Source organism: Kocuria sp. KKT182, assembly GCF_055635395.1.
Map to the genome: position 1 here is coordinate 57,672 of NZ_CM145757.1, position 56,111 is coordinate 113,782.

Below are 56,111 nucleotides of genomic sequence, written 5' to 3' on the forward strand. Positions count from 1 at the left end.
GCGCTCGGCGGGGGTGTGGTGCACGTGGGCCTCCGCGAGCAGCCCGCTGACGGACTCGGCGAACTCCTGGATCAGCCAGCGCTCGCCGCCGTCCCCGGCCGGGGCGTCCTCCTTGCCGGAGCGCTCGCCGCGGGCCCGCTCGGCCCGGTGCCGGTCGTGCCGCGAGCGCCCGGGGTCGGGGGAGAGGGCCACGACGAAGCGGTACACCGACGCCGAGCGCTCGATGCTGAGCAGGTACTCCGCGACCATCGCCTCGACCGAGTCCTCGAAGGAGCCGGCCGCGCGGGCCGCCTCCTCGAGCCGGTCGCGCATCCGCGTCACGGTGTACTCGCCGACCGCCCGCTGCAGTCCCGCCTTGTCCCCGAAGTACCGGTAGTAGACGGACTTGGAGGTCTGGCACGCGGTGGCGATCTCCTCCATGGACGCCTGCGCGCCGAGCTCGTCCACGGCGCTGCGCGCCGTGCGGATGAGCTCGATCCGGCGCTGCGCGCGGTGCCGGGCCCAGCGGGAGGAGCGTCCGTCCGTGGCGGGCGTGCCGCCCGGGGCGGCGGAGTCAGTGGCGTCGACCTGTTTCACGATACCCAGAGTATCAGGTATTGTCTTTCGTGACGTGATCATCATCACAACACCACCGAGGAGTTACCTGTGAGCGAGTCCACCCCCGAGCAGACCGTCGAGCCCACCGCCGAGCACACGACCCCCAGCGGCGCCGGACGCACCGGCGTGGCCCGCCGTGCGGTCGTGATCGGCGCCAACCGCATCCCCTTCGCCCGGGCGCACGGCGCCTACGCCAACGCCGGCAACCAGGACATGCTCACCGCCGCCCTGGACGGGCTGGCCGCCCGCTACGGCCTCGCCGGGGAGCGGATCGGCGAGGTCGCCGCCGGCGCCGTGCTCAAGCATCCCAAGGACTTCAACCTCACGCGCGAGTCCGTGCTCGGCTCGGTCCTGGACCCCCGCACCCCGGCCTTCGACGTGCAGCAGGCCTGCGCCACCGGCATGGAGGCCGTCTCCACGCTGGTCAACAAGATCCGGCTCGGCCAGATCGACTCGGCCGTCGCCGGCGGCGTCGACTCCGCCTCGGACGCGCCCGTCGTGGTGAGCGAGCGGCTGCGCCGGAGCCTGCTCGAGCTCAACCGGGCCAAGAGCACCCCGCAGAAGCTCAAGGCCCTCGCGGGCCTGCGCCCGGCCGACCTCAAACCGGTGGCCCCCGGCACGGGGGAGCCGCGCACGGGGCTGTCCATGGGAGAGCACCAGGCCCTCACCACCGCCCGCTGGGGGATCTCCCGCGAGGCCCAGGACGAGCTCGCCGCCGCGAGCCACCGCAACCTGGCGGCCGCCTACGAGCGCGGGTTCTTCGACGACCTCGTCACCTCCTTCCGCGGCCTGTCCCGGGACAACAACCTCCGCCCGGACAGCACGGTCGAGAAGCTCGCCGGGCTCAAGCCGGTCTTCGGGAAGTCCCTCGACGCCGGGGCCACCATGACGGCGGGCAACTCCACGCCCCTCACCGACGGCGCCTCCACCGTGCTGCTCGCCTCCGAGGACTGGGCCGCGGAGCGCTCCCTGCCCGTGCTCGCCGACGTCGTGGACGTCGAGGCGGCCGCCGTCGACTTCGTGCACGGCGACGAGGGCCTGCTGATGGCCGGCGCCTACGCCGTGCCCCGCCTGCTGGCCCGCCAGGGCCTGGCGCTCGAGGACTTCGACTTCGTCGAGATCCACGAGGCGTTCGCCGCAACCGTGCTCGCGACCCTCGCCGCGTGGGAGGACGAGCAGTTCGGCCGCGAGCGGCTGGGCCTGGACGGCGCCTTCGGCACCGTGGACCGCAGCCGGCTCAACGTCACGGGCTCCTCGCTCGCGGCCGGGCACCCGTTCGCCGCGACCGGCGGGCGCATCGTCGGCACCCTCGCCAAGCTCCTGCGCGAGCGCGCCGACGAGACCGGCCGCCCCGCCCGCGGGCTCATCTCGGTGTGCGCCGCCGGCGGCCTGGGCGTCACCGCGGTCCTCGAGGCCCGCTGAGCCCGCGCCCCCGACACCCCGCCGACCCCCACAGCAAGGACCCCGCCCCCATGGCAGACACCTATCTCGACCTCGTCAGCTCCGGCCCCGGCGGCCGGCTCGCCCGGCAGCTCGGGCTGCCCGCCCCCGCCCGGCTGCGCCGCCACCGCGCCGGGGACCCGCTCGTGCCCGGGCCCGTCCTCGTGCTGGGGCGGGGGGAGGAGGCCGACCGGATTGCCGCGGCCCTGCTCGGCTGGGACCTCGACGTGCGCCGCCACCCCGACGACGTCCACCGCTTCGGCGCGGTCGTGCTGGCCCTGACCGAGCTCGCCCGGCCCGCCGAGCTGGCCGAGCCCGCGCTCGGCCTGGGCGGGGCGCTGCGCTCGCTCGCCCCCGGCGGCCGGGTGGTCACCGTGTCCCGGCCCGCCCCGGGCATCGGCACGGGCGCGGCCTCGGCCACGCCCGCGGCGGCGGAGCCGCTCGACCCGGCCGTCGCCGCGGCCCGCCAGGCCGTCGTCGGCCTGCTGCGCTCCACCGCCCAGGAGATGCGCGGCGGGGCCACCGCCAACGGCGTCCTGCTCGCCGAGGGCGTCGCCCCCGAGGCCCCCAGCGTGCTGGGCGCCCTGCGGTTCCTGCTCTCCGGGCGCAGCGCCTTCGTCTCCGGGCAGTTCGTGACGGTCGGGGACGACGCCGGGGCCCTGCCCGCGGACTGGGAGGCCCCCCTGCGGGGCAGGGTCGCCGCCGTCACCGGCGCCGCCCGCGGCATCGGCGCGCAGATCGCCCGCACGCTCACCGGCGCCGGCGCGCGCGTCGTCGTCGTGGACGTTCCCGCCGCGGGAGAGCCCCTGGCCGCCCTCGCCAACGAGCTCCACGCCGTGGCCCTCCAGCTCGACGTCACGGACGAGCACGCCGGCGAGCGGATCCTCGGGCTCGCCCGGGAGCGCTTCGGGCACCTGGACGTGGTGGTGCACAACGCCGGGATCACCCGGGACAAGCTGCTGGCCAACATGGACGAGTCCCGCTGGGCCTCGGTGCTGGCCGTGAACCTCGAGTCGCAGCTGCGGATGAACGACCAGCTCCTGGCGGGGGAGGGCCTCGGCGAGGCGCCGCGGATCGTCTGCCTGGCCTCCACGAGCGGTGTGGCGGGCAACCGCGGCCAGACCAACTACGCCGCCTCGAAGGCCGGGGTGATCGGGATGGTCGCCGCCACCGCGCCCCTGCTGGCCCGGCGCGGCGGCAGCATCAACGCCGTGGCCCCCGGGTTCATCGAGACGGAGATGACCGCCCGGATCCCGGCGGCCCGCCGCCAGGTCGCGCGCCGACTGAACTCCCTGCAGCAGGGCGGGCTGCCCGAGGACGTGGCCCAGGCCGTGCTGTTCCTCGCCTCGGACGCCGCCGGCGGCGTCAACGGGCAGACGCTGCGCGTGTGCGGCCAGAACCTGGTGGGGGCGTGAGCATGACCGCCGACCGGCACGAGACCGTGGTCCTGCCCGGCGTCCCCTCGCTGGGCGGGCTCTACGCCCGTGCGGCGGCGGGGGCGGCCGGGGACCTGCTCCCGCGCGCCCTCGCCGACCGGGCGCCGGACCGGCTGACCGACCGGTTGCCCGGGTCGCACCGCGGCACCGGCGACGCCCCGCCCGTGCTGCCGGCGGCGGCGCACGTCGTCGAGGACGTGGTCGTCGACCCCGCCGGGCACGAGGCGTTCTGCCGCGCGGTCGGGGCGCCGCTGCGCGAGGGCCCCGGCGGCACCGAGGCCTTCTCCGGGCACCTGCACGCCCTGGCGTTCCCCGTGGCCATGAGCGTGCTCACCCGCCCGGACTTCCCGCTGCCGGTCCTCGGCATGGTGCACCTGGCCAACGAGGTCGAGCACCTCCGGGCCGCGGCGGTGGGGGAGCACCTCACGGTCACCGCCACCGCCGAGCGGCTGCGCCCGCACCGCTCCGGCGCGCAGGTGGACGTCGTCGCCCGCCTCGCGCGCCGGGACGGCGAGACCGTCTGGACGGGCCGCTCCACCTACCTCGCCCGGGACGTGCGCGTGCCCGGGGCGGCCGACGACGCCCCGCGCGCGGAGTTCGTGCCGCCGGCGCCGACCGGGCACTGGCGCCTGGCGGCCGGCACGGGGCGGGACTACGCCGCGGTGAGCGGGGACTGGAACCCCATCCACCTCTCCGGCCCGACCGCCCGGGCGCTCGGCATGAAGGGCGCCATCGCCCACGGCATGTACTCCGCCTCGCGCGCCCTCGCCGAGGTGGGCGTGCCGCCCGGGACGCCCTTCCGCTGGACGGTGGAGTTCGCGGCCCCGGTCCTGCTCCCGGGCACGGTCGCGGTCGCGATCACCGACGACGGCCGGGGGCCCGGCTGGCGGGGCTCGCGCTTCGCCGGGTGGGACCCGCGGCGCAGGCGCCCGCACTTCACGGGGACGGTGGCGCGGCTGGACGGCTGACCCGCCGCCGCGGGCCCGGTCGACGGTGGCGTCCGGCGCGTGGGCCACAATGGTCGGGTGAGCCCACAGCAGAGGACAGACGCACGACCCGTCGACGCCACCGGCCAGGACCTCAACCCCGCCCCGCCCAGCGAGGACCTCAAGGAGCAGTACGCGGAGCTCGTGGACCGGGTGCGCGCGGCACGGACCGCCTACTACGTCGAGGACGCGCCCACCATCTCGGACGCGGAGTACGACGAGCTCTACCGGCGGCTCGAGGAGGTCGAGGCGCTGCACCCCGAGCTGGTGGCCAACGACTCGCCCACCCAGGAGGTCGGCGGCGAGGTCTCCGCGGCGTTCACGCCCGTGACGCACCTCGCGCGGATGTACTCCCTCGAGGACGTCTTCTCGATCGACGAGCTCACGGCCTGGCTGGCGAAGGCCTCCGCCTCCATCGAGGCGCTGCCGGACGCCCCGGAGTCCGCGTGGCTCACCGAGCTGAAGATCGACGGGCTGGCCGTGAACCTGCTCTACCGGAACGGCGAGCTCGTGCGGGCCGCGACCCGGGGGGACGGCACCACGGGCGAGGACGTCACGCACAACGTGCGCACCATCGCCACCATCCCCACCGTGCTCACAGGGGAGGACGTGCCCGAGGAGGTCGAGATCCGCGGCGAGGTGTTCATCTCCTCCCGCGACTTCCGCGCCCTCAACGACGCCATCGTGGCCGAGGGCCGGGCGCCCTTCGCCAACCCCCGCAACGCCGCGGCGGGCTCGCTGCGGCAGAAGGACCCGGCGGTCACGGCCCGGCGCCGGCTGTCCATGTACGTGCACGGGGTGGGCGCCGCCACGGGCCTGCGCGCCGACACCCAGTCCCAGGTCTACGAGCTGCTCGAGCGGTGGGGCCTGCCCGTCAGCCCGTACTACCGCGTGCTGCCCTCCACGGAGGACGTCCTCGCGTTCATCGAGGAGTACGGCCGCCGCCGCCACGACCTCATCCACGAGATCGACGGCATCGTGGTCAAGGTCGACGACCGCCGCACCCAGTTCCGGCTCGGGCACACCTCCCGGGTGCCCCGCTGGTCCGTGGCCTACAAGTACCCGCCCGAGGAGGTGCACACCCGGCTCAAGGACATCCTGGTCAACGTGGGCCGCACCGGGCGGGTCACCCCGTTCGGGCTCATGGAGCCGGTGCGGGTCGCCGGGTCCACCGTGGAGATGGCCACCCTGCACAACCAGGACGTGGTGCGGGCCAAGGGCGTGCTCATCGGGGACACCGTGGTGCTGCGCAAGGCGGGCGACGTGATCCCCGAGATCGTGGGGCCCGTGGTGGCGCTGCGGGACGGCACGGAGCGCGAGTTCGTGATGCCCACCCACTGCCCGTCCTGCGGCACGGAGCTGCGCCCGGCCAAGGAGGGCGACGTCGACATCCGCTGCCCCAACGCCCGCAGCTGCCCGTCCCAGCTGCGGGAGCGGGTCTTCCACGCCGCCGGCCGCGGCGCGTTCGACATCGAGGCCCTCGGCTACGAGGCCGCCCTCGCCCTGACCCGGCCCGACGAGCCGGAGACCCCGCCGCTGACCAGCGAGGCGCACCTGTTCGACCTCACCCCCGAGGACCTGCGCGAGGTGCGGATCCGGCGGGAGAAGAAGTCGCGCGGCACGCCCACGGGCGAGACCGAGCTCGTGCCCTACTTCTGGACGAAGGGCACGGCCAAGAAGCCCTCCGAGCCCACCGCCACCACCCGCAAGCTGTTCGAGGAGCTCGAGAAGGCCAAGGCGCAGCCGCTGTGGCGCGTGCTCGTGGCCCTGTCCGTCCGGCACGTCGGCCCGACCGCGGCCCGCTCCCTGGCCACGGCCTTCGGCTCGCTGCCGGCCATCCGCGACGCCGACGAGGAGACCCTGGCCCAGGCCGACGGGGTGGGGCCCGTGATCGCCGCGGCCCTCACCGAGTGGTTCGCCGAGCCGTGGCGCCGGGAGATCGTGGAGCGCTGGGCGGCCGCGGGCGTGCGCATGGAGGACGAGGTGGACGAGTCCGTGCCGCGGACCCTCGAGGGCACCACCGTGGTGATCACCGGCACCCTCGAGCGCTTCAGCCGCGACTCCGCGAAGGAGGCGGTGCTGGTGCGCGGCGGCAAGGCCTCCGGCTCCGTGTCGAAGAAGACGCACTTCCTGGTGGCGGGCGAGAACGCCGGCACCAAGCTGGACAAGGCCGAGCAGCTGGGGGTGACCGTGCTCGACGAGGCCGGGTTCGAGCGGCTCCTCGCCGAGGGGCCGGACGCGCTCGCCGGCGCGGCCGGGAGCACCTCCGAGGACGCCGCGGTCGGCACGGAGAACGGCACGGAGAACGGTACCGACGACGAGGACGGGGCCTGAGCATGGAACGCCACGACGACGCGCTGGAGGGCCTCGGCCCGACCGGCGCCCACCTGGAGGAGCTGCTGGAGCTGGCCCTGGCGGCCGCCGAGTCCGGGGCGGAGGTCCTGCGGGGCCGCGACGCCGGCCGGCTGGGCGTCACCGGCAAGTCGGGGGAGGGGGACTGGGTCACCCGCTTCGACGTCGCCGCCGAGCAGGCCGTGCTGCGCACCATCCTGGACCGCCGCCCGCACGACACCGTCACCGGCGAGGAGTCGGGCACGCACCGCCCGGAGCACCCCTCCGGGATCCGCTGGTCGGTGGACCCGCTCGACGGCACCACCAACTTCATCCGCGGCATCGTCTACTACTGCACGTCCGTGGCCGCCGCCGACGCACAGGGCAACTGGCTCGTGGGCGCCGTCAACGCCCCCGCCCTGCGCCGCACCTACTTCGCCGTGCGCGGGGCCGGCGCGTGGGTGGAGGAGGACGGCGCGTCCCGCCGGCTCGAGGGTCCCGTGCCGGACCGGGCGGGCCGGCTCTACGGCACCGGCTTCTCCTTCGACGCCGACCGGCGCGAGCGCCAGTTCCCCGCCTTCGCCGCCACCATGCGGCAGTACACGGACATGCGGCGCCTGGGCTCGGCGGCCCTGGACCTGTGCATGGTCGCGGACGGCGCGCTCGACGGGTACGGCGAGCAGGGTCTGCACGAGCACGACTGGGCCGCCGGCGCGCTCATCGCCGAGGAGGCCGGCGCCCTCGTGACCCGGCCGGAGCTGCCCTCCCCGGCGGCGGGCGAAGTGCCGGCCGCCGACCGCCTCGCGGCCTGGATCACCGCACGCGAGCGCGGCATTCCGGGCTGAGTGCGGGCCGGGGCCCGGCCCGCTGAACGTGTGAGATGGCTCTCGTCACTTGACCGAGACCAAAACGTTGCCATAGCGTGATCTTCGAAGCGTTCTTCCCGAGGGCATGCCCTCCGCTTCCCGGAGTGTGAACTCCTGCGCCGGCGTCCTTCACGGGCCGGCACCCCTGCAGACCGCGAACGTGTGATACCTCACGACGGGCCGAAAGGGGTAGCGCAACAAAAATCGTTACGCTATCGTGATAATCAGCTTCCCCGAGGATTCCTCCGGGGATCCGGTGTGCCTGGAGTCCGACTCCCGGCGCGCCACCACACCATGCTGGGTGCTGCCGTAACACCGCACGTCGTCTGAAGGGCAGACACCTGTAAGCACTTACCCACCAACACCTTGACGGGTAGACGACGGCGCGAAGACATCCGGGGACGGAAACGAGCGCAGGTGGCCCAGGGAGCATCATGACCAACGCTTTCGCTGTTCGTCGCAACGTCCGTCGCGGTGCCGCCGCTCTGATCCTCGGCGGGACCGCCGTGGGCGCCATGGCCCTCCCGGCCAACGCCGCTCCGGCCTCCACCTGGGACGCCCTCGCCGAGTGCGAGTCCGGTGGCAACTGGGGCACCTCCACCGGCAACGGCTTCTCCGGCGGCCTGCAGTTCACCCCCTCCACCTGGGCCGCCTTCGGTGGCCAGGGCGCTCCGCAGGACGCCTCCCGTGAGCAGCAGATCGCCGTTGCCGAGAACGTTCTCGACGGCCAGGGCTGGGGCGCGTGGCCCGCCTGCTCCGCGAAGCTGGGCCTGTCCGGCTCCGCCGCTCCCTCCGCCAACCCGATGGGCTCCGCGTCCGTGACCCCGCAGTCCGTCGAGGCCCCGGCCCCGATCGAGGCTCCGGCCCCCGCCCCGGTCGCCGCCCCCGAGCCCGGCCCCGTGGCCGCTCCCGTCGAGGCCCCGGCCGCCGTCCAGGCCCCGGTCGTCGAGTACGTGGCTCCCGCCGCCGCCGTGGCCCCGGCCTCGGTCTCCGCCGAGACCTACACCGTGGTCGCCGGCGACACCCTCGGTTCCATCGCCGACAAGCTCGGCATCGAGAACTGGGAGGACCTGTACGCCGCGAACGAGGGCACCATCGCCGACCCGAACCTGATCTTCCCCGGCCAGGTGCTGAACATCCCCGCCTGATCCCCACCGGACAGGCACCGCGCGGCCGCGCCGCGCGAGAGCATGCGAGAGGGCCCCTCCGATCGGAGGGGCCCTCTCGCATGCTCGGCGGGCACCGGCACGGCGCCGACCGTGCGCTCAGCTCACGGCGTGCGCTCGGGCCGGCTCCACAGCCACGGCTCGGCGGGCTCGGCCCCGGCGTCGCCGAAGCTCACGGAGCGCTCCGCGCCCTTGACCCGGTACGGCTGGATCACCGTCAGGGACTCGCCCTCCCGGTGCTGGGTCTCCACGGCCACGGCCGTCTGCCCGGAGCGGTCCGGCAGGGTCACGGGGAAGGCGACCGCGGCGCAGAGGAGGTCGTCCCGCAGCTCCACCGCCCGCGCCCGCAGGGCGTCCAGGGCGGCCTCGGGGCTCAGCTCCTCCGCGTCCTCGGCCGGCAGGCTGTCGAGCTCGTACTCGCCGTCCTTGCGCGCGGTGACGAGGAAGGGGGGAAACGCCCCGTGCTGCCCCAGCTGCTGCTCGGCCACGGCCTGGACGTGGGCCATGACCGTGTCGATCGTCGCGGCGGCGTCCTTGCTGACCCGCTGGCGCCACGCGTTGGCGGCGTCCGTCGCGGAGGTCGCGCGCGCGGCCTTCCCGGAGCGGGCGCCGGGGCGCCCGCTCTTGGCGCCTCGGTCCTTCTTCGTGCGGGCGGGGGTGCTCTTGGCCATGTCCGGGTGCTCCTGTGCGGTGGTCGGTGCGTCCCTCCAGGGTATGCCCCTGCGGGGCCCCCTCCGGCCGGGAAGGAGGGGAGTGCCGCGCGGCTAGACTGGACCGGAAACCACCCCCGATCACGAGCAGGAGTGCGCATGTCTGCGATCACCCGCGAGCAGGTCGCCCACCTGGCGAAGCTCGCGCACATCGAGATGACCGAGGAGGAGCTGCGGTCCATGGCGAAGGAGCTCGACCTCGTCGTCGACTCCGTCGCGTCCGTCAGCGAGGCCGCCGGCCCGGACGTCCCGGCCACGAGCCACCCCATCCCGCTGCAGAACGTCTTCCGCGAGGACGTCGTGGGCGAGACCCTCACCGCCGAGGAGTCGCTGCTCAACGCACCGGACGCCGCCGAGGGCAAGTTCAAGGTGCCCGCGATCCTGGACGAGGAGTAGCCGCATGAGCAGCACCGGAACGCCCCAGGGACCCGTCGGTCTCTCCGCCGCCGAGCTCGCCCGCCGGCTCGCCGCCGGCGAGATCACCTCCGTCGACGCCGTCCAGGCCCACCTGGACCGCATCCGGGAGACCGACGGCGAGCCCGTCGACCCCGCCGACCGCAGCCGCGGCCGGACCGGGCTCAACGCCTTCCTGCACGTCAACACCGAGGAAGCCCTGTCCGTGGCCGCCGAGGTGGACGCCGCCCGCGCCCGCGGTGAGGAGCTGCCCGAGCTCGCCGGCGTGCCGATCGCGGTCAAGGACCTCATCGTCACCAAGGGGCAGCCCACCACCGCGGCGTCCCGCATGCTCGAGGGCTGGATGAGCCCCTACGACGCCACCGTGACCCGGCGGCTGCGCGCCGCCCGGATGCCGCTGCTGGGCAAGACGAACCTCGACGAGTTCGCGATGGGCTCCTCCAACGAGCACTCCGCCTTCGGCGACACCGCCAACCCGTGGGACCTGTCCCGCATCCCCGGCGGGTCCGGCGGCGGGTCCGCCGCCGCCGTGACCGCGTTCCAGGCGCCGCTGGCCCTGGGCACGGACACCGGCGGGTCCATCCGCCAGCCCGCGGCCCTGACCGGTTCGGTGGGCGTCAAGCCGACCTACGGCGGGGTCTCGCGCTACGGCGTGATCGCCATGGCCTCCTCGCTGGACCAGGTGGGCCCCGTGGCGCGCACGGTGCTCGACGCCGCGCTGCTGCACGAGGTGATCGGCGGGCACGACCCGCAGGACTCCACGTCCCTGCCCGACCCGGTCGGCGACCTCGCCGCCCAGGCCCGGGCCGGCGCCGCCGAGGGCGGGCTGGCGGGCCTGCGCGTGGGCGTGGTCAAGGAGCTCACGGGCGAGGGCTTCCAGCCCGGCGTCCAGCAGCGCTTCGAGGAGGCCGTGGAGCTGCTGCGCTCCGCGGGCGCCGAGGTCGTGGAAGTCTCCACCCCGAACTTCAAGTACGCCCTGGGGGCCTACTACCTCATCATGTCCTCCGAGGTCTCCTCGAACCTCGCCAAGTACGACGGCGTGCGCTTCGGCCACCGCGTGCTGCCCGAGGACGGGCCCCTGACCATCGAGCGCGTGATGGGCTCCACCCGCGCCGCCGGCTTCGGGGCCGAGGTCAAGCGCCGCATCATCCTGGGCACCTACGCGCTGTCCGCGGGCTACTACGACGCCTACTACGGCTCGGCGCAGAAGGTCCGCACCCTCGTGCAGCGCGACTTCGCGGCCGCGTTCGAGCAGGTGGACGTGCTGGTCTCCCCGACGTCCCCGACCACCGCGTTCGAGCGGGGCGCCGTGGACGAGTCCGCCGACCCCATGCAGATGTACCTCAACGACATCGCCACCATCCCCACCAACCTGGCCGGGGTCCCCGCGATCTCCGTCCCCGGCGGCCTCGCCCCCGAGGACGGGCTGCCCGTGGGCATCCAGTTCATGGCCCCCGCACGCCAGGACGCCCGGCTCTACCGCGCCGGCGCCGGCCTGGAGGCCCTGCTCGAGCAGCGCTGGGGCGGACCGCTCTGGCAGCGGCTGCCGGACACCGCCGCCCTGGTCCGGGACCTGGCCGGCGGCCCCGCCGCGTCCGATCTGTCCGCACCCGTCCGGGGAGGAGCCCGCTGATGAACCGGAGCACCGAAGAGGTCCTGTCCTTCGACGAGGCCATGGAGAAGTACGACCCCGTGCTGGGCTTCGAGGTCCACGTGGAGCTCAACACCCGGACCAAGATGTTCGACGCCGCCCCCAACGTCTTCGGGGACGAGCCGAACACCAACGTCACCCCCGTCTCGCTCGGCCTGCCCGGGGTGCTCCCCGTGGTGAACCGGGTGGCCGTGGAGTCCGCGATCAAGCTCGGGCTCGCCCTGGGCTGCGAGATCCGCCCGGTCTCCCACTTCGCCCGGAAGAACTACTTCTACCCGGACACCCCCAAGAACTTCCAGACCTCCCAGTACGACGAGCCGATCGCCGAGAACGGCTCCGTCGACGTGGAGCTGGAGGACGGGACCGTGTTCACGGTCGAGATCGAGCGCGCCCACATGGAGGAGGACGCCGGGAAGCTCACGCACATGGGCGGCGCCGCCGGGCGCATCCAGGGCGCGGACTTCTCCCTGGTCGACTACAACCGCGCCGGCGTCCCGCTCATCGAGATCGTGACGAAGCCCATCGTGGGCGCCGGCACCCGCGCGCCCGAGCTGGCCCGCGTGTACGTGGCCCTGATCCGGGAGATCGTGAAGAACCTCGGGATCTCGGACGCGAAGATGGAGCGCGGCAACGTCCGCTGCGACGCCAACGTGTCCCTCATGCCCAAGGGCAGCGCCACGTTCGGCACCCGCTCCGAGACGAAGAACGTGAACTCGCTGCGCGCCGTGGAGCGTGCCGTGCGCTTCGAGATCCAGCGCCACGCGGCGGTCCTCGACTCCGGCGGCACGATCGTGCAGGAGACCCGGCACTGGCACGAGGACACCCGCTCCACCACGAGCGGGCGCCCCAAGTCGGACGCCGACGACTACCGCTACTTCCCGGAGCCCGACCTCGTGCCGGTCGTCACCGACCACGAGTGGATCGAGCGGCTGCGGGCCGAGCTGCCCGAGCCCCCGGCCGAGCGCCGGAAGCGGCTCAAGACCGACTGGGGCTTCTCCGACGAGGAGTTCCGGGACGTCGTCAACGCGGGGGTCCTCGACGAGATCGAGCAGACCGTGTCCGCCGGCGCCGCCCCGGCCGCGGCCCGCAAGTGGTGGATGGGCGAGATCGCCCGCCTGGCCAACCAGCGGGAGGTGGAGATCGCCGAGCTCGGCGTCACCCCGCAGCACGTCGTCGAGCTCAACGGGCTCATCGACGCCGGGAAGATCAACGACAAGCTCGCCAAGAAGGTCCTCGCCCACGTCCTGGAGGGCGAGGGCTCGCCCGCGGAGGTCGTGGAGCGGCGCGGCCTGGCCGTGGTCTCCGACGACTCCGTGCTGACCGCGGCGATCGACGACGCCATGGCGCAGATGCCCGACGTCGTGGCGAAGGTGCAGGCCGGCAAGGTCCAGGCCGTCGGCGCCCTCATCGGCCCCGTCATGAAGGCCACCCGCGGCCAGGCCGACGCGGGCCGGGTGCGGGAGCTGATCCTGGAGAAGCTCGGCGTGCAGGGCTGACCGCCGCCCGCGCCCGCGCAGGACTGCGTGCGCGGAACACCGAGGGGTCGCCTCCTGTGGGAATCCGCAAAGGATTCCGGCAGGACGCGACCCCTCGCCGCGCGGCGGGGTCCGGACGCGACCCGTCGCTGCGCGGCGTGCGAGCATGGGCGCATGGACCCTGCGTGCGACGTGCTCATCATCGGCGGCGGCATCGCCGGACTGTCCCTGGCCTCGGAACTGGCCGAGCGGCGGGGGAGCGGCGCCGGGATCGTGCTCGCGGAGACCGAGCCCGTCCTGGCCCACCACACCTCCGGGCGCTCGGCCGAGCAGCTGATCCCCAGCTACGGCCCGGCCCCCGTCCGGGAGCTGACCGGGGCGACCGTGGCCCGGCTGCTCGACCCGCACCCGGCCCCGCCGCGGCCCCTGGCCTGGCCCAGCCGCATGGTCCTCGTCGGGACCGAGGCCCGGCTGCACGCCGAGGCCGCCCCGGGGACGCAACCGCTGTCCCGCGCGGAGCTCGTGGAGCTGTGCCCCGAGCTGGCCTGCTCCCCGGCGGACGCGGTCGAGGCCGGGCGCCTCGACAGCACCTCCGTGCGCACCGACGCCGCCGCGCTCGTGGCCTGGCACCGCGACCGGGCCGCGGCGGCGGGCGCCCGGCTGCTCACCGGCGCCCCGGTGACCGCGGCGGACCCCGACGGCGCCGGCTGGCGGGTCACGGCCGGCGGGGACCGGATCCGGGCCCGGCAGGTCGTCGTCGCCGCGGGCGCCTGGGCGGACGAGGTGGCGGGCCTGTTCGGCGCGGCCCCGCTGGGCCTGCGCCCGCTGCGGCGCACCGCGGCCCTCGTGCGGCTCGCGAAGCCGCTGGCCCCGGACCACCCCATGGTCGTCGCCGCGGACTCCGGCTGGTACTACCGGCGGGCCGGGGACGGCGCGCTCGTCTCCCCGTCCGAGGCCGTGCCGAGCGAGCCCTGCGACGCGCAGCCGGTGCTCGAGGACGTCGAGGACCTCCTGGGGCGGCTCAACACCGTGACCTCCCTCGGCGCCACGGGGATCGAGCGGGCCTGGACCGGTCTGCGCACCGAGGCCCCGGACGGCGTGCCCGTGTGCGGCGCCGACGCTGACGTCCCGGGGCTCCTGTGGCTGGCCGGCCAGGGCGGCTACGGGTTCCAGACGAGCACGGCCATGGCCCGCGCCGCCGCGGACCTGCTGCTCGACGGGGCCGTGGGTCCGTGGTGCTCCCGGGAGACGGCCGCCGCCCTGGACCCGGGCCGCTTCCGGCGCTGAGCCCCCGGGGGCCGGCGCGGCGGGCGCCGTGCCGTCGACCGCCGTGCCGTCGGGCGCCGTGCCGCTCGGCCGCGGGGGCCGGCGGGGCAGACCGCGCGCGAAACCCGCCGGCCCGGCTCAGGCGCCGGCGAGGCCCATCCGGTCCAGCACCCAGGCGTACTCCCAGGCCGTGTCCTTCCACTGCGAGTACCGCCCCGAGGCGCCGCCGTGGCCCCCGGCCATCTCGCAGCGCAGCAGCACCGGCTCGCCGGAGGTCGAGGCCTCCCGCAGCGCGGCGACCCACTTGGCGGGCTCCACGTAGAGCACCCGGGTGTCGTTGAGGCTCGTGACCGCGAGGACCGGGGGGTAGGGCAGCGGCCGGACGTTCTCGTAGGGGGAGTAGTCGCGCATGTACCCGTAGACGTGCGCGTCCTCGATGGGGTTGCCCCACTCCTCCCACTCGAGGGCCGTGAGCGGCAGGGACGGGTCGAGGATGGAGGTCAGCGGGTCCACGAACGGCACCGCCGCCAGCGCGCCGCAGTACCGCTCCGGGGCGAGGTTGAGCACCGCGCCCACCAGCAGGCCGCCGGCGGAGCCCCCCATCACCAGGATCCGCCGCTCGTCGACGTCCGGCCGGGCGGCGAGGTGCTCGGTGACCGCCACGTAGTCGGTGAACGTGTTCGTCTTGTGCAGCTTCTTGCCGTGCTCGTACCAGGTCCGCCCCAGCTCCCCGCCGCCGCGCACGTGGGCCACGGCCCAGACCACGCCGCGGTCCAGCAGGGACAGCCGGGAGACCGAGAACGCGGGGTCGGTGCTGTGCTCGTAGGAGCCGTAGGCGTACTGCAGCACCGGTGCCGGCACGGAGAGGTCGAGGTCGGCGCGGCGGACCAGGGAGACGGGGATGCGGGTCCCGTCCGCCGCGGTGGCCCAGTCCCGCTCCACCGCGTAGTCGGCGGGGTCGTAGCCGCCGAGCACCGTGGCCTCGCGCCGCAGCAGCGGCTCGGCGGGCAGTGCGCCGTCGTCCCCGGTGGCGCCCGCCACGAAGAGGTCGTAGACGCGCGGGGGCGTCGTGAAGGACGTGTAGGACAGGCGCACCACGGGGGCGTCGTGCTCCGCGGCGGAGACGCTCGCGGTGTAGAGCTCCTCGGCGAAGGCCGGTTCCACGGGGGCGGCCTGGGCGTCCGTGCCCAGCCCGGCGAGCGGGAGCAGCCGGACCCGCAGCGTGGTGTCCGCCCGGACGGAGACCACCAGGTGGGTGGCCGTCACGGCGCAGCCGTTGACGCGGACGGTGTCCGAGGCCGGCACGACGTCGCGCAGGGCCACCTCCGCGACCGGGCGGCCGAGGTCGGCCGGGTCCATGAGGGAGATCCGGGAGTTCGGGGCCTCGTGGTCGTGGGTCAGCAGGATCTGCTCCCGCCCGTCCAGCAGCAGGGGCTCCGCCTCGTAGAGCACCCGGTCGGTGCGGGGCAGCACCACCCGCAGCGGCGCGGCCGGGTCCGCGACCGGCTGGATGAGCTGCTCCGAGAACTCGGAGCACATGGCCTCCACCACGATCCAGCGCCGGTCCGCGGACAGGCCCGCCCCGAGCCACAGGCCGGGGTCGGCCTCCTCGTGGACGACGACGTCCTCGGCCACCGGGGTGCCCAGCTCGTGCCGGCGCAGCTGGTGGGGGCGCCAGGACTCGTCCACCACCGTGTAGTACACGGCGCGCGCGTCCGGGGTGAGGAAGGACCCGTAGAACGTCCCGGGGATCTCGTCGGCGAGCAGCGCCCCCGTGGTGAGGTCCCGGACCCGCAGGGTGAAGCGCTCGTCGCCGGTGACGTCCTCGGCCCAGGCCAGCAGCTCCCCGTCCTCGGAGACGTCGAAGCTGCCCAGGGAGTAGAACTCGTGCTTCGCGGCCTCCGCGTTGGCGTCGAGGAGCACCTGCTCCCCGGCCATGGGGGTGCCGGGCTCGACGACAGGCGGGGTCCAGTCCGCCAGCACGTCGCCGGTGGTCACGGCCGGGACCCGGCAGAACACCTGGTGCGCGCCGCCCTCCACGGTGCGGGCGAAGTACCACCAGGCGCCGCGCCGGCTGGGCACGGACAGGTCGGTCTCCTGGGTGCGGTCCTTGATCTCCCCGAAGATCGTCTCCCGCAGGCCCGTGAGGTGGACGGTGGCGGACTCCGCGTACTCGTTCTCCGCGGTGAGGTGGGCCAGCACCTCGGGGGAGTCCTTGTCCCGCATCCACTCGTACGGGTCGGAGAACACGTGGCCGTGGAAAGCGCGCTCGACGGGCTGCTGGCGGATCTGCGGGGGAAGGACAGTCATGGTCCCCATCCTAGGGAAGACGTCCCGGGTGGGGAGGGGCGGTCCGGGCGGGCCCGGGGGCGCCCGGCGCGGGCTGCACGGGGCGGCCGGCGGGCCGGTGCCAGAATGGCCGCATGAGCACCCCTGCCCACCTCGCCCCGCGACCGCCCGCCTTCGGCTCCACCCGCGCCGACCTGTGGGTGCAGGTGCTCCTGGTGCTCGGGGTGTCCCTGGGCGCCTCGGCCCTCTGGGCGGTGCTGTCCCTCGCCGAGCACCTGGCGCGCGGACCGCTCTCCGAGGCGCAGGCCACGATGAACCCGCCGCTGAGCCCGCAGCCCCTCATCGACCTGCTGCGCCAGCTCACCGGGATCGCCCTGGACCTGGTGCCGGTGCTGCTCGCGCTCTACCTGCTCGCCGGCTCCGCCGGGGCGCTGGGCACGGTCCGCCGGCGGATCGGCCTCGACGCCCGGATGCCCCTCCCGGACCTGGGCCTCGGCACCGTGCTCTTCCTGCTCATGGGCCTGGGCACGCTGGCGCTCTACGGCGCCGGCCGGGCCCTGGGCGTCACCGCGGAGGTGACCACGTCCGGGCTCGCCGCGCACTGGTGGACGGTGCCCGTGCTGCTGCTCTCGGCCGTGCGCCACGCCCTGGTCGAGGAGGTCGTGGTGGTCGCGTTCCTGACCGACCGGCTGACCCGCATCGGGTGGAGCTGGCCCGTGGTGCTGGTGGTCACGGCCCTGTTCCGCGGCAGCTACCACCTCTACCAGGGGATCGGGCCCTTCCTCGGCAACGTGGTGATGGGCCTCGTCTTCGCGGAGCTCTACCGGCGCACCGGCCGGGTGATGCCTCTCGTCGTCGCGCACTTCCTGCTGGACGCCGTCGGCTTCCTCGGGGCAGCCCGGCTGCTGGGCTGAGCCCCGCCCCGCGGTGCCCGGTCTCAGATGGTGACGGCGCCGTCCGGGGTGCTGAACGAGACGGAGAGCACCCCGGGGGTGCCGTCCGGATAGCGCCAGTCGACCTCGAGGTCCTCGAGCGCGGTCTCGACGGGGGCGCCCAGCCACTCGGCGACCCGTTCCGGGGCACCGGCGATGGTCATCCCCGCGAGCCCGACGTCCGTGATCCGCGCCTGGGACGGGTGCATCTCCGGGGCGGAGTCGAAGTGGATCATGAACGGCAGCTGCGGATCGGCGATCAGGCCCTTGACGCCGATCTGGTGCCACTCGAGGCACCGGCCGTCCGGGAACACCCGGTGGCCGGGCACGGAGCGGCGCCCCAGGCGCTGCTCGAAGGGGGCGAGGTCCTCGACCTCCACGACCCAGCCCAGCCAGCCGCCGCCGGCGGCGGACCGCGCGCGCACGGCCTGGCCGAAGGGCGCCTTCTCCGCCGCCGGGTGCTGGAGGACCTCGACGACCTCCACGTACTGGTGGTTCGTGAGCGGCAGGATCATGTTGCGGGTGCCGAAACGGGGGTGCACCCCGCCCTTGACCGGTTCGATCCCGAGCTGGTCGGCGATGCGCTCGGTGGTGGCCTCCAGGCCCTCCGGGCGGCAGGCGTAGGACACGTGGTCGACTCTCATGGGCACATCGTGGCACCCTGTGAGTTTCGTCTCCAAATCGGTCCGCGACGCGCCGGGCACCGTGCGGGCGACACCCCCGGGCGGGGCGTCACGCCCGGCCCCGGCTTGACGCCGTGCGGGCCTGATCCGGAGAATGCTGTCCAGGTCATGAGCGCCAGCGTCCAAGCCCCAGCTAGCTGGCCGGCAACCCTCCACCGCGGTGGGGTGCCCTGGGTGAAGACCAGGCTCCTCGCGACCGGCGAGCGAGCAAGCGCGGGTCCCCGGCGCCCGGCCGTTCCCGGCCGCACCGCCTCGGCCGGGACGGGACCCCTGAGATCCACAAGGAGTCCCACGGCATGTCCGATCTCCCCGCCTCCAGCACCGACGCCTCCGCCGCCCGCACCGACGTGGCCGCGGCCGAGCGCCCCACCCCCGAGAACCCCGGGGGCTGGGCCTTCGAGACCCGGCAGATCCACGCGGGGCAGAGCCCCGACCCGGTCACCGGCTCGCGCGCCCTGCCGATCCACCAGACCACGTCCTTCGTCTTCCCCGACGCCCAGGCCGCCGCCGACCGCTTCGCGCTCGCCGAGCTCGGCCCGATCTACACGCGGATCGGCAACCCGACCACGGAGGTCGTGGAGAACCGGATCGCCGCCCTGGAGGGCGGCGTGGGCGCCCTCATGCTCAGCGCGGGGCAGTCGGCGACGACGTTCGCCGTGCTCAACGTCGCCGGCGCGGGGGACCACCTCGTGGCCAGCCCCAGCCTGTACGGCGGGACCTACAACCTCTTCAAGTTCACGCTGCCCAAGCTCGGCATCGAGACCACCTTCGTCTCCGACCCCGACGATCCCGAGGCGTGGCGGCGGGCGGTCCGGCCGAACACGAAGGCCTTCTTCGCCGAGACGATCCCGAACCCGCGCAACGACGTCCTCGACATCGAGACGGTCTCCGGGATCGCCCACGACCACGAGGTCCCGCTCATCGTGGACAACACCGTGGCGACCCCCTACCTCGTCCAGCCCCTGCGCTGGGGCGCGGACGTCGTGGTGCACTCGGCCACCAAGTTCCTCGGCGGGCACGGCACGGCCATCGGCGGCGTGATCGTGGACTCCGGGGCCTTCGACTACGGCCGCTACCCGGACCGCTTCCCCGGCTTCAACCAGCCGGACGAGTCCTACGGCGGCCTCGTCTACGCCGAGGCCCTGGGCGCGGAGGGGCCCTTCGGCGTCAACCTGTCCTACATCCTCAAGGCCAGGGTGCAGCTGCTGCGCGACCTCGGCTCGGCGATCTCCCCGTTCAACGCGTTCCTCATCGAGCAGGGCATCGAGACGCTGTCCCTGCGGATGGAGCGGCACGTGGCCAACGCCGGGACGGTGGCCCGCTGGCTCGAGGCCCGCGAGGACGTGCGCTCGGTGTCCTGGGCCGGGCTGGAGTCCTCCCCGTGGCACGAGCGGGCGCAGAAGTACGCGCCCCGGGGCGCCGGGTCGATCCTGGGCTTCGTCCTCGACGGCGGCCGGGAGGCCGGGGCCGCCTTCGTGGACGCCCTGACCCTGCACTCGAACGTCGCCAACATCGGCGACGTGCGCTCCCTCGTGATCCACCCCGCGTCCACCACGCACAGCCAGCTCCTGCCCGAGGAGCAGCTGGCCGCCGGCGTGGAGCCCGGCTTCGTGCGCCTGTCCGTGGGCCTGGAGCACATCGACGACATCCTGGCGGACCTGGAGCAGGGCTTCGCCGCGGCCGCGGCCGCGCAGGGAGGACAGGAGTGACCGTGACGGTCGTGAGGGGCTCCGGCGCCGGGACCGCCGTCCGCGAGGACGGCGTGCCGCGGGTCGCCGGGATCGGCGAGCTGGAGCTCGAGTCGGGCTTCCGGCTGCCCGACGTCCGGATCGCCTACGAGACGTGGGGGACGCTCGCGCCGGACGCCTCCAACGCGGTGCTCGTCGAGCACGCCCTCACCGGGGACACCCACGTGGCGGCCGGCCGGGCCCGCCCCGGCGCCCCCGAGGCCGAGCGGCGCGCCGCCGAGAGCGGCGGCTGGTGGGAGGGCCTGATCGGCCCCGGCGCCGCCATCGACACGGACCGGTGGTTCGTGGTCTGCACCAACATCGTGGGCGGCTGCTACGGGTCCACGGGCCCGGCGACCCCCGCGCCGCCGAGCGTGGACCCCGAGGGCCGCCCCTGGGGCTCCCGCTTCCCGCTCATCACCGTCCGGGACTCCGTGCACGCCGAGGCGGCGCTGGCCGACGCCCTCGGCATCGACGCCTGGCGCCTGGTCATCGGCGGCTCCATGGGCGGGGCCCGCGCCCTGGAGTGGGCCGTGACCCACCCGGACCGGGTCCGGGCGTGCGCGGTGGTCGCCGCGTGCGCCCAGTCCAGCGCCGAGCAGCTCGCGTGGGGCCAGGCGCAGAACCTCGCGATCCGCCAGGACCCGCACTTCCGCGGCGGGGACTACTACGACGGCCCGCCTCCCGTCACGGGCCTGGGCCTGGCCCGGCGGATCGCCCACATCACCTACCGCTCGGCCGACGAGCTGCACCACCGGTTCGGGCGCTCGCCGCAGGCCGAGGAGCAGGTCATCGACACGCACGCCGGCGGGCGGGGGCGCTACCAGGTGGAGAGCTACCTCGACCACCAGGCGTCCAAGCTGGCGGGCCGCTTCGACGCCAACAGCTACCTCGCCGTCAACGAGACGCTCATGTCCCACGACGTCGCCCGGGGCCGCGGCACGCTCGAGGAGGCGCTGTCCGTGACCTCGTGCGAGTGGCTCGTGGCGGCGGTGGACTCCGACCGGCTCTACCTGCCCCGCGAGTCCGACGTCCTGGCCGCCGCGCTGCCCGGGGACGTCCGGCGGCACACCCTGACCTCGCCCTCGGGCCACGACGGCTTCCTCATCGAGGCTCCCCAGCTCGGCAAGCTGCTCGTGGAGACCGTGCTGCCCGAGCGCTGAGCCGGGACGGGGGTCCTCAGCCGTTCCCGCTCGCTCAGCCGTCCGCGGCACCCCGGTCGTCGCCGGGGCCCGCCCCGGGTCCCTCGCCGGGCGCGACGCCGCCCCCGGGCACGGTGGGGGTGCCGAAGTGCGGCCGCTTCGGCCGGACCTGCGCCCCGGAGCTGGTGCGCCGGATCCGGCGGGCCACCCACGGGCGCAGATAGCGGTGGGCCCAGACGAGGTCCTCGCCGCGGGCCTGCCGCCAGGACGAGGGCGGGCGGTCGGGCACCACCTCGGGCACGAGGCCGTGCGCGAGGCCCAGGGTGTCCAGGGCCTCGACCGCGATCCGGTGGTGGCCCAGGGGCGAGAAGTGCAGCCGGTCGGGGTCCCACATCGCCGGGTCCGCGAGCTCCCGCAGCCCCCACAGGTCCACCAGCACGGCGTCGTGCCGGGACGCGACCACGCGCACGTTCTCGTTGTAGACAGCGATCCGGCCCCGGATCCCGCGCAGCACGGGCGTGGCGCCGATGTCCGGGCCGCCGACCAGCACGACCGTCGCCCCGTTCGCCGCGAGCCGGCCCACGACGTCGTCCATCTCCTCGGCGATCGCGTCCGGGTCCCCGCCGGGGCGCAGCATGTCGTTGCCGCCCGCGCAGACCGTCACGAGGTCCGGGGTCAGCTCCAGGGCCGGTGCCACCTGCTCGTCGACGATCTGGCGGAAGAGCCGGCCGCGGATCGCGAGATTGGCGTAGGACAGGCCGGGGGCGAGGCGGTTCAGCTCCTCGGCGACCCGGTCCGCCCAGCCGCGGTGCCCGCCGGGGGAGCCGGGGTCCGGGTCCCCGATGCCCTCCGTGAACGAGTCGCCGATCGCCACCATGCGGCGCCACGGGTGGACGGGAGGTGCGGTGTCCGGGGGCCCCGGCGTCGTCTCGGTCATGCCTCCCGGTCTACCACCGGGCCCGGCGGGCGTCCACGCGCCCGCGCCGCGGGCCCCGGGACCGGGTGGCACACTGGTGCCATGACCGACGCCACCGTCCCGACCGGGACCGCCACCCCCTTCGCCGTGTGGAGCAGGGACGCCGACGCCCGCCCCGGCACCCCGCTGCTCGTGCTCCTGCACGGCTACGGCTCGCACGAGCAGGACCTCATGGGTCTCGTCCCGGCCCTGCCAGGCGAGTTCAGCGTGGCGTCCGTGCGCGCTCCCCAGCCCGCCGGGTTCGGCTACCAGTGGTTCCCGCTCGCCGCGGACCTCAGCTTCTCCCTCGACCGGGTGGCCGAGGCCGTGGAGCCCGTCGCGGCGTGGCTGCGGGAGCTGGCCGCGGACCACCCCAGCACCACGCTGCTGGGGTTCTCGCAGGGCATGGCCATGGCCACGTCCCTCGCCCGGCACATGCCGGGCGAGATCGCCGCCGTGGTGGGGCTCTCCGGCTTCGTGGTCCCCGGCGAGCACCCCCTGTTCGCCGACGAGCAGCTGCGGGAGCGGCCGCTGCGGATGTTCTGGGGCCGTGACCCGCAGGACCCGGTCATCCCGCAGGAGCTCGTCGACTCCACCGCCGAGTGGGCGCTCGAGCACGCCGACGTCATGAAGGTGCACTACACCGGGGTCGGCCACGGGATCAGCCCGCAGGAGGTGGGGCACGTGCGCGAGTACCTCACCCAGGTGGTGCTGGGGGACCCGGACCGCCCGGTCAGCCGCCCGCGGTGATCCGCACCGAGGCGCCCCCGGCGGAGACGACGTCCCCCGGGTGCAGCTGCCGGCCGCGCCGCGTCTCGACCTCGCCGTTGACCGAGACCTGACCGTCCTCCACCAGGCCCCGGGCGTGCGCCCCGTCCTCGGCGAGGTTCGCCAGCTTGAGCGCCTGGCCCAGCCGGATCATGTCGTCGCGGATGGGCAGTTCGTCGGGGCCGCCGGGCTGCTGGGGAGTCGTCATGCCCCCATTGTCCCAGGTCCCGTCCGGTCGGCGGGCACGGCGGGAATTGGCTACCCTGGGACGAGGACGTCGCCCGCGGCGTCCTCGTTCGTGACGGCCGACGACGGCCGGTCCCCGCCCGGCGCACCGCCGGGCCACACCACCCACCACGCGCGTCCGCAGCCGGCGGTCGGGCGAGACCCTGGAGGAATCCCACATGGCCCCCAAGTCCACGCTGGACAACGTCATCTCGCTGGCCAAGCGCCGCGGTTTCGTGTTCCAGGCGGGTGAGATCTACGGCGGTTCCCGCTCCGCCTGGGACTACGGGCCCCTCGGCGCGGAGCTCAAGGAGAACATCAAGCACGAGTGGTGGCAGACCTTCGTGCGCGGGCGCGAGGACATGGTGGGCCTCGACTCCTCGATCATCCTCCCGAAGGCCGTGTGGGAGGCCTCGGGTCACGTGGCGACCTTCACGGACCCGCTCGTGGAGTGCACCTCCTGCCACAAGCGCGCCCGCCAGGACCACCTGGTCGAGGCCTTCGAGGAGAAGAAGGGCCGCGCCCCCGAGAACGGCATGGCCGAGATCCCCTGCCCCAACTGCGGGACCAAGGGCCAGTGGACCGATCCGCAGCAGTTCTCCGGGCTGCTCAAGACGTTCCTCGGCCCGGTCGACAACCAGGAGGGCCTGCACTACCTGCGGCCCGAGACCGCCCAGGGCATCTTCGTGAACTTCAACAACGTGGTCACCGCCGCCCGGAAGAAGCCGCCGTTCGGCATCGGGCAGATCGGCAAGGCGTTCCGCAACGAGATCACCCCGGGCAACTTCATCTTCCGCACGCGCGAGTTCGAGCAGATGGAGATCGAGTACTTCACCCACCCGTCCGAGGCCGGACACTTCTTCGACGAGTGGGTCGAGGCGTGCTGGAACTGGTTCACGGACCTGGGCATCGACCCGGACCACATGCGCCGCTACGACGTCCCCGAGGACGACCGGGCGCACTACTCCGCCGGCACCATCGACATCGAGTACCGGTTCGGCTTCCAGGGCAACCCGTGGGGCGAGCTCATGGGCGTGGCCAACCGGACCGACTACGACCTCGGCGTGCACAACGAGCACTCCAACACGGACCTCAGCTACTTCGACCAGCAGACCAACGAGCGCTACGTCCCGTACGTGATCGAGCCGTCCTTCGGCCTCACCCGGTCGATGATGGCCTTCCTCGTGGACGCGTACACCGAGGACGAGGCCCCCAACTCGAAGGGCGGGGTGGACAAGCGCACGGTCCTCAAGCTGGACCCGCGCCTGGCCCCGGTCAAGGCCGCGGTGCTGCCGCTGTCCCGCAACGAGGACCTCTCGCCGAAGGCCAAGGACCTGGCCGCCGAGCTGCGCCGGAACTGGAACATCGACTTCGACGACTCGGGGGCGATCGGGCGCCGCTACCGCCGCCAGGACGAGATCGGCACCCCGTTCTGCATCACGGTGGACTTCGACACCCTCGAGGACCAGGCCGTGACCATCCGCGAGCGGGACGCGATGACCCAGGAGCGCGTGGCCCTCGACCAGGTGAAGTCCTACCTCGCCGGGAAGCTCGTCCGCTGATGAGCGGCGCGCTGACCGGCCCCGGGCCGCGGCCCTGGCGGGACGGGGACGACCTGCGGCTGCTCGAGGTGTGGCCCGACCCGGAGACGCCCCAGGCCGCCGCCTTCCGGGCGACCCTGCGCCCCGACGACGACGCCCCGTGGTCCCGCACGGTCGTGGCGGAGGACTCCGGCGTGCCGGTCGCCGCCGGCACGGTCTACGAGTCGGCGCTGCACCCCTCGAGGCTGTGGGCCTACGTGGAGGTCGCCCCCGACCGCCGCGGCGAAGGGCTCGGACGGGCCCTGCTGGAGCGGCTGCGCACCGAGGCGGCGGGCTCGCCCTCGGGCGTGCAGGCCCTGCGCACGAAGGCGGCGCCCGGCTCGGCCGGCGAGCGCTTCGCCCGGGCCGCCGGCCTGGACCCCGTCCAGGACTCGCGCGTGGTCCGGGTGGCCGCCGGGGCCCTGCCCCTCCAGCCGCTGCGGGAGCACCCCGACGGGACACCGGCGCAGGCCGTCGAGGACCTGGCCACCGGCTCGGTCGAGCTGACCCGGGCGCTGTGGGCGTTCTACCGGGCCGTGCACGCCTGGGACGAGCCGGCGGACCTGTCCGTGGGACGGGTCAACCAGCTGTTCCTCTCCGACGCCGCGCACGCCTTCGGGGCGCTCGTGCTGCGCAACGGCGTGGGCCCGGGGGAGCGGGGCAGGATCTCCGCGTTCGCCGTGAGCTACCGGCCCGTCGAGCTCGACGCCGCCCCCGGCGTCCCCGCCCCTGAGGACGCGCCGGACGAGCCCGCCCACGTCGTGCTCGGCTGGACGCCGGGGGACGCCGCGGCAGGTCCCGCGCTCGAGCAGCTGCTCGCGCTGCTGGCCCACCACCACCCCGTGCAGTTCCAGGTGGACGGGTCGATGGAGCCGCTGACCGCCGTCGTCGACAACCTCCTGGCAGCCGGCGCCGCCACGGTCGTGGAGACCTCCGTCGTCCTCGCGGAGCCCGGGGACTGAGCGCCGGTGCCGGGTCCGGCCGGCGCGGGGACGTGCTCAGCCGGCCGTGCTCGCGTCGACGCGCCGGACCTCGGCCCGGTCGCCGGCCTCGGCGCTGACCTCGGCGCCGGTGTAGTCCTGCTCCCCGTAGAGCCAGTCGGTGTAGTCCCAGATGCCGTGCCGGTCCGCGGACTTCCACAGCATGTTGCGCACGGTCCGCTCGACCGGGCCGGTGAGGTGCCAGGACTCGCCCCACACCCGCGCCGTCGTCTGGATCCGCGCGGTGCGCGGCTGGCGGACGGCGTTGTACTCCCGGAACACGGCGTTCCACCGGGAGGCGTCGTGGTGCTCCGGGTCCGCGAACACGGACCGCGCGGCGATGGCCTCCAGGGCGGCGGCGTCCTCGAGGGCCTGGCAGGCGCCCTGGGCGAGGTACTGCAGCATCGGGTGCGCGGCGTCGCCGGCCAGGGCGATGTTGCCGTCCACCCAGTTCTCGATTGGCACGCGGTCGAACATGGGCCAGCGCTGCACGTGGCTGAGGTTGTCGAGCGCCGCCCGGACCTCCGGCACGCAGTCCCGGTAGGCCTCGCGCAGCTCGGCGTCGCCCTCGTAGACGAGCTGACCGGCGGCGAAGGACGGCGAGCGGTAGACGGCCACGGTGTTGAACAGCTCTCCCTGGCGCAGCGGGTACTGCACGAGGTGGCACTCGGGGCCCATCCACACGACCACGGCCTCCATGTCCCCGGCGTGGGTGATCTGCGAGATCGGCAGCGCGCCGCGGTAGGCCACGTACTCGGAGCCGACGGGCTGGTCGTCGGAGAGCTGCGCGCGGACCACGGACCTGATCCCGTCCGCGGCGACGATCGCGTCCGCCTCGAAGACCCGGCCGTCGTCCGCGGTCGCCCGGGCCACGGCGCGCCCGTCGACCTCCACGTTCTCGGTCTTCGCCACCCGGACGTTGTTGTGCAGGTTCACGCCGAGCTCGGCGCACTCCTCCATGAGCAGGCGGTGCAGGTCCGAGCGGTGGGCCACGATGTAGGGGGCGCCGTAGCGCTCGTAGTACTCGCCGGTGACGTCCTCCCGGAGCAGCTCCTCGCCCGTGAGGGCGTCGCGGAAGACGATGTACCGGGGGGCCACGCCGGTCTCGACGGCCCGGTCGAGCACCCCCCACTCGCGCAGCAGGCGGGTGGCGTTGGGTGACATCTGCAGGCCGGCGCCGACCTCCCCGAACTCGGGGGCCTGCTCCACGAGCTCGACCTCCGCGCCGAGCCGGCGCAGGGCGAGGGCGTTGCCGAAGCCGCCGATGCCGCCTCCGATGACGAGGACCTTGGTGTGCTGTGCCATGGTGGTGATTCCTTTCGAGCTGTGCTGGACGGTGTCAGGCGACCGGCTGGGTCCGTACGACCCGGGGCGCCTGGCGGGCCTTGGTGATGACGGGCAGGAGGGCGAACTGCAGGACCGTGGCGACGGCCGCCGCACCCGCGAAGAGGAGGAACACGGGGTGGACGCCGTCGGCGGGGTCGGCGTAGGCGCCGAGCACGAGCCCCGCCGTCTGCGGGGCGAGGACGGCGCCGATGCGCCCCACGCCCAGGGCCCAGCCGAGCGCGGTGCCGCGGAGGCTGTCCGGGTAGTACAGGGTGATGGCGCCGATGACCAGGGACTGCGTGCCGTGCGTGCCGACACCGGCGAGCACGAGCATCAGGTAGATCAGCCAGACCGGCTCGTCGCCGACGACCATGATCACGAGCAGCCCGGCCGCGGCGGCGCCCGAGGCGACGGCGCCGGTGAGCACCGGACCGAACCGGTCCCCGGCCCAGGCCGTGAGCACGGAGCCCAGCACCGCGCCGAGATTGAGGACGAGCGCGAACGTCAGGGCCCCGCCGATCTGCGCGCCCTGCAGCCGCATGAGGTTCGGCAGCTCGGTGCCCAGCCCGTACCAGGCGAAGAGGGTCGCGAGGGTGGCGGCGGCGAACAGGATGCTCATGGTCAGGTGGGGCGGGCGGAGCAGGGACCCGAAGCCGGGCCCGTGCATCTGCGCGGCGGCCGCGGCGGCCCGCTGCTCCGGGCCGGGGTCGGCGGGGATCACCTTCAGGGCCACGGGCACGAGCACGACGAGGGCCAGGACGGGGAAGACGAACATCCACCGCCAGCCCTCCCAGCCGAGCCAGTCCGCCGGGATCACGGGGATGCCGGTCAGGGCGGCGAGCGAGCCGCCGATCGGCACGCCGGACATCATGAGCGTGGCCATGGCCGAGCGCCACCGGGGCGGGATGAAGTCCGCGGCGAGGGCGTTGGCCGAGGGCACGAGACCGCCCAGGCCGAGCCCCGCCACGAGGCGCAGCAGCGCGAAGACCCACTCGTCGGGGGCCACGGCGCACGCCACGGTCGCCAGGGAGAACACCACCGTGCACCAGACGACCGTCTTCTTCCGGCCCAGCCCGTCGGAGAGCCGCCCGGCGAAGACCGCCCCGATCATCATGCCGAGGAACGCCGAGGAGCCCACCGTGCCGGCGGTCGCCTGGGACATCCCCCACTCCTCCATGAGGGAGGGCTTGACCGTGCCGAAGACGATGAGGTCGTAGCCGTCGAAGACGATGAGCAGCCAGCAGACCAGCACGGCGATCCATCGGGCGCGCCGGCCCACCGGGGCGGGCGGGGCGGCGGCGGCAAGAGCCGTTGCGGACATCGGGACTCCGTTTCACAGGTGAGGGGCGCCACCGGCGTGCGGCGCGTCACACCAGGATGTGCCCGTGACCGGCACGCCCCGAAACTTATTCTGCTGGATGGAACAAACGGTGTGTCGTGGATCTCCATCGGGGTGCGGCGGGCGCCTAGACTGGGCCCGTGCAGAACCAGGACCTGGAGCGGAAGCCGGCCTACTCCCTGCAGTCCGTGGACAACGTCCTGCGCCTGCTCCAGATGCTGCGCGACTCCGGCGGGGTGCGGCTCAAGGACGTGGCGCAGGAGCTGGGCGTCGCCCCCTCCACCGCGCACCGCCTCCTGTCGATGCTCGTCTACCGCGGCTTCGCCGTCCAGGACGACTCCCGCCGCTACCTCGCGGGGCCGGGGCTCGGCGTCTCGGTCCCCGAGTCCGGCTCGCACAGCCGGCTGCGCGCTCTCGTGCAGCCCTACCTGGAGCTGCTCAGCGAACGGACCCACGAGACCACGAACCTCATGGTCAGGGTCGGCACCACGGTCCGCTTCCTCAGCTCCGTGGAGGGGGCGGGGCTGCTCAAGGTCGGCGACCGGCGCGGCGCCGTCCTCCCGGCGGCCGCCACCTCCGCGGGCAAGCTCCTCCTGTCCTACCTCTCCGAGGAGGACCTCGCGCGGCTGTTCCGCACGGGCTCGGCCCGGACCGTGGGGGAGTACCTGGACGAGGCCGCCTTCGGCTCCTTCGTCCGGTCCCTGGCGATGATCCGCTCCGTGGGACTGGCCTTCAACCGCGAGGAGGCCGAGCGCGGCGTCTCCGCCGTGGCCTGCGCCGTGCGCGATCCCGAGGGGCGCCCCCTGGCCGCCCTGTCGGTGTCCGTGCCCGTGCAGCGGGCCGGCGTGATCGAGGACCGGGCGGTGATCCGGGCGCTGCGGGAGGTGTGCCGGGAGATCGAGGGCGAGATCGCCGCGGAGATCGAGTCCGGCCGGCCCCGGTGAAGCGGCCGTGGAGCACCGGAGGAAGTTTCCATCCAGCAGAATTCATTGCCGGTCCCGCCGGTGCCTGCTCTAGCGTGGCCAGTAACTCACATCACAGCGCAGGGTGGTCCGCCCCGCGACCCGCGAGCACCGAGGAGCTCACCATGAGTCACGACAACCAGATGACGGTCCCGGCCCCCACGCCTCAGGAGCAGGCCCAGCTCGACGCCCTCTACCAGGACTTCGACGCGGGCCACATGGTCCCGCTGTGGACGGAGATCGGCAATCTCATGCCGGAGGCCCCGGCCTCGGCGGCCGTCCCGTTCGTGTGGGAGTGGAAGAACCTGCTGCCGCTGGCCGAGCGGGCCGGGGACCTGGTGCCCGTGGGCCGCGGCGGGGAGCGCAGGGCCATCGCGCTGGCCAACCCCGGTCTGGGCGGGCGCCCGTACGCCACCCCCACCCTGTGGTGCGCCATCCAGTACCTCGGCGGCCACGAGGTGGCGCCCGAGCACCGGCACTCCCAGAACGCCTTCCGCTTCGTGGTCGAGGGCGAGGGCGTGTGGACCGTGGTCAACGGCGACCCGGTGCGCATGTCCCGCGGGGACTTCCTGCTCACCCCGGGCTGGAACTTCCACGGCCACCACAACGAGCTAGACCAGCCCATGGCGTGGATCGACGGCCTCGACATCCCGTTCGTGCACTACACCGACACCGCGTTCTTCGAGTTCGGCATCGACCGGGTGACCGACGAGTCCACCCCGGAGTTCTCCCGCGGCGAGCGGCTGTGGTGCCACCCGGGCCTGCGGCCCCTGTCGGGTCTGGGCAACACCGTGTCCTCCCCGATCGGGGCCTACCGGTGGGAGCACACCGACCGGGCGCTCACCGAGCAGCTGGCCATCGAGGACGAGGGCTACCCCGCCACCGTGGAGCAGGGCCACGCCGCCGTGCGCTTCGTGAACCCCACCACCGGCGGGGACGTCATGCCCACCATCCGGGCCGAGTTCCACCGGTTCCGCCCCGGCACCGAGACCCGCACCACCCGCGAGGTCGGCTCCAGCGTCTACCAGGTCTTCGAGGGCCGCGGCCGGTTCGTGCTCGACGGCGAGGTCCGGATCGTGGAGAAGGGCGACCTGGTGGTCGTCCCGTCCTGGACGGCCTGGCAGATCCAGGCCGAGACCGGGTTCGACCTGTTCAAGTTCGGCGACCAGCCGATCGTCGAGAAGCTGAACTTCAACCGCACCTTCGTGGAGGGCGAGGAGAAGTAGCACCGCACCTCCGGCGCGCGGAGCGGACCGCCCCGCGCGCCGGACCACGTCCGTGGCGCCCCGCCGGGCGTCGCCGCACACCGACCCCCACATCCCGACCCCCACATCCCGACCCAGGAGACACTGACCGATGAAGCTTGCAACCCTGCGCACCAACGGGACCACCACGGCCGCCCGCCTCGACGGCGAGGTGTTCACCGAGATCGAGGGCTGCCCCGACCTCGGCGCCCTGCTCGCGGAGGAGAACTGGCAGCAGATCGCCGCCGACGCCTCCGGGCCGACGCACCCGGCCGCCGGCGCCGAGCTCGAGACGATCGTCGCCGACCCCGGCAAGGTCCTGTGCGTGGGGCTCAACTACAAGAGCCACATCCAGGAGATGGGCCGAGACCTACCCAGCTACCCCACGATCTTCGCGAAGTTCACCGAGACCCTCACCGGCCCGAACGACGACATCGAGGCCGTCGCCGAGGACCCGCAGCTGGACTGGGAGGGCGAGCTCGTCGTCGTCGTCGGCAAGCGCGCGTACAAGGTGGACGAGGCCGACGCCGGTCAGTACATCGCCGGGTACGCCGCCGCCAACGACATCTCCATGCGCGAGTGGCAGTTCCGCACCAAGGAGTGGCTGCAGGGCAAGATCTGGGCGAAGTCCACCCCGGTCGGTCCCGTCATGGTCACCGCCGACGAGTTCGACCCGAAGCAGGCCGTCCTGCACACCCGGGTCAACGGCGAGACCATGCAGGAGCACTCGATCGGGGACCTGCTGTTCACCCCGGAGCACCTCGTGGCCTACTTCTCCACGATGCTGCCGCTGAACCCCGGGGACATCATCCTCACCGGCACCCCCGGCGGGGTGGGCCGGGCCCGCAACCCGCAGGTCTTCCTGAAGTCCGGCGACGTGGTGGAGGTCGAGATCGACGGTCTGGGCGTGCTCACCAACAAGATCGTCGACCCCGCCTGAGCGCGGGCACGAGAGGAGTCAGCCATGGTCGCCCGTCAGGACCTCACCACCGACGAGGACCTCAAGGCCCAGCTGCTGCTGGTCCGCCGCGGCACGGCGTTCTGGTCCCGCAAGGTCAACGAGCTCACGGACGACGAGCTCGACGGACCCTCGCTGCTGCCCGGCTGGTCCCGCCGGCACGTCATCGCCCACGTCGGCTACAACGCCCGCGCCCTGACCCGGCTCGTGCAGTGGGCCAACACCGGGGTGGAGACCCCGATGTACTCCTCCCCTCAGGCCCGCAACCAGGAGATCGCCTACGGGGCGACCCTGCCGGCCCGGGCGCTGCGCCACCTGAACGACCACGCCTCGGTGTCCCTGAACGTCGAGTGGCGGGACACCCCGGACGAGGCGTGGGGCCACGAGGTGCGGACCGCCCAGGGCAGGACCGTGCCGGCCGCGGAGACCGTCTGGATGCGCAACCGCGAGGTCTGGGTCCACGCGGTCGACCTCGACAACGGGGCCCGCTTCTCGGACGTCCCGGCCGAGGTCCTGACCCGGCTGCTGAAGGACGTGACCGGCAACTGGGCGGGACAGGACAAGGACCCCGGGCTGCGGATCCAGGTCTCCGACGCCCCGGAGCTCGGTGAGCTCGGGGCCGGCGCCGGCCAGGACGCGGGGATCCTGGTGCGCGGGGACCTGGCCGCGGTCGCGCAGTGGGCCTCCGGGCGCGGCGGGGCCCGCCTCGAGGTCGGCGTCGACGTGGCGAACCCGCGCTGGATCTGACCCGCGCCGGCCGGCGCAGGGCCCCGGGGAGCACCCCGGGGCCCTGCGCCGCTGCCGTCCGTGAGAGAATTCCCCGGTGATGGACACCCGTACCGAGAACCACCCCGCCCGGCTCGACCTGCCGCCGCTGCACCTGGGCGCGCTCACGATCGACGTCCCCGTGGTGCTGGCGCCGATGGCCGGGGTCACCAACAAGGCGTTCCGCCGACTGTGCCGCGAGTACGGCGGCGGCCTGTACGTCACCGAGATGGTCACGGCCCGCGCCCTCGTGGAACGCCGGCCCGAGTCGATGCGGATCATCGACCACGACCCGGACGAGACGCCCCGCTCCATCCAGATCTACGGCGTGGACGCCGTCCACGTCGGGCAGGCCGTGCGGATGGTCGTCGAGGAGGACCGGGCCGACCACATCGACCTGAACTTCGGCTGCCCCGTCCCCAAGGTCACCAAGCGCGGCGGCGGCTCCGCCCTGCCCTGGAAGACCGACCTGTTCACCGCGATCGTGCGCACCGCCGTCCAGGAGGCCTCCCGCGGGAACGTCCCCGTGACGGTCAAGATGCGCAAGGGCATCGACGACGGCCACCTCACCTTCCTCGAGGCCGGCCGGATCGCCCGCGACAGCGGCGTCGCGGCCGTGGCCCTGCACGGGCGCACCCTCGAGCAGCACTACTCGGGGACCGCGGACTGGGACGCCATCGCGCAGCTGCGCGAGGCCCTGCCGGACGTGCCCGTGCTCGGCAACGGGGACATCTGGAGCGCCGAGGACGCCGTGCGCATGGTCGAGCAGACCGGCGTGGACGGCGTGGTCGTCGGCCGCGGCTGCCAGGGCCGGCCCTGGCTCTTCGGGGACCTGCAGGCCGCCTTCGAGGGCCGCCCCGACCGCTTCCGCCCCGGGGTGGACCAGGTCGCCCGCACGATCTACCGCCACGCCGAGCTGCTCGTGGAGATGTTCGGCGACGAGGCCAAGGGGCTGCGCGACATCCGCAAGCACGTCGCCTGGTACTTCAAGGGCTACCCGGTGGGCGGTGAGCTGCGCGCCAGGATGGCCCAGGTGCCGGATCTCGCGACCCTGCGCGAGCTGCTGGACGAGCTCGACCTGTCCCTCGGCTACCCGGGCGAGGCGGTCGAGGGCCCGCGCGGCCGCGCCGGCTCCCCGAAGAAGCCGCACCTGCCGGACGGCTGGCTGGGCTCCCGCGAGCTGGGGGACGCCGAGCGGCTGGGGCTGGTCGCGGCGGAGCTCGACGTCTCCGGCGGCTGAGCCGTCCCCACCACACGGAAAGGACCGGGCATGCCCCACACGTCCATCGAGATCGACCGCACCGGCGCGCCCGCCCCGGGCTACGAGGCCCGCGACGTCGCGCGCTGGGTGGCGGAGGACCACCACAACAAGTACCGCTCCGACTTCGAGCGGGACCGCGCCCGGATCCTGCACTCCTCGGGGCTGCGGCGGCTGGCGGCCAAGACCCAGGTCGTCTCCCCGGACACCGACGACTTCGTGCGCAACCGCCTGACCCACTCCCTCGAGGTCGCCCAGATCGGCCGGGAGCTGGGCCGGATGCTCGGCTGCGACCCCGACGTCGTCGACGCCGCCTGCCTCTCCCACGACCTCGGGCACCCGCCGTTCGGGCACAACGGGGAGGCGGCCCTGCACCGGCTGACCCAGCACATCGGCGGCTTCGAGGGCAACGCGCAGACCCTGCGCCTGCTGACCCGGCTCGAGCCCAAGGTGCTCGACGACGACGGGCGGCCCGCGGGCCTGAACCTCACCCGCGCCGTGCTGGACGCCGTGTGCAAGTACCCCTGGGAGGCCCACGAGGCGCCGCTGCGCCCGGACGGGACCAGGTCCCCGAAGTTCGGGGTCTACACGGACGACCTGCCGGTGTTCGCGTGGTTGCGCGACGGCGCCCCGGCGCGCACCAAGTGCCTCGAGGCCCAGGTCATGGATCTCTCGGACGACATCTCCTACTCCGTGCACGACGTCGAGGACGCGATCGCCTCCGGGCTCGTGCAGCTGGGCTGGCTCGCCGACACCACCCAGCGGGACCGGGTGCTCGAGCTCACCCGGCGCTGGTACCTGCCCGAGGCCGCGCCGGAGTCCCTCGACGCCGCCCTGACCCGCCTCGAGGACTCGTCCCTGTGGGTCCGGGAGATGGACGGGTCCCGCAAGGACCTCGCCCGGCTGAAGAACATGACGAGCCAGCTCATCGGCCGCTTCGCGATGTCCGCGGTCGGCGCCACCCGGGACATCTACGGCGAGGACCCGCTGACCCGCTACGACGCCCAGCTCGTGGTGCCGGAGGGGACCACGGAGGAGATCGGCGTGCTCAAGGGCATCGCCACGACCTACGTCATCACGGTGCGCGACGCCCAGCCGATCTACGACAACCAGCAGGAGGTGCTCTCGATCCTGGTGGGGGCGCTGATGGACTCCGACGGCCGTTTCCTCTCGCCCGCCTTCACCGCCGACTGGCACGACCTCGGCGACGGGCCGGGCACGGAGGCCGCCCGCCTGCGCCTCGTGGTGGACCAGATCGCGTCCCTCACCGACCTGTCCGCCGTGTCCCTGCACGACCGGATCCGCGGCACCCACTGGCGGGTGGGGGACAAGCCGCTCTGGTGAGCCGTCCCACCGGGGCGGCGGCCGATCCCGTTCAATGACTGTGCGCTGGGTCGCACGCGGCGCCGCTCCCTAGACTCGGCGCGTTTGTGCTCCTCCTCACAAAGGTCTGATCGTCATGGAAAACTCCACCGGACCCGCCCCGCAGGCCGCGTCCCCCTCCTCCCCGGGCGCCCGGCCCGTCCTCCGCTCCCGGGCGTGGGTGGCGCCGCTGTGCTGGATCGCGGTGCTGCTGGACGGCTTCGACGCCGTGGTCCTGGGCGCGGTGCTGCCGTCCATGCTCGAGAACAACGAACTCGGGATGACCACCGCGCAGGGCACCGCCGTGGCCACCGTCGGCCTCGTGGGCATGATGATCGGCGCGCTGACCATGGGCTACCTCACCGACCGGCTCGGACGCCGCAAGATGCTCATCGGCGCCGTGGTCATGTTCTCCCTGCTGACCTTCGCCGCGGCGTTCTCCCCGAGCGTGTTCGTCTTCGGCCTCCTGCGCTTCCTCGCCGGCCTGGGCCTCGGCGGCTGCCTGCCCACCGCCATCGCGATGGTCACCGAGTTCGCCCGCCTCGGCCGGGGCTCCAACGCCACGACCCTGGTGATGACCGGCTACCACGTGGGCGCGGTGCTCACCGCGGCGCTCGCCATCGTCGTCGTCGTCCAGTTCGGCTGGCAGGAGATGTTCGTCCTGGGCTCCCTGCCGGCGCTCGTCCTCGTGCCTCTCATGCTCGTGTTCCTCCCCGAGTCCCCCTCGTTCCTCGCGTCCAAGGGGCGGATGGCCGAGGCCCGCGCCGTGGCCGAGCACTACGGCGTGCACCTCGAGCACCACACCGCCGAGGAGCAGACCGAGAAGGTCGGCGCCACCATGCTGCTCTCCACCGGCTGGCGCCGGAACTCGATCGCCATCTGGGTCGCCTCCTTCATGGGCCTGCTGCTCGTCTACGGGCTCAACACCTGGCTGCCGCAGATCATGCGGGCGGCCGACTACGACCTCGGCAACTCCCTCGGCTTCCTGCTGATCCTCAACGTGGGCGCCATCGCGGGGCTGGCGGTCGCCGGCCGGGTGGCCGACCGGATCACCCCGCGCGCAGCCGGCATCATCTGGTTCCTCGGCTCGGCCGCGCTGCTCGCGGCCCTGGCGATCAAGCTGCCGCTGCTCGGGATCTACGCCATGGTCTTCGTCACCGGCTGCTTCGTGTTCTCCTCCCAGGTGCTCGTCTACGCGTTCACCGCCGCCAATCACCCGCCGCGCGTGCGCGCCACGGCGCTGGGCATGTCCGCCGGGGTCGGCCGGCTCGGGGCGATCTCGGGCCCGATCATCGGGGGCACCCTGCTGACGGCGGGCCTGGCCTACCCGTGGGGCTTCTTCGCCTTCGCCGCGGTGGGCGCCCTGGGCGGCCTCGCCCTGACCGGTACCCGGACCCGGCAGGACCTGCGGGAACGCTCCCGCTGAGCCGCTGACGGCTCCCGCTCCACGGGCCGCCCCGGGCCGCACGGCGATCCACCGCGCGGCCCGGGGCGGCCCTCCGCCGTCCGGCCGCGCGCCTAGACTGGCGGTGTGGCAGGACTGATCAGACGCGAGGACATCGACGAGGTGCGGGCGCGCACCGACATCAAGGAGATCGTCGACGGCTACGTCACCCTCAAGAGCGCCGGCATCGGCTCCTGGAAGGGGCTCTGCCCGTTCCACGACGAGCGCACCCCGTCCTTCCACGTGCGGCCGCAGATGGGCACCTACCACTGCTTCGGCTGCGACGAGTCCGGGGACGTCATCTCCTTCCTCATGACGATGGACCACACCACCTTCTCCGAGACCGTGGAGAAGCTCGCGGCCCGGGTGGGCTACGAGCTGCACTACGAGCAGGGCTCCGGGCCGAACAAGGAGGAGGTCGGCCGCCGCCAGCGCCTGCTGGACGCGCACAAGGTCGCCGCGGAGTTCTTCCAGCGCAACCTCTACACCCGCCAGGCCGCCCCCGCCCAGCAGTTCCTGGGCGAGCGGGGCTTCGACGGCGAGGCGGCCCGGCGCTACGGCGTGGGCTACGCGCCCCGCGGCTGGGACCACCTCCTCAAGCACCTGCGGGAGCGCGGCTTCACGGACCAGGAGCTCAAGCTCACCGGGATGTTCTCCGAGGGCAACCGCGGGCTCTACGACCGGTTCCGCGGCCGGCTCGTCTGGCCCATCCGCGCGGTCGCCGGCGAGGTCATCGGCTTCGGCGCCCGCAAGCTCCACGACGACGACCAGGGCCCGAAGTACCTCAACACCCCCGAGACCGCCCTGTACAAGAAGTCCCAGGTGCTCTACGGCATCGACCTCGCGAAGCGGGAGATCGCCAGGCAGCGGCGCCTCGTCGTCGTCGAGGGCTACACCGACGTCATGGCCTGCCACCTCGCGGGCGTGACCACGGCGGTGGCCACGTGCGGCACCGCCTTCGGGGCCGAGCACATCAAGATCGTCCGGCGGTTCCTCTCCGACGACGGCGGCGGGGGAGAGGTCGTCTTCACCTTCGACGGCGACGCCGCCGGGCAGAAGGCCGCCCTGCGCGCGTTCGAGGAGGACCAGAAGTTCGTGGCGCAGACCTACGTGGCGGTCGAGCCCCACGGCATGGACCCCTGCGACCTCCGGCTCGCCCGCGGGGACGCCGCCGTGGCCGAGCTCGTGGAGAACCGCCGCCCCCTGTTCGAGTTCGCGATCCGCGCGACGCTGAAGAACTTCGACCTGGACACCATCGAGGGCCGCATCCGGGCGATGCGCGCCTGCGCGCCCATCGTGGCGCGGATCCGCGACCGCTCCCTGCGCCCCGCCTACGCGCGGCAGCTCGCGGGCTGGCTCGGGCTCGAGCCGGCGGAGGTCCAGCGGGCCGTCGACGCCGCCGGCCGCGCCCACCGGGAGGAGGCCCCCGCACCGCACCGGCCGGCGGAGCCGGAGGCGTCCGGGCCGGCCCCGGTCGAGCTGCCCGACCCGCGCGAGCCCGTGGCCCGGATGGAGCGCGAGGCCCTCGAGACCGTCATCCAGTGCCCGGACCTGATGCTCGCGCGGCACTGGGAGGAGTTCGGGCTCAGCGCCTTCCGCTACCCCGTGCACGGGGCCGTGCACGACGCCGTGCTCGCCGCGCGCGCCGAGCTCCTCGGCGACGGGGCCGCCGTGCCGAGCGGGCAGGCCTGGGTGGACGGGGTGCGCGGACACCTTCCGGAGCCGCTGCACGGCTACCTCGCCGAGCTCGCCGTGACCCCGCTGCCGGCCACCACGCAGCAGCAGCTGGAGCGCTACACCGCGGACATCCTCAACCGCCTCTTCGAGCTGCAGATCAACCGGCGGAAGTCGGACCGGCTGGCGGAGCTCCAGCGCACGGATCCCACCGGGCAGCGCGAGCGCTACCAGGAGCTCCAGCGGGAGCTGCTGGAGCTGGAGATGCAGCGGCGCGGCCTCCGCCAGGACTGACGCCACCGGGCGGAACCGGATTTGTCGAAGCCCGGCGGGAACGGTAAAGTGATGGCTCGTTGCACGTCCGCGTGCACGGTCCCCCGTAGCTCAATTGGCAGAGCATTCGACTGTTAATCGAAGGGTTACTGGTTCGAGTCCAGTCGGGGGAGCAGCACAGGAGGCCCTCACCGGCGGAAACGCCGGTGGGGGCCTCCGTCGTCCCCGACGACGGCTGCATCCTGGGGACACCGGGACCTGGTCTCAGGACCCGGTCCGTCGTTGCTCACTCGTGTGTGAGTGGTTCACAGTGCCTGCACGACGACGAGGACGCGGTCGTGGATGGTCGACGACCGCCTGTGGGAACTGATCGCCCCGGTGCTTCAGGAGCAGGGCGAAGGAATCGGTCCTCCAGGGCGGTGGCCGCCTCCTTGGGGGCGAGTGAGGATCATCAGGGAGTCCTCTGGTGTCGGGCGGCCGCGCGCGGGTCAGGAGACCATGTGTGCTGACAGCCCGTCTCAGCCGCGCCCCTCGCGCCTTTCGCGCTCGGCCCGGCGCCGAGCCATCAGGGCGTGCTTCATGTGGCGTATCGCCTCTGCTTGCGCATCGTCGGTGAACGCTTCGGCGAGCTCGGTACTGGCCCCGACCAGGGTGATGATGTTGAACAGGTCGGCAGTGCGCTCCGCCAGCAGGCCCAGGGCCTCCAGGGAGAAGCTGCTCAGATCTGCGCAGTCCAGCAACGCCTCCTGCGGCGGCAGGTCCCGGCCGGTGAACGGCGCCAGCAGCGCGGTGACCTGCTCGGGCTCCAGCAGCCTACCCGGCATGGTGATCGTGACCGGGAGGAGGGAGTCGGGGCCCGGCTTCAGATGGGTGAGAGCCATCTTGATCATCTCGCCGAGCACGTCGATGAGCTGGTCGGCCGTCAGGGAGCTGGACAGCGGGTCGCCGACGATCTTGCCGCGGGAGGACTCCAGCTTCGGGAACCCGGAGGGCCGGTGGTCATGGACGCTCGGGGTCTGGGTGCCGGTGGGCCACACACGGAAGCGGGCGAGGTCGCCCCGGTAGGTGAAGACGAAGGGGCGACCGGACAGCACGCCGGTGGCCGTGAGCGGGATGTCACTGAAGCGGTGCAGCGCCCCGTCCTCGTCACGGCGGAACTGCAGTGCCGGATGGCGGGATTCCAGGGCGGCGGCGACCTCTGCGTCCGCGTCGTGCTCGACAGGGGGCTCGTGCTCCACGGGGGTCTCCTCGGGGTCTGACCCGGATACGGTAGCCCCGGGTCATGATCCATTTGTACGGACTGGCCCTGTGGTGATGCTGAGACAGCCCTATGGTTTCTCCAGCGCATTCGCCGCCGGTATCACTCCCGGCCGGTCGGTGACCGCCTAGGAGTGCTACCCACTGCCTCCAGTGCGCGTACTCGGCGGCGAGCTCGCGGGCTGCGGCCCGGACCTGCTCGTCCGTGGCGTTCAGGGGCACCTCGACGGTGTCGCACCCACGACGCGGCCAACCTCATGGCCGTGACGCCCCGGCGCGTCGCGCGTCAGCCGGTGACGCTGATCCGCACCCCGTCGGAGGGCGCGGGCACGTCGAAGACGGCCGTGTAGTTGAGGACGGCGGTCCAGACCGCCACCCGCACATCGCTCTCCGACATGTCGGGCGGGTGGTGGGACACGGTCACGGCCCACTCCTGGCCGTCGAACAGCATCTCGACGGAGGTGACGGTGACGCCGCGGGCGGCGAGCGCGCCGACGACGCCGGCCCGGACGAGGGACTCGGCGGGATGGGCCCGGGGGATGGCGGTCATGGTGGTCGTCCTTCCGGCGGGAGCTCGGATCAAGCTCCCTTCCATTGACTCGCATCCGATCGCGAAAGTAATGCCCGCTCTTTGCCCGACAGGGCGGAAGCGGCGGGAAACGGGCTGTCGGTCCCGCTCCGAGCCGCACGCATGTCTTTGGAATCCTTATGTTTTTCCTAGCCAGGACGGAAGTCCGTGGCGCACCCTGGGTCCAGGGCGGTCCCGGGCGAGTCGAGATCCTGGACGCACCGGACGGGATCCTCCGTGCGGCTTCCGGACGGGGCCCGACATTTCGGGAGGAATCATGCGTCGGTCGGCCAGGACAGCCGGACCCGCCGCGAACCGGGGCCGGAGCGCCGCGGGGAAGCCGTCGAGGCGTCTGACCGGCGTCGACGCGGCCCGCGGTCTGGCGCTCATCGGTCTCATGTCCGTCCACGTCCTGCCGTCCTCCGACGACGAGACCGGCGAGCCGACCTGGTCGCAGATCCTCTTCTCCGGGGACTCGGCGGCGCTGTTCGCGCTGCTGGCGGGCGTGGGACTCGCCCTGTCCACCGGTGGACCCCGCCCGCACGGTGGCCGGGAGCTGGGCGCGGACCGTGTGGCGCTCGTGGTGCGGGCGGTGCTGATCGCGGTGCTGGGACTGGCCATCGGATCCCTGCTGGCCGACGACCTGCCGGCGGACAACATCCTCATCTACTACGGCGTGTTCTTCCTCCTGGCCGTGCCCTTCCTGCGCGCGGGCCCGAAGCCGCTGTTCGGCTCGGCGGCGGTCTTCCTGCTCGTGGCTCCGGTGCTCATGCAGTCGCTGCGCGACGCACTGCCCGAGCCCGTCGCCGACAACCCCGCGTTCGGGGAGCTGCTGACGGAGCCGGGGGCGACGGCGGCCCAGCTGCTGCTGACCGGCACCTATCCGGCGCTCGCCTACCTGACCTACCTGCTGACCGGCATGGGGCTCGGCCGGCTCGATCTGCGGAGGAGGGCGACCCAGCTGCGCCTCCTGGCGGTCGGCCTGGGTCTGTCGGTCTGCGCGCAGGCGGCCTCGTACGTCCTGCTCCACGGCCTCGGCGGCTACGAACGGCTGCTGGCCTCCTCGTCGGGGGACGCGAGGCAACTGGACGAGATCCTGATCTGGGGCGAGGACTGGCTGCCCACCGACACCTGGTGGTCGCTCGCCGTCGACGCGCCGCACACCAACACCCCCCTGGCCATCGCGGTCAGCCTCGGCACGGGCATGGCCGTCCTGGGCGCCTTCCTGCTGATCTCCCGCGTGGTCGGCGCCTGGCTGCTGCCGCTGTCGGCGATGGGCTCGATGACCCTGACCCTGTACACCGCGCACCTGGTCGTCCTGTCGTTCGAGGTCCACGAGGACCGGCCCCATCTGTGGCTCGCCGTCCAGCTCGTGTCGGCGGTCCTGTTCGCCGTGACGTGGCAGCGGACCATGGGGCAGGGGCCGCTGGAGCGGGCGCTCGGCGCCGTCACGAAGGGCGCGCGGCGCCGGTCCCTCGTCGCGTCCTCCGGCCCCCGGGGCGTCGAGGAGCCCGGCACCGGTGGGAGCCGACCGCCGGGCGAACCGGACAGTAGTTCCGATCCGTGACCGTACCGCGTCCGGAACGTCACCGTTTGCTATTGAGTGCCTTGTCAGAAGCGAATTAAGCTGATCTCACCTTATTCACCAAGGGGGAACACAGTGAAAACTCTGGAAAAGCTGGTAGCGAGTGTCGCCGTGGCGGGACTGCTGATCGGGGGAGCAGGTCCGGCGCTCGCTGACGGCAAGGACGATCGCAAGGGCGACGACAAGGGGCACAGCAAGAAGGACGAGCGCAAGAACGGCGAGGTCGACGTCGTCGTCAAGTACAAGCACCGCGGCGACTGGAAGACGAAGCGCTACGAGGACAAGAGCCTCGAGAAGGCCGCGTCCATCGCCAAGGAGAAGTGCCACGGGGGCGACTGGCGCGAGTACTACAGGGACGCCCGCCAGGTCGACCGCACCGGCAAGTCGGACAAGGTCTGCCAGAAGAAGTACGTGAGGGTGTACTTCGAGCAGGACGAGGACCGGCACTGGGACAAGGACAAGGACAAGGGCGACAAGGGCAAGGGCCGGGACGGGAAGAAGTAGCACCCGACTCCGACGCACCGACGGGAGGGCCCGTCCGGGGAACCGGACGGGCCCTCCCGCACGTCCCGGCAGGCTGAGCCGCGACCCCGTGCGCGCCCGCCGGCGGCGTCCCCGATGGTAGCTTGGTGCTCAGTCCACGTACTTTTCTCATCATCAACGGAGGCGGGCATGAGTCATTCGGTAGGCCCCAGCACGGGCGGAGCGTCGGGAGCGGGGTCGGAGCACTCCGATCCCGGATCGGCGTCGATCCTCGATGTCGTCAAGGTCTTCGCCAGGCTGCTGCCCAAGCAGCTCAAGGACGAGGCGCAGCTCGCCAAGCTCGAGCTCACGGAGAAGGCGAAGACGCTGGGCAAGGGCGCGGCCTTCGTCGTCGTCGGCCTCGTGTTCCTGCTGCTCGCCACGATCGCCCTGGTCGGCGCGGCGATCGCGGGTCTGTCGCAGATCATGCCGGCCTGGCTGGCCGCCCTGCTGCTCGCCGTGCTGTTCCTGATCATCCTGGCCGTCGCGGCGCTCATCGGGGTGTCCACCATCAAGAAGGCCCTTCCGCTCGTGCCGCGCAAGGCGCTCTTCGGGGTCAAGTACGACCTCGGCGTGGTCAAGGAGGGCTCCGCCTACACCGAGAGCCGCGTCCAGCGCGAGGAGCAGCTGGCCCGCGAGCGCAAGGAGCAGGAGAAGCGGGAGGCCGCGCAGGACCCGGCCCAGCAGAAGCCCCCGGCGCCCACCGAGGAGCAGCTGCGGCACCGGCTCAAGCTGCGCCGCGAGCACCTCAAGACGCTGCGCGACGACGTGCAGGGCCGTGCCGAGACCATCCAGTCCACCACCAAGGGGTTCGTGGACCGCACCAGCCGCACCGTGAAGACCACCCCGAAGGACGTGAAGGGCCTGCTCGCCCAGGGCGGCGCGAAGTCCCGCTCGACCTCCGGCTCGTCCGCCGGGTCCGGCCTCGGCGAGCGGTGGCAGCCGCTCACGGTGCTGGCCGTTGCGGGGAGCGCGTTCGTCGTCTTCCTCCGCAAGCTGTTCCGGTGACGTCGCCGTCCATGGGTTCCCCGTGGACGAGCGCACCGGTCGAGGGCCCGGAAGCCACAGGCTTCCGGGCCTTCCCCGTGCGTTCACCGGGTGTCCACGCGCCCCGGGCCGGACGGGCGGGCCGGCTCGATAGACTCCCGGGCGTGACGACAGATCGGTGGATGCCATGAGCCAGTGGTTGGCGGTCGCCCTGGCGCTGCTCTCGGCCGTGTGCCTGGCCGTCGGGACGCAGCAGCAGGGCAGTGCCGTGGCGGACGTCGCGCAGGGACGGCTGCGCCTGCGCAGCATCGCGGTCCTGCTGCGCCGTCCCCGCTGGCTGCTGGGTCTCACCCTGCTGGGCCTCGGCACCGGCCTCAACGTCACCGCCCTGGGGCTCGCCACCGTGACGGTGGTCCAGCCGATCGGCGTGGTGGCCCTGGTGATCACCACATTGCTGCACGCACGGCACCGCCGGCTGCGGATCAACCGGCGCACCTGGACGGCGATCGGACTGTGCACCGCGGGCGGGGCGGTCTTCGTGACGTGCGCCGTGGCGGCGACCGACCCCGCCCGGGGCATCTCGCGGTGGGCCGAGCACACCGTGGTGGTCATGCTCGTGGTGCTGATCTGCGTCCTGGGGGTCTCCGCGGCGATGTTCGGCCGCAGCCTGGGCGGGACGTTCTACGTGGTGGGCGCCGGCATCCTCTACGGATTCGTGGCGGTGCTCGTGCGGCTGACCCTGATCCGCATCCAGGGCAGCGCCGGCACGCCCCTGGACGACGTCAACTGGTTGGCCGCGGGCACCGCCGTCGTCGCCGCCGTGCTGGGCGGGTGGTTCGTGCAGACGGCCTTCGCGTCGGGTCCGCCGGACCTCGTGATCGCGGGGCTGACCGTGATCGACCCCATGGTGGGCGTGCTCCTGGGGCTGCTGGTGCTGGGCGAGGCGGTGCCGGGCTTCTCCGTCCCGGTCGGGATGCTCATGGCCGCGGCAGGCGGCGTTGCTATAGTCGGGGTCGCCGTGCTCTCACAGCACCACCCGGAGGTGCTCGAGCGCCGGGCCGAACGCGCACGGCAGGACCGGGCGCAGCCCCCCTCGGGCTCCGCCGCACGCCCCGCAGCATCCGACCGCCCCACGGCATCCGACCGCCCCGCACACGACCGACCGGGAAGACACGCTTGAGCGCCCACACCGCCTCCGCCGCACGCCCCCTGACCGTCCTCCTGGGCGCCGAGACCTACCCCCCGGACGTCAACGGGGCCGCGCAGTTCGGGCACCGTCTGGCCCGGGGCCTGCACGAGCAGGGCCACCGGGTGCACGTCCTGTGCGCACGGCCGGACCCCGGGCCGTCGTACCGGGCCGAGGACGACGGCGTGGTCGAGCACCGGCTCCGCTCCCACCGGGCCTTCACCCACCCGTACTTCCGCCTGTGCTTCCCGTGGCAGGTGGCCGGGGAGATCCGCCGGGTGCTGGACGAGGTGCGCCCCGACGTCGTGCACGTCCAGTGCCACTACATCCTCGGCCGGATGCTGGTGCGGGAGGCCCGGCGGCGGGGCATCCGCACCGTGGCCACCAACCACTTCGTCCCCGAGAACCTGGAGCCGTTCCTGCCGTTCCCGGCATGGGTGCTGAACCGCTACCGCGCGGTGTCGTGGCGGGACATGGTGCGGGTGTTCGGCGCCTGCGACGTGGTGACCGCACCGACCCCGCTCGCGGTGGAGGCCATGCGCCGCAACGGCTTCCCCGACACGGTGCTCGCCGTGTCCAACGGGATCCGGATCGCCGACTACGAGGCCCACGACGGCGAGCGGCGGCAGCCGGCCGCGCACCCGACCGTGCTGTTCACCGGCCGGCTCGCGGTGGAGAAGAACGTGGACGTGCTCATCGAGGCGATCTCCGTGCTGCCCGCCGAGCTCGACGCCCACCTGGAGATCGTGGGCGACGGCGAGCAGCGGCCCGCGCTCGAGAAGCTGGCGCGGGCCCTGGGGGTCGCCCACCGGGTCCGTTTCCTGGGCTACGTCCCGGACGAGGGCCTGCGCGCGGCCTACCTGCGGGCCGACGTGTTCTGCCAGCCGGGCACGGCCGAGCTCCAGTCGCTGGTCACCCTGGAGGCGATGGCGGCGTCCCGGCCCGTGGTCCTGGCCGACGCACGGGCCCTGCCGCACCTGGCCGAGGACGGCGTCAACGGCTGGCTCTTCGCCCCCGGCGACGCCCAGGACCTGGCGCGCAAGCTCGCCCTCGTCCTGGGCGCCCCGCGCGAGGAGCGCGCCCGGATGGGCCGGGAGAGCCGCCGCAAGGTCGCGCAGCACAGCTTCCCGCGGACCCTGGAGACGTTCCTGCGGCTCTACCGCGGCGAGCACCCGGAGTCCGTGCGCACTCCTGCTCCGAGAGCGCGCGAGCACCAGGAGCCGGCGCGCGCCCCCGCCGCGGGCCCGCGACGGATCCGGACCAGGCTGGCCTCGCTCGTGCGGTAACGTGGTGCTGCGCCGCCGGGCCCGTCCCGGCGCGGGGCCGTAGCTCAGCTGGTCAGAGCAGAGGACTCATAATCCTTCGGTCGTGGGTTCAAGCCCCACCGGCCCTACCCGACACCCCTTCCACCGCGCGTCCCCCGGTGGGAGGGGTGCTTCCGTCCGCACGTCCCGTCCACCGGGTGCGCGTCCCCTGCGGATGTGGTGCACTGGTGGTCCGATCCGCGCACCACCCACCGAGAGGACGCCGAGATGAGCCGACGCACGCCGTGGAGCCTCCTGTCCGTCGCCGCCCTGGCGCTCGCCGCACTGACCGGCTGCGACACTTCCACCGAGGACGTAGAGGAGGGCGCTGACCAGGTCCAGCAGGAGGTCGAGGAGGGTGCCGACCAGGTCCAGCAGGAGGTCGAGGAGGGCGCCGGCCAGGTCGAGGAGGGCGCCGACCAGGTCCAGCAGGAGGTCGAGGAGGGCGTCGACGACGCTCAGGACGACGAGGGCTGAGCGGCCGCGCGCAGCCGCTCGGGCACGGGGAGCAGCACCGACGGCTCGAGCGCGCCGACGAACTGCAGCGGGTTGACGTAGTCGCCGTCCCGGCGCACGCCCCAGTGCAGACAGGTGCCCGGCCCGCAGTGGTCCCGGCCGCGCAGCACGCCCACGACCTCGCCGCGGTGCACCCGGTCCCCGGGGACCAGGGACGACTCGACGGGCTCGAAGCTCGAGCGCAGACCCCCGCCGTGGTCGAGCGTGAGCACCGGGCGGTCCACCACGAACCCCACGAAGGCCACCGTTCCCGCGGCCGGGGCGCGCACGGCGGCGCCCGGGCCCGCGTCCAGGTCCACGCCCCGGTGGCCCCGCGCCCACCGCTGGGCGGGCGGGACCCACTCGCCCACCACGGCCGGCCGCGGCGACAGGGGCCACGCCCACCCCTGGGCCGCCGAACCGGGGGAGGGGAGCAGCACCCCCAGCACGAGCACGATCGCGAGCCCCACCACGCCGGCCGGCCCGGTCCGGGCACGGGGCCGGTGCAGGAGACGGAGGAGCGGGGAGGGTCCGGTGGGCATGTCCCGACTGTCCGCCACCGGGGCCGGGCGGAGGGCCGCCCGGCCCCGTGCTGTGGACGGTCCCGGGGCCCCTCCGGCAGCCCCCGGCCGGGTGCAGGGCGGACGAGGCCCTTGTAGTACACTCGATCCCGCAGTGTGCTCTGAGGCGCCCCTCGTGGCGCGCCCTCGCGCCCACCCGGACCCGGCCCCGACGCCGGAGCCGACGGCGCGGTGGCGAGCAGCTGACTTCGCGCGCAGCGCCGCCGGGACCTCCCGTCCCGGTCCGGCCGCCCCGGTCCGCGTTCCCCGTCCCGGCGGGGTGCGGCACGGCGGCCGGGAGACGGACCCGCAGGGTCCGTCCACCGCTGCACCAGGGGCTCGTCCGCCGGACGCAGCCGAGAACCGAACCCGCGGGCCGGGCGTCGTCGCACGCCCTCCCGCACGAGAGACCAGGAGACGACATGTCCGTCGTTACCATGCGCCAGCTCCTCGACAGCGGCGTGCACTTCGGCCACCAGACCCGCCGGTGGAACCCGAAGATGAAGCGCTTCATCTTCACCGAGCGCAACGGCATCTACATCATCGACCTCCAGCAGTCGCTGTCCTTCATCGACCGCGCCTACGAGGCCGTCAAGACCACCGTGGCCCACGGCGGCACCATCCTCTTCGTCGGCACCAAGAAGCAGGCCCAGGAGGCCATCGCCGAGCAGGCCACCCGCGTGGGCATGCCCTACGTGAACCACCGCTGGCTCGGCGGCATGCTCACGAACTTCGCCACGGTCTCCAAGCGCATCGAGCGCATGAAGGAGCTCGAGGAGATCGACTTCGACGACGTCGCGGGCTCGCAGTACACGAAGAAGGAGCTCCTGCTCCTGCGCCGCGAGAAGGAGAAGCTGGAGCGCACCCTCGGCGGCATCCGCAACCTGACCAAGGCCCCCTCCCTGATCTGGATCGTGGACACCAAGAAGGAGCACCTCGCGGTGGACGAGGCCCAGAAGCTGGGCATCCCGGTCGTCGCGATCCTCGACACCAACTGTGACCCCGACGAGGTCGCCTTCCCGATCCCGGGCAACGACGACGCCATCCGCTCCGTCAACCTCCTGACCCGCGTGATCGCCGACGCCGTGGCCGAGGGGCTCATGGAGCGCCACAACAAGAAGTCCGGCGGTGCCGACCAGGCCGCCGAGCCGATGGCCGAGTGGGAGCGCGAGCTGCTCGAGCAGCACGCCGCCGAGCAGACCGCCGCGACCGAGGCCCCGGCCGAGACCGCTGCCCCGGCCGAGGCCGAGACCGCCGCCGCGACCGAGGCCCCGGCCGAGACCGAGGCTCCCGCCGAGGCCCCGGCCGAGACCGAGACCGCCGCCGAGTAGTCTCCGTCCACCGTCCGTTTCCCCCGGCGGGGCACCGTCCCCGCCCGAGGCCGGCCGGGGCGGGCCCGTGCCCGCCCCGGCCGGCACCACCGACCGAGTGAGGAGTTTCCATGGCGAACTACACCGCCACCGAGATCAAGGCCCTGCGTGAGCGCACCGGCGCCGGTATGCTGGACGTCAAGAAGGCGCTCGACGAGGCCGACGGCGACCTCCAGAAGGCGCAGGAGATCATCCGCGTCAAGGGCCTCAAGGGCGTCACCAAGCGCGAGGGCCGGGCCACGGCCGAGGGCCTCGTCGCCGCGCGCGTCGAGGGCACCGTCGGGTACATGGTCGAGGTCAACTCCGAGACCGACTTCGTGGCGAAGTCCGCCCCGTTCGTCGAGTTCGGCAACAAGGTGCTCGACGCCGCCGTGGCCGCCGACGCCACCACGCTCGAGTCCCTCATGGACGCCCAGGTCGACGGCAAGGCCGTCTCCGAGCTCGTCACCGAGACCGGTGCCCTGCTCGGCGAGAAGGTCGTCGTCCGGCGCATCGCCCGCGTCGAGGGCGACAACGTGGCCGTCTACCTGCACAAGACCTCCAAGGACCTCCCGGCGCAGGTCGGCGTGCTGCTGGCCGTGGCCGGTGCCGACGCCGGGCAGGTCGCCCACGACGTCGCCGTGCACATCGCCGCGATGTCCCCGACGTTCCTCTCCCAGGAGGACGTGCCCGCCGAGACCGTCGAGTCGGAGAAGCGCGTCGCCGAGGAGACGGCCCGCGCCGAGGGCAAGCCGGAGAAGATCCTGCCGAACATCATCAACGGCCGCCTCAAGGGCTACTTCAAGGACGTCGTCCTGCTGGACCAGGACTTCGCCAAGGACTCCAAGAAGACCGTCGGCAAGGTGCTCGAGGAGGCCGGTGCGACCGCCACGGCCTTCGCCCGCTTCCGCGTCGGCGCCTGACCGGTCCTCTCCCGGGCGCCCGGCGCCCGCTCGCGACGGAGGCGTTCCTGCACGGCAGGGACGCCTCCGTCGTCGTTCCCGGTCCCGCCTGCGACGACGCCCTCGAGGCCCCGGAGGCCGGCCCCCGGGGGCGGACGCGTTCTGTATGCTGAGGGAGGCCCGCCCCCCGCGCCAGCTGCACCCTCGCGGGGCCGAGCCGGTCCACGCAGCTCCGTCGTCGCCGGGAGGAACCATGCCCACCACTTCTGCCTCCGAGATCAAGGACGAGGCCCTGCGCCTGAGCAGGGACCCCCGGGTCGCCCCCGCCCGCCGCCGGGTGCTGCTGAAGCTCTCGGGCGAGGTCTTCGGCGGCGGCTCCATCGGGGTGGACACGCGCGTGGTCCGCGACATCGCCGAGCAGATCGCGGCCACCGTGGGCCAGGTCGAGACCGCCATCGTGGTGGGCGGCGGCAACTTCTTCCGCGGCGCGGAGCTCTCCCAGGCCGGCATGGACCGCTCCCGTGCGGACTACATGGGGATGCTCGGCACCGTCATGAACTGCCTGGCCCTGCAGGACTTCCTCGAGCAGTGCGGGGTCGACACCCGGGTGCAGTCCGCGATCAAGATGGAGCAGGTGGCCGAGGTCTACATCCCGCGCCGGGCCATCCGGCACATGGAGAAGGACCGCGTCGTGATCTTCGGCGCCGGCGCCGGGCTGCCCTACTTCTCCACCGACACCGTCGCGGCCCAGCGGGCCCTGGAGGTCCACGCGGACGAGGTCCTCATGGCGAAGAACGGGGTGGACGGCGTCTACACCGCGGACCCCCGCACGAACCCGGACGCCCAGCGGCTGTCCACCCTCACCTACGGCGAGGCCCTCGCCCGCGACATCCGCGTCATGGACCAGACGGCCTTCAGCCTGTGCCGCGACAACGACGTGACGATGCGCGTGTTCGGCATGGAGGGCGAGGGCAACGTCACCCGCGCCATCCTCGGGGAGCAGATCGGCACCCTCGTCACCGCGTGAGCCGGCGCCGGGCGGCCCCCGGTTAGACTGGGGCGAGCACGGCCGGGCGGCGTGGTTCCCGCGCGGCGACCGGCCGAACCGACCCCGCGCGGAGGACTCCGTGCGACACGACGAAGGAGCCCCTACGTGATCTCAGAGACCATGTCCGAAGCGAAGACCAAGATGGGCAAAGCCGTGGAGGGCGCCAAGGAGGACTTCGCCGCGATCCGCACCGGCCGGGCCAACCCCTCCCTCTTCTCGAGCCTGCTGGTCGAGTACTACGGCACTCCCACCCCGCTCCAGCAGCTCGCCTCCTTCCAGAACCCCGAGGCCCGCACGCTGCTCATCACGCCGTACGACCGCTCCGCCCTCAACGACATCGAGAAGGCGCTGCGCAACTCGGACATCGGGGCGAACCCCGCCAACGACGGCAACGTCATCCGCGTGGTCATGCCGGAGCTGACGCAGGAGCGGCGCAAGGAGTACGTCAAGGTCGTCGGGCACAAGGCCGAGGAGGCGCGCGTCTCCGTGCGCAACATCCGCCGGCACGCCAAGGACCAGATCGAGAAGGCCGTCAAGGACGGCGACATCGGCGAGGACGAGGGCAAGCGCGCCGAGAAGGACCTCGACGCCGCGACCAAGAAGCACATCGACCAGATCGATGAGATGCTCAAGAACAAGGAAGCGGAGCTGCTGCAGGTCTGATGCCGGACCAGCCGCGACCGCACCAGGAGACGAAGGCTTCCCCGGGAACCGCCGGGGGGGCCTTCTCCCCGCGTGCCCGGCCGGCGCCCGTCCGGGCCGGCGCCGCGACGACCCCCGGCACGCCGGGGCGCCGGCACACCGCCCCCTCCCGCGCCGGCCGGAACCTGCCGGCCGCCGTGGGCGTCGCCGTGGTGCTCATCGGGACCCTGCTCGTCGGGCTGTTCGTCCAGCCCCTCGTCCTGGCGCTCTTCGCCGGGACGGCGGCGGGGATCGGCGTCTGGGAGGTCGGCCGGTCCCTGCGCTACCGAGGCATCGTCATCCCGCGCGTCCCGGCGGTGACCGCGGGCGTGCTGATGCCGGTCGCCGCGTTCGCCGGTGGCGGCGAGGCGCTGATGATGGCCGTGATCGTGGGGCTGACGCTCGTGATCGTCTGGCGGGCCCTGGGGGGCCGGGACGGCATGATCCTGTCCATCATGGGCTCCGTGTTCGCCCTGGTCTGGGTGGGCTTCCTGCTGAGCATCGCCCTGCTGCTCTACCACACCGAGGCGGGCCCCCTGAAGGTGCTCACGGTCATCCTGCTGGCCGTCGGCTCGGACACGTGCGGCTACGCCGTGGGCGTGGTCTGGGGCCGCCACCCCATGGCGCCGCGGATCAGCCCCAAGAAGTCCTGGGAGGGCTTCGCCGGGTCGCTGGGCGGCTCGGTGCTGATCGGCGTCCTGTGCGCCGTGCTGCTGCTCGACCACGCCTGGTGGGAGGGCGCCGTGCTCGCCGCGGTGCTCGTGCTCGCCGCCACCCTCGGCGACTTCTCCGAGTCCATGGTCAAGCGCGAGCTGGGGATCAAGGACATGGGCACCCTCCTGCCCGGCCACGGGGGCGTGATGGACCGGATCGACTCCATCCTCTTCGCCGTCCCCGCCGGGTACCTGCTCTTCGAGCTCTTCGCCGCGAGCGCCTGAGCCCGGCGTCCAGGACCCGCAGCCCATGCCTCCCGACCGCCCCGGAGCCCGGCCGGCCACCGCCCGCATCCCGCGGTGCACCGAGGCCGAGCGCGGCTACGACGTCGTCCAGGTGGACGAGCTCCTGGCCGGCGTGCACGCGGCCCTGCAGGACGCGCCGCCCGGCCCCGGACCGGCGCACCGGTCCGGGGCCGTGCTGAGCACTCAGGTGCGCGCCGCCGTCTTCGCCGACGCGCGGGGCGGTTACCGGCCGGAGGCCGTCGACGGGCTGCTGGACGCGGCCGAGGACGCGCTGGCCGCGGCCGAGCGCGAGCAGTGCCTGCGCGACCGGGGCCCCGAGGCCTGGCAGGAGCACGTCGACGCCCTGACCCGGCTGCTCCGGAACCGTCTCGACCGGCCGCGCACGCAGCGCTTCCGGCGCCCCTCCCGGCCGCGGGCCCAGGGCTACTCCGCGGCCCACGTGGACGTCCTCTGCGAGCGCCTGGGCGCCCGGCTGGAGGGCGCCGCGGACCTCGCGCCGGCCGAGCTGCGCCGGGCCGTGTTCCCGCCCGCGCAGGGGGAGCGCAGCTACGAGGAGCAGCAGGTGGACGCCTTCCTGGACCGCGCCGTCCAACTTCTCCTGGCCTCTCGCTGAAACAGGCTCCCCGAAGCCTCTGTGTATACATGCTGGACCGGGCCTCGTCCAGAAACGCCGTTCCGTGTTCATCCTGACCCCTGAAAAGCAACTTTTGGGTGTTACGCCTTGCTCCTGTGCATACAACGGCCTAGTGTGGGCCACATCACATGAGGAGGTAGCCCATGTCCACCCAGCCACCCATCGACGCCGACGACCTCGTCGCCGACATCGATTTCCCCGCGGCCCAGCGGTCGCCAGAGTTCCAGGAGCTGCGGAAGACCCATCGCGGCTTCGTCTTCCCGCTCGCCGTCGCCTTCCTGGTCTGGTACCTGCTGTACGTGGTGCTCGCCATGTACGCGCCGCAGCTGTTCGCCATCCAGGTCATCGGCAACGTCAACCTCGGCGTCGTCCTGGGCCTGCTCCAGTTCGTCACGACCTTTGCCATCACGGGGGCCTACGTGTCCTTCGCCAACCGCAAGCTGGACCCGAAGGCCACGGCCATCCGGGAGCGTCTCGAGCCCAGCCTCGGCACCACCGGCGGCGTCCACGGACAGGAGAACTGACCGATGCACCAGCTGCACACCGCGCTCGCGCCCATGACGGCCGCCACCACGGAGACGGTCGGCACGCCCTGGATCAACATCTCCATCTTCGGCGCGTTCGTCGTCGTCACGATGGTCATCGTCCTCCGCGCCTCGAAGTCCACGTCCACGGCGGCCGACTACTACGCCGGCGGCCGCGGCTTCAGCGGCACCCAGAACGGCCTGGCCATCGCGGGCGACTACCTCTCGGCGGCGTCCTTCCTGGGCATCGTGGGCGCGATCGCCCTCCAGGGCTACGACGGGTTCCTCTACTCCATCGGCTTCCTCGTGGCCTGGCTCGTGGCGCTCCTGCTGATCGCCGAGCTGCTGCGCAACACCGGCAAGTTCACGATGGCGGACGTCCTGTCCTTCCGCCTGCGCCAGCGCCCCGTGCGCGTCGCGGCGTCCATCTCCACCCTCGCCGTGTCCGCGTTCTACCTGCTGGCCCAGATGGCCGGGGCGGGCGCCTTGGTGTCGCTGCTGCTGGGCATCAGCTCGCGGGTCGGGCAGTCGCTGGTTATCGTGGTCGTGGGCGTGCTCATGATCGTCTACGTCCTCGTGGGCGGGATGAAGGGCACCACCTACGTGCAGATCATCAAGGCGGTGCTCCTGGTCTCCGGCGTGGCGGTCATGACCGTCTGGATCCTGGCGCTCTACGGCTTCAACTTCTCCTCCCTGCTCGGTGACGCGGTCGCCGTCTCCGGCAACCCGGCCATCCTCGAGCCGGGCCTGAAGTACGGCGTGAGCGAGACCAGCAAGCTGGACTTCATCTCCCTGGGCCTGGCCCTCGTCTTCGGCGCGGCGGGCCTGCCCCACGTGCTCATGCGCTTCTACACGGTGCCCACGGCCAAGGAGGCGCGCACCTCCGTGGTCTGGGCCATCTCGCTGATCGGCCTGTTCTACCTCTTCACCCTCATCCTGGGCTTCGGCGCGGCGGCCCTCATCGGCGCCGAGCGGATCCAGGCGGCACCCGGCGGCGTGAACTCCGCGGCCCCGCTGCTGGCCTTCGAGCTCGGCGGGTCCCTGCTGATGGGCATCATCGCGGCGGTGGCCTTCGCCACGATCCTCGCGGTCGTCGCCGGCCTGGCCATCACGGCCTCGGCCTCGTTCGCCCACGACATCTACACCAGCGTGATCAAGAAGGGGAACTCCGATCCCCGCAAGGAGCTGAAGGTGGCGAAGACCACGGTGGTGGTCATCGGTCTCGTCTCCATCGCGGGCGGCATCGGCGCCCAGGGCCAGAACGTCGCGTTCCTCGTGGCGCTCGCCTTCGCGGTCGCGGCCTCGGCGAACCTGCCGACCATCCTGTACTCCCTGTACTGGCGGCGCTTCACCACCCGGGGGGCGGTCTGGTCCATGTACGGCGGCCTGATCATCTCGGTGGGCCTCATCGTCTTCTCCCCGGTCATGTCCGGCACCGAGACGTCGATGATCCCGACGGCCGACTTCGCGTGGTTCCCGCTGCAGAACCCGGGCATCGTCTCGATCCCGGCCTCCTTCCTGCTCGGCTTCATCGGTTCCATGACGGAGCGCCGTCTCGAGGACCCGATCAAGCAGTCCGAGATGGAGGTGCGCTCCCTCACAGGCATCGGCGCCGAGAAGCCCGTCGCCCACTGACGGATTCCCCGCTCCCACCTGGGAGGATCCACCGGCCCGCCCGAAGCCCCGGCTTCCGGCGGGCCGGTCCGCGTCCGGGAGGAACGCGTCGATTGGCTAACGGGAACAGACAGGCGGCTGACCGTCGGCTAGGGTGAGGCGCAGAAGCAACCTCAGGGTATTCCAGGGATACTCGCCGGTTGCGTACAATAAAAGTCCCTCCCGGGACGGATAAGGAGCCATCATGGGAATCATCAGCTGGATCATCCTCGGCCTCATCGCCGGCGCCCTCGCCAAGCTCATCATGCCGGGCAGCCAGGGTGGCGGCATCATCGTCACGATCGTCCTCGGCATCGTGGGGGCCCTCCTCGGAGGCTTCCTCGGCTCGCTGATCGGCATCGGGGACCTGGAGTCCGCGTTCGACATCGGCACCATCATCACCGCCGTCGTGGGAGCCCTCATCGTGCTCTTCATCTGGGGCGCGGTCTCCGGCCGCAAGGGTCGCGCCACGCGCTGACCCCACCCCCGTCGGTCGCCGAGGCCCCGTCCACCGCTCCCGGTGGACGGGGCCTCGGCCCGTTCCGGGCCGTCCGCAGGCACCCCCTGCGGGCACCGCACCGAGGAGTGGCGCTGGGGGATACTGGGGCCATGACGCCCCCCGCCACCTCGCCCCGCACCCGCCCGACACCCGAGCTGCGCGCCCTGGCCGCCGCCGGCCCCCGCCGGATCAGCGTCCTCGGCTCGACGGGCTCGATCGGCACCCAGGCGCTCGACGTCGTGCGGGCCGCCCGCGAGCTCGAGGGCGCGGACCCGTTCACCGTGGTCGCCCTCGCCGCCGGAGCACGGCACCTCGAGCTCCTCGCCGAGCAGGCCCTCGAGACCCGCGCCGCGCTCGTGGCGACCAGCGGCACCGCCCAGGACGCCGCCCGGCTGGCCGGCCTCATCGCGGACGGGGCCGCGTCCGCCGGGGCCGGGGGATACCGCCCGGACGTCGTGCACGGGCCCGACGCCGCGTCCGCGGCCGCCGCCCACCCCGACGCCGACCTCGTGCTCAACGGGATCACCGGCTCCATCGGCCTCGCCCCCACGCTGGCGGCGCTGCGGGCCGGGCACCGGCTCGCCCTGGCGAACAAGGAGTCCCTGATCGCCGGCGGCGCCCTCGTCAAGGCCGCCGCCGCGGCCACCGGGGACCCGGACGCCCTGATCCCCGTGGACTCCGAGCACTCCGCGCTGGCGCAGGCGCTGCGCGGCGGCACCGCCGGGGAGGTGGACCGGCTCGTGCTGACGGCCTCCGGCGGGCCCTTCCGCGGCCGGTCCCGGGCGGAGCTCGAGACGGTCACGCCCCGGGACGCGCTGCGCCACCCGACGTGGGACATGGGCCTGATGGTGACGACCAACTCGGCGACCATGGTGAACAAGGCCCTCGAGGTGCTCGAGGCCCACCTGCTCTTCGACGTCCCCCTCGAGCGCATCGACGTGGTGGTCCACCCCCAGTCGGTCGTGCACTCCATGGTCCAGTTCGTGGACGGCTCCACCCTCGCCCAGGCCTCGCCCCCGGACATGCGCCTTCCCATCGCCCTCGGCCTGGCCTGGCCGCACCGGGTGCCCGGGGCCGCCCTGCCGTGCGACTGGACGCGCGCCACGGAGTGGACCTTCGAGCCCCTCGACCCGGTGGCGTTCCCCGCCGTCGAGCTCCTCAAGGCGGCGGGGGA

General features: G+C 73.3%; 51 protein-coding genes, 2 tRNA genes and 1 riboswitch (2 of these 54 cut by a window edge). Of the genes, 42 read left to right on the top strand and 11 right to left on the bottom strand.

Annotation, left to right across the window (positions count from 1 at the left end; translation table 11 throughout):
• Positions 1–576 carry the 5' portion of a TetR/AcrR family transcriptional regulator gene (locus ACZ2G1_RS00220; RefSeq protein ID WP_017833839.1) on the bottom strand. The gene continues 198 nt to the left of window position 1, outside the view, so the window shows 576 of its 774 coding nt (coding positions 1–576); it begins with the start codon at positions 574–576; the stop codon falls past the left edge of the window.
• A gap of 69 nt (positions 577–645) precedes the next feature.
• Between ACZ2G1_RS00220 and ACZ2G1_RS00225 the strand changes: the two genes are divergently transcribed.
• The 6 genes from ACZ2G1_RS00225 (at position 646) to ACZ2G1_RS00250 (ending at position 8,804) form a co-directional block, all read left to right on the top strand.
• Positions 646–2,019, top strand: coding sequence for an acetyl-CoA C-acetyltransferase (locus tag ACZ2G1_RS00225; protein WP_017833838.1), 1,374 nt, complete (start codon positions 646–648; stop codon positions 2,017–2,019).
• Between the two features lie 50 nt (positions 2,020–2,069).
• Positions 2,070–3,452 (top strand): 3-oxoacyl-ACP reductase, encoded by a 1,383-nt coding sequence (locus ACZ2G1_RS00230; protein WP_470377317.1) that lies wholly within the window; start codon positions 2,070–2,072, stop codon positions 3,450–3,452.
• 2 nt (positions 3,453–3,454) lie between these two features.
• A complete protein-coding gene (locus ACZ2G1_RS00235; RefSeq protein WP_470377743.1) occupies positions 3,455–4,441 on the top strand; it encodes a MaoC/PaaZ C-terminal domain-containing protein in 987 nt (328 codons plus the stop codon).
• Between the two features lie 57 nt (positions 4,442–4,498).
• Positions 4,499–6,793 (top strand): NAD-dependent DNA ligase LigA, encoded by a 2,295-nt coding sequence (gene ligA, locus ACZ2G1_RS00240; RefSeq protein ID WP_017833835.1) that lies wholly within the window; start codon positions 4,499–4,501, stop codon positions 6,791–6,793.
• Between the two features lie 2 nt (positions 6,794–6,795).
• Positions 6,796–7,635, top strand: a complete 840-nt coding sequence (locus ACZ2G1_RS00245) for an inositol monophosphatase family protein (RefSeq protein ID WP_470377318.1) — start codon at positions 6,796–6,798, stop codon at positions 7,633–7,635.
• A gap of 455 nt (positions 7,636–8,090) precedes the next feature.
• Positions 8,091–8,804, top strand: coding sequence for a LysM peptidoglycan-binding domain-containing protein (locus tag ACZ2G1_RS00250; RefSeq protein ID WP_035926415.1), 714 nt, complete (start codon positions 8,091–8,093; stop codon positions 8,802–8,804).
• Positions 8,805–8,926: 122 nt separating this feature from the next.
• On the opposite strand, the gene ACZ2G1_RS00255 is transcribed toward ACZ2G1_RS00250, so the two are convergent.
• Positions 8,927–9,493, bottom strand: coding sequence for a hypothetical protein (locus ACZ2G1_RS00255; protein WP_017833832.1), 567 nt, complete (start codon positions 9,491–9,493; stop codon positions 8,927–8,929).
• A gap of 138 nt (positions 9,494–9,631) precedes the next feature.
• Here ACZ2G1_RS00255 and gatC point away from each other — a divergent pair, with 138 nt between their 5' ends.
• The 4 genes from gatC to ACZ2G1_RS00275 all read left to right on the top strand — a co-directional run bounded on the left by gatC (position 9,632) and on the right by ACZ2G1_RS00275 (position 14,359).
• The gene (gene gatC, locus ACZ2G1_RS00260) at positions 9,632–9,928 is read left to right on the top strand and encodes an Asp-tRNA(Asn)/Glu-tRNA(Gln) amidotransferase subunit GatC (protein WP_017833831.1); all 297 of its coding nucleotides are present in this window, start codon (positions 9,632–9,634) and stop codon (positions 9,926–9,928) included.
• A gap of 4 nt (positions 9,929–9,932) precedes the next feature.
• Complete coding sequence (gene gatA, locus ACZ2G1_RS00265; RefSeq protein WP_035926412.1) at positions 9,933–11,579, top strand: Asp-tRNA(Asn)/Glu-tRNA(Gln) amidotransferase subunit GatA; 1,647 nt, start codon at positions 9,933–9,935, stop codon at positions 11,577–11,579.
• Positions 11,579–13,093, top strand: a complete 1,515-nt coding sequence (gatB, locus tag ACZ2G1_RS00270) for an Asp-tRNA(Asn)/Glu-tRNA(Gln) amidotransferase subunit GatB (protein WP_017833829.1) — start codon at positions 11,579–11,581, stop codon at positions 13,091–13,093. The genes gatA and gatB overlap by 1 nt, the downstream gene beginning before the upstream one ends.
• A gap of 153 nt (positions 13,094–13,246) precedes the next feature.
• Positions 13,247–14,359 carry an NAD(P)/FAD-dependent oxidoreductase gene (locus ACZ2G1_RS00275; RefSeq protein ID WP_031283182.1) on the top strand — a complete coding sequence of 371 codons (1,113 nt, stop codon included), beginning with the start codon at positions 13,247–13,249 and terminating at the stop codon, positions 14,357–14,359.
• A gap of 117 nt (positions 14,360–14,476) precedes the next feature.
• Here the strand turns inward: ACZ2G1_RS00275 and ACZ2G1_RS00280 are convergent, their stop codons facing one another.
• A complete protein-coding gene (locus ACZ2G1_RS00280) occupies positions 14,477–16,648 on the bottom strand; it encodes a S9 family peptidase (RefSeq protein ID WP_290467426.1) in 2,172 nt (723 codons plus the stop codon).
• A gap of 113 nt (positions 16,649–16,761) precedes the next feature.
• Here ACZ2G1_RS00280 and ACZ2G1_RS00285 point away from each other — a divergent pair, with 113 nt between their 5' ends.
• Positions 16,762–17,541, top strand: coding sequence for a CPBP family intramembrane glutamic endopeptidase (locus ACZ2G1_RS00285; protein WP_017833826.1), 780 nt, complete (start codon positions 16,762–16,764; stop codon positions 17,539–17,541).
• A 23-nt stretch (positions 17,542–17,564) separates the two neighbouring features.
• Here ACZ2G1_RS00285 and ACZ2G1_RS00290 read toward each other — a convergent pair whose 3' ends face one another.
• A complete protein-coding gene (locus tag ACZ2G1_RS00290) occupies positions 17,565–18,203 on the bottom strand; it encodes a VOC family protein (protein ID WP_031283179.1) in 639 nt (212 codons plus the stop codon).
• A gap of 143 nt (positions 18,204–18,346) precedes the next feature.
• Positions 18,347–18,462, top strand: a riboswitch (SAM riboswitch).
• Positions 18,463–18,538: 76 nt separating this feature from the next.
• On the opposite strand from ACZ2G1_RS00290, the gene ACZ2G1_RS00295 reads away from it, so the two are divergent.
• Positions 18,539–19,951, top strand: a complete 1,413-nt coding sequence (locus ACZ2G1_RS00295) for a bifunctional o-acetylhomoserine/o-acetylserine sulfhydrylase (RefSeq protein WP_244915744.1) — start codon at positions 18,539–18,541, stop codon at positions 19,949–19,951.
• Entirely contained in the window at positions 19,948–21,132 is a 1,185-nt protein-coding gene (gene metX, locus ACZ2G1_RS00300; RefSeq protein ID WP_017833823.1) for a homoserine O-acetyltransferase MetX, read from the top strand. The genes ACZ2G1_RS00295 and metX overlap by 4 nt, the downstream gene beginning before the upstream one ends.
• Positions 21,133–21,166: 34 nt before the next feature.
• On the opposite strand, the gene ACZ2G1_RS00305 is transcribed toward metX, so the two are convergent.
• Positions 21,167–22,048, bottom strand: a complete 882-nt coding sequence (locus ACZ2G1_RS00305; RefSeq protein WP_017833822.1) for an SGNH/GDSL hydrolase family protein — start codon at positions 22,046–22,048, stop codon at positions 21,167–21,169.
• A gap of 81 nt (positions 22,049–22,129) precedes the next feature.
• Between ACZ2G1_RS00305 and ACZ2G1_RS00310 the strand changes: the two genes are divergently transcribed.
• Positions 22,130–22,816 carry an alpha/beta hydrolase gene (locus ACZ2G1_RS00310; RefSeq protein ID WP_109268694.1) on the top strand — a complete coding sequence of 229 codons (687 nt, stop codon included), beginning with the start codon at positions 22,130–22,132 and terminating at the stop codon, positions 22,814–22,816.
• On the opposite strand, the gene ACZ2G1_RS00315 is transcribed toward ACZ2G1_RS00310, so the two are convergent.
• Positions 22,800–23,042, bottom strand: a complete 243-nt coding sequence (locus tag ACZ2G1_RS00315; RefSeq protein ID WP_035926391.1) for an RNA-binding S4 domain-containing protein — start codon at positions 23,040–23,042, stop codon at positions 22,800–22,802. The genes ACZ2G1_RS00310 and ACZ2G1_RS00315 overlap by 17 nt on opposite strands.
• A gap of 196 nt (positions 23,043–23,238) precedes the next feature.
• Here ACZ2G1_RS00315 and ACZ2G1_RS00320 point away from each other — a divergent pair, with 196 nt between their 5' ends.
• Positions 23,239–24,621 carry a glycine--tRNA ligase gene (locus ACZ2G1_RS00320; protein ID WP_017833819.1) on the top strand — a complete coding sequence of 461 codons (1,383 nt, stop codon included), beginning with the start codon at positions 23,239–23,241 and terminating at the stop codon, positions 24,619–24,621.
• On the top strand, positions 24,621–25,601 hold the full coding sequence (locus ACZ2G1_RS00325; protein WP_336650018.1) for a GNAT family N-acetyltransferase: 981 nt from the start codon (positions 24,621–24,623) through the stop codon (positions 25,599–25,601). The genes ACZ2G1_RS00320 and ACZ2G1_RS00325 overlap by 1 nt, the downstream gene beginning before the upstream one ends.
• 36 nt (positions 25,602–25,637) lie before the next feature.
• On the opposite strand, the gene ACZ2G1_RS00330 is transcribed toward ACZ2G1_RS00325, so the two are convergent.
• Both ACZ2G1_RS00330 and ACZ2G1_RS00335 read right to left on the bottom strand, forming a co-directional pair.
• The gene (locus tag ACZ2G1_RS00330) at positions 25,638–26,924 is read right to left on the bottom strand and encodes an FAD-dependent monooxygenase (protein ID WP_336650017.1); all 1,287 of its coding nucleotides are present in this window, start codon (positions 26,922–26,924) and stop codon (positions 25,638–25,640) included.
• 34 nt (positions 26,925–26,958) lie between these two features.
• Positions 26,959–28,266 (bottom strand): MFS transporter, encoded by a 1,308-nt coding sequence (locus tag ACZ2G1_RS00335; RefSeq protein WP_470377319.1) that lies wholly within the window; start codon positions 28,264–28,266, stop codon positions 26,959–26,961.
• Between the two features lie 158 nt (positions 28,267–28,424).
• Between ACZ2G1_RS00335 and ACZ2G1_RS00340 the strand changes: the two genes are divergently transcribed.
• From ACZ2G1_RS00340 to ACZ2G1_RS00380, 9 genes are all read left to right on the top strand, one after another.
• Positions 28,425–29,228 carry an IclR family transcriptional regulator gene (locus ACZ2G1_RS00340; RefSeq protein ID WP_031283171.1) on the top strand — a complete coding sequence of 268 codons (804 nt, stop codon included), beginning with the start codon at positions 28,425–28,427 and terminating at the stop codon, positions 29,226–29,228.
• A gap of 143 nt (positions 29,229–29,371) precedes the next feature.
• Positions 29,372–30,472: a cupin domain-containing protein gene (locus ACZ2G1_RS00345; RefSeq protein ID WP_470377320.1), complete on the top strand. Its 1,101-nt coding sequence runs from the start codon at positions 29,372–29,374 to the stop codon at positions 30,470–30,472.
• A 130-nt stretch (positions 30,473–30,602) separates the two neighbouring features.
• Positions 30,603–31,430: a fumarylacetoacetate hydrolase family protein gene (locus ACZ2G1_RS00350; protein WP_095651359.1), complete on the top strand. Its 828-nt coding sequence runs from the start codon at positions 30,603–30,605 to the stop codon at positions 31,428–31,430.
• Positions 31,431–31,454: 24 nt separating this feature from the next.
• The gene (locus ACZ2G1_RS00355; protein ID WP_470377321.1) at positions 31,455–32,195 is read left to right on the top strand and encodes a maleylpyruvate isomerase family mycothiol-dependent enzyme; all 741 of its coding nucleotides are present in this window, start codon (positions 31,455–31,457) and stop codon (positions 32,193–32,195) included.
• A gap of 79 nt (positions 32,196–32,274) precedes the next feature.
• Complete coding sequence (dusB, locus tag ACZ2G1_RS00360; RefSeq protein ID WP_017834110.1) at positions 32,275–33,453, top strand: tRNA dihydrouridine synthase DusB; 1,179 nt, start codon at positions 32,275–32,277, stop codon at positions 33,451–33,453.
• Between the two features lie 30 nt (positions 33,454–33,483).
• On the top strand, positions 33,484–34,815 hold the full coding sequence (locus tag ACZ2G1_RS00365; RefSeq protein ID WP_017834111.1) for a deoxyguanosinetriphosphate triphosphohydrolase: 1,332 nt from the start codon (positions 33,484–33,486) through the stop codon (positions 34,813–34,815).
• A gap of 115 nt (positions 34,816–34,930) precedes the next feature.
• Entirely contained in the window at positions 34,931–36,259 is a 1,329-nt protein-coding gene (locus tag ACZ2G1_RS00370) for an MFS transporter (protein ID WP_470377322.1), read from the top strand.
• A gap of 105 nt (positions 36,260–36,364) precedes the next feature.
• Positions 36,365–38,245, top strand: a complete 1,881-nt coding sequence (dnaG, locus tag ACZ2G1_RS00375) for a DNA primase (protein ID WP_272026953.1) — start codon at positions 36,365–36,367, stop codon at positions 38,243–38,245.
• Between the two features lie 79 nt (positions 38,246–38,324).
• Positions 38,325–38,397: transfer RNA gene (locus ACZ2G1_RS00380), tRNA-Asn, on the top strand.
• Positions 38,398–38,742: 345 nt separating this feature from the next.
• On the opposite strand, the gene ACZ2G1_RS00385 is transcribed toward ACZ2G1_RS00380, so the two are convergent.
• Both ACZ2G1_RS00385 and ACZ2G1_RS00390 read right to left on the bottom strand, forming a co-directional pair.
• Complete coding sequence (locus ACZ2G1_RS00385; protein ID WP_272026923.1) at positions 38,743–39,462, bottom strand: hypothetical protein; 720 nt, start codon at positions 39,460–39,462, stop codon at positions 38,743–38,745.
• Between the two features lie 305 nt (positions 39,463–39,767).
• Positions 39,768–40,031 carry a hypothetical protein gene (locus ACZ2G1_RS00390; RefSeq protein WP_035926354.1) on the bottom strand — a complete coding sequence of 88 codons (264 nt, stop codon included), beginning with the start codon at positions 40,029–40,031 and terminating at the stop codon, positions 39,768–39,770.
• Between the two features lie 415 nt (positions 40,032–40,446).
• Here ACZ2G1_RS00390 and ACZ2G1_RS00395 point away from each other — a divergent pair, with 415 nt between their 5' ends.
• The 7 genes from ACZ2G1_RS00395 to ACZ2G1_RS00425 all read left to right on the top strand — a co-directional run bounded on the left by ACZ2G1_RS00395 (position 40,447) and on the right by ACZ2G1_RS00425 (position 46,110).
• The gene (locus tag ACZ2G1_RS00395; protein ID WP_241975694.1) at positions 40,447–41,616 is read left to right on the top strand and encodes a heparan-alpha-glucosaminide N-acetyltransferase domain-containing protein; all 1,170 of its coding nucleotides are present in this window, start codon (positions 40,447–40,449) and stop codon (positions 41,614–41,616) included.
• Between the two features lie 93 nt (positions 41,617–41,709).
• The gene (locus ACZ2G1_RS00400; protein ID WP_126350047.1) at positions 41,710–42,138 is read left to right on the top strand and encodes a hypothetical protein; all 429 of its coding nucleotides are present in this window, start codon (positions 41,710–41,712) and stop codon (positions 42,136–42,138) included.
• Positions 42,139–42,306: 168 nt separating this feature from the next.
• On the top strand, positions 42,307–43,164 hold the full coding sequence (locus ACZ2G1_RS00405) for a phage holin family protein (protein ID WP_017834120.1): 858 nt from the start codon (positions 42,307–42,309) through the stop codon (positions 43,162–43,164).
• Positions 43,165–43,330: 166 nt separating this feature from the next.
• The gene (locus tag ACZ2G1_RS00410; protein ID WP_232035321.1) at positions 43,331–44,323 is read left to right on the top strand and encodes a DMT family transporter; all 993 of its coding nucleotides are present in this window, start codon (positions 43,331–43,333) and stop codon (positions 44,321–44,323) included.
• Positions 44,320–45,615: a glycosyltransferase gene (locus ACZ2G1_RS00415; protein WP_095651364.1), complete on the top strand. Its 1,296-nt coding sequence runs from the start codon at positions 44,320–44,322 to the stop codon at positions 45,613–45,615. The genes ACZ2G1_RS00410 and ACZ2G1_RS00415 overlap by 4 nt, the downstream gene beginning before the upstream one ends.
• 33 nt (positions 45,616–45,648) lie before the next feature.
• Positions 45,649–45,722, top strand: a tRNA-Ile gene (locus tag ACZ2G1_RS00420).
• 139 nt (positions 45,723–45,861) lie between these two features.
• On the top strand, positions 45,862–46,110 hold the full coding sequence (locus tag ACZ2G1_RS00425; protein WP_017834127.1) for a hypothetical protein: 249 nt from the start codon (positions 45,862–45,864) through the stop codon (positions 46,108–46,110).
• Here ACZ2G1_RS00425 and ACZ2G1_RS00430 read toward each other — a convergent pair.
• Entirely contained in the window at positions 46,092–46,670 is a 579-nt protein-coding gene (locus tag ACZ2G1_RS00430; RefSeq protein WP_136341354.1) for a M23 family metallopeptidase, read from the bottom strand. The two genes, ACZ2G1_RS00425 and ACZ2G1_RS00430, sit on opposite strands and share 19 nt — an antisense overlap.
• A gap of 440 nt (positions 46,671–47,110) precedes the next feature.
• Between ACZ2G1_RS00430 and rpsB the strand changes: the two genes are divergently transcribed.
• The 10 genes from rpsB to dxr all read left to right on the top strand — a co-directional run.
• A complete protein-coding gene (rpsB, locus tag ACZ2G1_RS00435; RefSeq protein ID WP_017834129.1) occupies positions 47,111–48,019 on the top strand; it encodes a 30S ribosomal protein S2 in 909 nt (302 codons plus the stop codon).
• A 110-nt stretch (positions 48,020–48,129) separates the two neighbouring features.
• Complete coding sequence (tsf, locus tag ACZ2G1_RS00440) at positions 48,130–48,960, top strand: translation elongation factor Ts (protein WP_017834130.1); 831 nt, start codon at positions 48,130–48,132, stop codon at positions 48,958–48,960.
• Between the two features lie 232 nt (positions 48,961–49,192).
• The gene (gene pyrH, locus ACZ2G1_RS00445; RefSeq protein WP_017834131.1) at positions 49,193–49,966 is read left to right on the top strand and encodes a UMP kinase; all 774 of its coding nucleotides are present in this window, start codon (positions 49,193–49,195) and stop codon (positions 49,964–49,966) included.
• Between the two features lie 126 nt (positions 49,967–50,092).
• Positions 50,093–50,650, top strand: coding sequence for a ribosome recycling factor (gene frr, locus ACZ2G1_RS00450; protein ID WP_017834132.1), 558 nt, complete (start codon positions 50,093–50,095; stop codon positions 50,648–50,650).
• Positions 50,650–51,606 (top strand): phosphatidate cytidylyltransferase, encoded by a 957-nt coding sequence (locus tag ACZ2G1_RS00455; RefSeq protein WP_017834133.1) that lies wholly within the window; start codon positions 50,650–50,652, stop codon positions 51,604–51,606. Before frr ends, ACZ2G1_RS00455 begins: the two co-directional genes overlap by 1 nt.
• Positions 51,607–51,631: 25 nt before the next feature.
• On the top strand, positions 51,632–52,240 hold the full coding sequence (locus ACZ2G1_RS00460; RefSeq protein ID WP_095651366.1) for a DivIVA domain-containing protein: 609 nt from the start codon (positions 51,632–51,634) through the stop codon (positions 52,238–52,240).
• Between the two features lie 164 nt (positions 52,241–52,404).
• Positions 52,405–52,785, top strand: coding sequence for a DUF485 domain-containing protein (locus tag ACZ2G1_RS00465; RefSeq protein WP_017834135.1), 381 nt, complete (start codon positions 52,405–52,407; stop codon positions 52,783–52,785).
• A 3-nt stretch (positions 52,786–52,788) separates the two neighbouring features.
• A complete protein-coding gene (locus tag ACZ2G1_RS00470; protein ID WP_109222385.1) occupies positions 52,789–54,420 on the top strand; it encodes a solute symporter family protein in 1,632 nt (543 codons plus the stop codon).
• Positions 54,421–54,643: 223 nt separating this feature from the next.
• On the top strand, positions 54,644–54,916 hold the full coding sequence (locus ACZ2G1_RS00475; protein ID WP_017834137.1) for a GlsB/YeaQ/YmgE family stress response membrane protein: 273 nt from the start codon (positions 54,644–54,646) through the stop codon (positions 54,914–54,916).
• Positions 54,917–55,047: 131 nt separating this feature from the next.
• On the top strand, positions 55,048–56,111 hold the 5' portion of the coding sequence (gene dxr / locus ACZ2G1_RS00480) for a 1-deoxy-D-xylulose-5-phosphate reductoisomerase (protein ID WP_232035319.1). The gene runs 211 nt beyond the window's last position; only the first 1,064 of its 1,275 coding nucleotides appear in the window; its start codon is at positions 55,048–55,050; the stop codon falls past the right edge of the window.

Coding starts and splice junctions, on each gene's coding strand:
- ACZ2G1_RS00230 (WP_470377317.1), top strand. CDS start 2,070: ATGGCAGACACCTATCTCGACCTCGTCAGCTCCGGCCCCGGCGGCCGG.
- ACZ2G1_RS00235 (WP_470377743.1), top strand. CDS start 3,455: ATGACCGCCGACCGGCACGAGACCGTGGTCCTGCCCGGCGTCCCCTCG.
- ACZ2G1_RS00245 (WP_470377318.1), top strand. CDS start 6,796: ATGGAACGCCACGACGACGCGCTGGAGGGCCTCGGCCCGACCGGCGCC.
- ACZ2G1_RS00250 (WP_035926415.1), top strand. CDS start 8,091: ATGACCAACGCTTTCGCTGTTCGTCGCAACGTCCGTCGCGGTGCCGCC.
- ACZ2G1_RS00255 (WP_017833832.1), bottom strand. CDS start 9,493: ATGGCCAAGAGCACCCCCGCCCGCACGAAGAAGGACCGAGGCGCCAAG.
- gatC (WP_017833831.1), top strand. CDS start 9,632: ATGTCTGCGATCACCCGCGAGCAGGTCGCCCACCTGGCGAAGCTCGCG.
- gatA (WP_035926412.1), top strand. CDS start 9,933: ATGAGCAGCACCGGAACGCCCCAGGGACCCGTCGGTCTCTCCGCCGCC.
- gatB (WP_017833829.1), top strand. CDS start 11,579: ATGAACCGGAGCACCGAAGAGGTCCTGTCCTTCGACGAGGCCATGGAG.
- ACZ2G1_RS00275 (WP_031283182.1), top strand. CDS start 13,247: ATGGACCCTGCGTGCGACGTGCTCATCATCGGCGGCGGCATCGCCGGA.
- ACZ2G1_RS00280 (WP_290467426.1), bottom strand. CDS start 16,648: ATGACTGTCCTTCCCCCGCAGATCCGCCAGCAGCCCGTCGAGCGCGCT.
- ACZ2G1_RS00285 (WP_017833826.1), top strand. CDS start 16,762: ATGAGCACCCCTGCCCACCTCGCCCCGCGACCGCCCGCCTTCGGCTCC.
- ACZ2G1_RS00290 (WP_031283179.1), bottom strand. CDS start 18,203: ATGAGAGTCGACCACGTGTCCTACGCCTGCCGCCCGGAGGGCCTGGAG.
- ACZ2G1_RS00295 (WP_244915744.1), top strand. CDS start 18,539: ATGTCCGATCTCCCCGCCTCCAGCACCGACGCCTCCGCCGCCCGCACC.
- ACZ2G1_RS00305 (WP_017833822.1), bottom strand. CDS start 22,048: ATGACCGAGACGACGCCGGGGCCCCCGGACACCGCACCTCCCGTCCAC.
- ACZ2G1_RS00310 (WP_109268694.1), top strand. CDS start 22,130: ATGACCGACGCCACCGTCCCGACCGGGACCGCCACCCCCTTCGCCGTG.
- ACZ2G1_RS00315 (WP_035926391.1), bottom strand. CDS start 23,042: ATGACGACTCCCCAGCAGCCCGGCGGCCCCGACGAACTGCCCATCCGC.
- ACZ2G1_RS00320 (WP_017833819.1), top strand. CDS start 23,239: ATGGCCCCCAAGTCCACGCTGGACAACGTCATCTCGCTGGCCAAGCGC.
- ACZ2G1_RS00325 (WP_336650018.1), top strand. CDS start 24,621: ATGAGCGGCGCGCTGACCGGCCCCGGGCCGCGGCCCTGGCGGGACGGG.
- ACZ2G1_RS00330 (WP_336650017.1), bottom strand. CDS start 26,924: ATGGCACAGCACACCAAGGTCCTCGTCATCGGAGGCGGCATCGGCGGC.
- ACZ2G1_RS00335 (WP_470377319.1), bottom strand. CDS start 28,266: ATGTCCGCAACGGCTCTTGCCGCCGCCGCCCCGCCCGCCCCGGTGGGC.
- ACZ2G1_RS00345 (WP_470377320.1), top strand. CDS start 29,372: ATGAGTCACGACAACCAGATGACGGTCCCGGCCCCCACGCCTCAGGAG.
- ACZ2G1_RS00350 (WP_095651359.1), top strand. CDS start 30,603: ATGAAGCTTGCAACCCTGCGCACCAACGGGACCACCACGGCCGCCCGC.
- ACZ2G1_RS00355 (WP_470377321.1), top strand. CDS start 31,455: ATGGTCGCCCGTCAGGACCTCACCACCGACGAGGACCTCAAGGCCCAG.
- dusB (WP_017834110.1), top strand. CDS start 32,275: ATGGACACCCGTACCGAGAACCACCCCGCCCGGCTCGACCTGCCGCCG.
- ACZ2G1_RS00365 (WP_017834111.1), top strand. CDS start 33,484: ATGCCCCACACGTCCATCGAGATCGACCGCACCGGCGCGCCCGCCCCG.
- ACZ2G1_RS00370 (WP_470377322.1), top strand. CDS start 34,931: ATGGAAAACTCCACCGGACCCGCCCCGCAGGCCGCGTCCCCCTCCTCC.
- ACZ2G1_RS00390 (WP_035926354.1), bottom strand. CDS start 40,031: ATGACCGCCATCCCCCGGGCCCATCCCGCCGAGTCCCTCGTCCGGGCC.
- ACZ2G1_RS00395 (WP_241975694.1), top strand. CDS start 40,447: ATGTCCGTCCACGTCCTGCCGTCCTCCGACGACGAGACCGGCGAGCCG.
- ACZ2G1_RS00405 (WP_017834120.1), top strand. CDS start 42,307: ATGAGTCATTCGGTAGGCCCCAGCACGGGCGGAGCGTCGGGAGCGGGG.
- ACZ2G1_RS00410 (WP_232035321.1), top strand. CDS start 43,331: ATGAGCCAGTGGTTGGCGGTCGCCCTGGCGCTGCTCTCGGCCGTGTGC.
- ACZ2G1_RS00425 (WP_017834127.1), top strand. CDS start 45,862: ATGAGCCGACGCACGCCGTGGAGCCTCCTGTCCGTCGCCGCCCTGGCG.
- ACZ2G1_RS00430 (WP_136341354.1), bottom strand. CDS start 46,670: ATGCCCACCGGACCCTCCCCGCTCCTCCGTCTCCTGCACCGGCCCCGT.
- rpsB (WP_017834129.1), top strand. CDS start 47,111: ATGTCCGTCGTTACCATGCGCCAGCTCCTCGACAGCGGCGTGCACTTC.
- tsf (WP_017834130.1), top strand. CDS start 48,130: ATGGCGAACTACACCGCCACCGAGATCAAGGCCCTGCGTGAGCGCACC.
- pyrH (WP_017834131.1), top strand. CDS start 49,193: ATGCCCACCACTTCTGCCTCCGAGATCAAGGACGAGGCCCTGCGCCTG.
- ACZ2G1_RS00455 (WP_017834133.1), top strand. CDS start 50,650: ATGCCGGACCAGCCGCGACCGCACCAGGAGACGAAGGCTTCCCCGGGA.
- ACZ2G1_RS00460 (WP_095651366.1), top strand. CDS start 51,632: ATGCCTCCCGACCGCCCCGGAGCCCGGCCGGCCACCGCCCGCATCCCG.
- ACZ2G1_RS00465 (WP_017834135.1), top strand. CDS start 52,405: ATGTCCACCCAGCCACCCATCGACGCCGACGACCTCGTCGCCGACATC.
- ACZ2G1_RS00470 (WP_109222385.1), top strand. CDS start 52,789: ATGCACCAGCTGCACACCGCGCTCGCGCCCATGACGGCCGCCACCACG.
- ACZ2G1_RS00475 (WP_017834137.1), top strand. CDS start 54,644: ATGGGAATCATCAGCTGGATCATCCTCGGCCTCATCGCCGGCGCCCTC.